The organism is Pseudomonas sp. AC229, from assembly GCF_979254655.1.
The window spans coordinates 1-56,657 of sequence record NZ_CEEDHK010000010.1; the positions used below are offsets into that span (position 1 = coordinate 1).

Consider the following 56,657-nt stretch of genomic DNA (forward strand, 5'->3'; position numbering starts at 1 on the left):
GAAATACAAAACGCCCGATGCGGTGCATCGGGCGTTTTGAGATTGAAACAGGTGTAAACCTATTTCAGGACTAGACAGGGATTGTGGACGCAGCAGCCCTCTCCCCCAGCCCCTCTCCCGTAAACGGGCGAGGGGAGCCTAAGCGGTGATTGCGGCCAAACCTCGTTCAAGTCCCCTCGCCCCTCCGGGGAGAGGGCTAGGGTGAGGGGCGGCTGCACCCACGGTTTTACAAATCAGCCAAGGTCAAATCCAGACACTTACGCGCCTTCTCCACCAGCTCATCAATCTCGGCTTTGCTGATCACCAGCGGCGGCGCAATGATCATGGTGTCGCCCACGGCGCGCATGATCAGGCCGTTATTAAAGCAATGCCCACGGCAGATCATGCCCACGCCCTTGCCTTCGTACCGAGCGCGCGTGGCTTTGTCTTTCACCAGTTCGATCGCGCCCAACATGCCCAACCCACGCACTTCCCCTACCAACGGATGGTCGGCCAGTTCGCGCAGACGCTGTTGCAGGTAAGGCGCCGTTTCAGCTCGTACGGTTTCCAGAATCTTTTCTTCGCGAATGATCCGCAGGTTTTCCAGCGCCACCGCCGCCGCTACCGGGTGCCCGGAATAGGTGAAGCCGTGGTTGAAATCGCCGCCTTCGTTGATCACTTGCGCCACCTTGTCGCTGACGATCAGGCCGCCCATGGGGATGTAACCCGAGGTCAGGCCCTTGGCGATGGTCATCAGGTCGGGCGTGTTGCCGTAGTAGTCGCTGCCGAACCATTCGCCGGTGCGGCCGAAGCCACAGATCACTTCGTCAGCGGCGAACAGAATGTCGTACTTGGCGAGAATCTCGCGCACCTTCGGCCAGTAGGTGTCGGGCGGAATAATCACGCCGCCGGCGCCTTGGATCGGCTCGGCAATAAACGCCGCGACCTTGTCTTCGCCTACTTCGAGAATTTTCTTTTCCAACTGCTCGGCGGCCCAAATGCCGAACTCGGCCGGGCTCATGTCACCGCCTTCGCCGAACCAGTAGGGCTGCGGAATATGCACGATGTCGGGAAGCGTGCCGGCCTGGTCGTGCATGCCTTGCATACCGCCCAACGCGGCGCCGGCCACGGTGGAACCGTGATAGCCGTTGACGCGCCCGATGATGACTTTCTTCTGCGGCTTGCCCTTCACCTGCCAGTAGTGACGGACCATGCGCAGCATGGTGTCGTTACCTTCCGACCCTGAGCCGGTAAAAAACACATGATTCATGTGCGGCGGCGCCAGCTCGGCGATGGTTTTCGCCAGTTCCAGCACTGGCGGATGCGCGGTCATAAAGAAGGTGTTGTAGAACGGCAGCTGCTTCATCTGCTTGGCGGCGGCATCGGCCAATTCATCGCGGCCATAGCCGATGGCCACGCACCAGAGGCCGGCCATGGCGTCGAGAATCTTGTTGCCTTCGCTGTCCCACAGGTACACGCCGTCGGCGTTGGTGATGATGCGCGGACCGACCTGTTTCAACTGTTTGTAATCGCTAAACGGCGCCAGGTGGTGGCTGTCGCTCAATGCTTGCCATTCCAGTGTTTTCGGGTTGTTGGCTGACTTGCTCATACGCACTCCTTACGGCCCGGCACGATGCGCCCGGCGGAAAAAATTAGAGGAACCAGCGGTATTCGCGGGCGCTGATTTCTTGCAGAAAGGCCAGGTGGTCTTGGCGCTTGTTCTCGCAGTACACGTCGACAAACTCGGCGCCAAGACCGGCGCGCAGCTCGGGTTGCTGCTGCATGTCCCGCACGGCTTGGAGAATATCCAGCGGGAAATCCAGGCCGCTGTTGCGGTCTTCGTTGAGCGGCGCAATCGGCTCGCGACCGTTGGCCAGGCCCTGTTCAAGGCCGACCAAAATGGCCGCCAGCACCAGATACGGGTTGGCGTCGGCGCCGGAAATACGGTGCTCGATGCGCAGATTTTTCGCGTCCGATTCAGGAATGCGCACGCAGGCGTCGCGGTCTTCATAACCCCAGCTGGCGCGGGTCGCGGCGTTCACCGTGCCGCCCAGGCGGCGGTAGGCGTTCTGGTTCGGCGCGAAAATCGGCATGCAGTGCGGCAGCAATTCCAGGCAGCCGGCCACGGCATGGCGCAGCGCTTGTTGCTCATTGGCGGCCAGCACATTGTTGCCCTCGGCGTCATACAGACTGACGTGCACATGCATGCCGCTGCCAGGATGCTCGAGGTACGGCTTGGCCATAAAGCTGGCGCGATAGCCGTGCTTGAGTGCAACGCCACGGGTGCTGCGGCAGAACAAAGCGGCCCAGTCGGCGGCCTTGAGCCCATCGTCGAGGTGGCCGAAGTTGATTTCAAACTGACCCGGGCCTAGCTCGGCGGTAATCACGGTGGTGTCGATGCCTTGCAGCCGCGCGGTTTCCACCATCTCATCGAGCACCGGCGCAAAACGCGAGAGGCGTTCGATGTGCATATTCGGCATGTCGTCGCCGTCGTCGCTCAGCTCGTCGCGGGGGAATTGCGGCAGCCCGTCGCGCAGCTTTTTGTCGAACAGGTAGAACTCCAGTTCAAACGCCACCACCGGATGAATGCCTTTGCTGCGCAGGCGTTGCAGCACCTGTGCGAGCACTTCACGGGGCTCGAATTCAATCGGCGCGGCGGTGCCGTCGGAGGTGATGAGCATCTGCCCGACTGGCTGCGCTTCCCAGGTGACCAATTTGAGTGTGCCCGGCACCAGGCGGCGCTCGGCATCGGGGTCGCCGTCGTGGAAGCAGTAGTCGCCTATCTTGAACAAACCACCCTGAACGCCCAGCAGCACGCAGTTTTGCGGCAGCTTGAGGACGCTGCCTGCGGCGACTTTTTCGAGCATGTCGACCGGGTAGCGTTTGCCGTAGAAGTGCCCTGGAATATCCAGGCAGATCAGGTCGACATAACGCACCTCGGGGTGGCGTTGGCGAAACGCGCGCACTTCGGCCAACAGGTCGGCGTGCTCGGCGCTCACGGGAACGGCGGTCATAACGGGGCTTCCTTCAGCGTTGATCATGTGTACACCCACAGCACGCGGGTCGGATGTTCAGAGCGGTTGCCGTAACGGCAATGGGCATGGCGGTCGAGCTGGAAGGCATCGCCAGCGCGCAAGGTGACGGGTTCATCGGCATCGGCGAGCCACAGCGTCAGCTCGCCTTCCAACACGTAACCACCCTGCTCGGAAATGTCGCTCAAGGTTCGTTCACCAGAGCTGGAGCCAGGCTCTAACAAGCTCTCGAGCATGGAGAAACTGGCCGACATGGTGGGCGATACCAGGATGTCGGTTATGCCATTGGCGAAGTACAAGGTGCGGCGTTCGTCCGGCCGGGTAACCCACGGCACTTGCTTGGGCTTGGCCAGGTTGTAGAAATACGTGGTGGTCACGCCCAGCGCCTGACTGATGGCGGTGAGATCGGCCACGGTTGGGCGAGACAAACCGCGCTCAACTTGCGAAATAAACCCCACCGAGCGACCGATTTTGTCGGCCAGCTCTTTAAGGGTGTAGTTCTTATGCTTGCGCAGGTCGTGAATCAAAATCGCCAGCGCGGCAATTTCTTCCTCTTTGGTCATCGGGGTGAGCTCCATCACAGGCTGTCCCGCAGGCGATACCAGGCCTTGCCTACCGCTTCCAACGGCGCCGCCAGGTAGCGGCCGCCAGGGAAACCGGGGTTGTTCAGGCCTTGGTAAAGGCTGAGCAAATCGTCGTCGCCCAGAATCGCCTCGCTGACGGCCCGCGCGCCTGCGAGCGTCGGCAGCACGCCATGCCCGGAATAGCCTTGCAGCCAGTAGCGGTTGCCGTCGCGACCGATGTCTGGCGTGCGCTTGAGGGTGATGTCGATATGGCCGCCCCAAGCGAATTCGATGAGCACGCCGGCCAGTTGCGGGAAAACCCGTTCGAGAAACGGCCGGGTGGCGCCAGCGATATCCTTGGGCATGCCGCCGAGGTAGGTGCAGCCGCCTCCGAACAGCAGGCGGTGGTCAGGCGTGAGGCGGAAATAATCGAGCACGAACTGGTTGTCGGTGACACACGCGTTAGTCGGCAGCAGCGCTTTGGCCTGCGCCTCGTCGAGTGGCGCGGTGGCCACCTGGTAGGTGCCGACCGGCAACACCCGCTTGGCCAGCGGCGGATCAAGTTCGTCGATATACGCATTGCAGGCCAGCACCAGCACGTCGGCGCGCACGCTGCCCTGCTCCGTTTTCACCACGTAACCGGCGCCTTCCTGGCGGTAACTGAGCGCCTTGCTGTGCTCATAAATCTGCCCGCCCGCCGCTTCAATGGCGGCGGCCAGGCCCAGGGCCAGTTTCAGCGGATTGAGATGGCCGCCTTCGGGATCGTACAAGCCCGCTTGGTAACGCTCGCTGGCGACCCAGTTGGGCAATTGTTCGCGGGGAATAAACTGCAGGGCATCGTGGCCCCACTTGTGACTGGCCTCGTGCTGCCATTCGTGAAGGATGGCGGTGCGTCTTGCTAATACAGAGGTCCACAGGTGGCCGGCGCGGTAGTCGCAGTCGAAGCCGTGGCGGCCGGGTAGCTCGCGCAGCTCGTGTGCGGCCCAGCGCATGCTGTCCCACAGGCGCCGCGCACGTTCCAGGCCTAATGCGGCTTCCAATGGCGGCATGTCGCACGACCAACCGAGAATCGCCTGGCCGCCGTTGCGGCCACTGGCTGCCCAGGCCACGCGGCTGGCTTCAATCAAGGTCACGCGCTTGCCGGCCAATGCCAGGCGCAACGCTGTGTGCAGGCCACTGAAACCGGCACCAATCACTGCCACCTCGGTGCTGAGCTCACCCTGTAACGGGGCGCGAGGCTTTAGCAGGTGGGCGCAGCTGTAGGCGTAGTAGCTGTCAACGTGCTGGGCGGAACGCTGAAACATAGGAGATCCAAATTCACGCGCGTGAAATTAATCGCTAATAATTTCACGCACGCTATCGGAAAAACCCGTTTCCGGCAACCCGCGAGTCTTGACCTTGCCACCGTGACAAGCTTGACGCTGCCGTTCGCAGGGCTTTGCGCGCCCTGAGCAGTCACCACGTTGAGATCGGGACATCCACCTATGGAGAGCAGACGTACCTTTGTAAAAAGCCTGGCGGCCGGCACCGTACTGAGCGGTTTGGGCCTATGGCGGCAACCCGCATGGGCACAGGGCGCCGCCATGCAATCGGCCAGGCTCAGCGGCACAGAATTCGATTTGGTGATCGGGCAAACGCCGGTCAATTTCACTGGCGCACCGCGCAGCGCCATCACCATTAACGGCACCCTGCCCGGCCCTCTGCTGCGTTGGCGTGAAGGCGACACCGTGACCCTGCGGGTTAACAACCGCCTAAGCGACGTGACCTCGCTGCATTGGCACGGCATTTTGCTGCCGGCCAACATGGACGGCGTGCCCGGCATGAGTTTCGACGGCATCGAGCCGAATGGTCAGTACACCTACCGTTTCACCGTGCAGCAGCACGGCACCTACTGGTATCACAGCCATTCCGGGGTGCAGGAACAGGCCGGGCTGTATGCGCCGCTGGTGATTGATCCGCGCGAACCGGAGCCGTTTTCCTACGAGCGCGAGCATGTGCTGCTGCTCAGCGACTGGACCGACGAAAACCCCAATCGGCTGCTGCCCACGCTGAAAAAGCAGGCCGACTATTACAACGGGCATAAACGCACCCTCGGCGACTTTATTGAGGATGTGGGCCGCGATGGCTGGCGCGCCACGTTCAGCGAGCGCCTGAGCTGGGCGCAGATGCGCATGACCCCCACCGATATCGCCGACGTCAGCGGCCAAACGTATACCTACCTGGTCAATGGCCATGCGCCCGATAGCAATTGGACCGGCCTGTTCCAACCGGGCGAACGCCTGCGCTTGCGGCTGATCAACGCCAGCGCCATGACCTATTTCGACCTGCACATTCCCGGTTTGCAGTTGACGGTGGTGGCCGCCGATGGCCAGTACGTCGAGCCGGTTGTTGTCGACGAATTGCGTCTGGCGCCAGCGGAAACCTACGACGTCATCGTGCAACCGCAACACGCTGAGGCCTATACCGTGTTCGCTCAGGCCATGGACCGCAGCGGTTACGCCTGCGCCACCTTGGCCACACGCCACGGCTTGCGCGCACCGCTACCGCCGCTGGACCCGCGCCCACAACTGAGCATGGCCGATATGGGCATGGATCACGGCGCCATGGCGACCACTGACCACAGCCAAATGGCCGGCATGGACCACTCGGCAATGGCCGGCATGCAAAGCCATCCGGCTAGCGAAACCGACAACCCGCTGGTGGACATGCAAACGATGCAGCCCAGCGCCAAGCTCGACGACCCCGGCCTGGGCTTGCGTGACAACGGCCGCCGGGTGCTGCGCTACGGCGACCTGCGCAGCCGTTTTGCCGACCCCGACGGTCGCGAGCCCAGCCGCACGTTAGAAATTCACCTGACCGGGCATATGGAGAAATTCGCCTGGTCGTTCGATGGCGTGCCGTTTTCGGCGGCCGAGCCGATTCGCCTCACTTATGGAGAGCGGGTGCGCATTGTGTTGGTGAACGACACGATGATGAGCCACCCCATCCACCTGCACGGTTTATGGAGCGATCTGGAAGACGAGCACGGCAACTTTCAGGTGCGCAAACACACCATCGACATGCCACCCGGCACCAAACGCAGCTACCGCGTCACGGCCGACGCCCTCGGCCGCTGGGCTTATCACTGTCACCTGCTGATGCACATGAGCGCCGGCATGATGCGCGAAGTGCGCGTGGAAGAAGGACAGCCGACATGAAGCCGTTTATTTCACTGACGCTGGCCGCCGCCCTGGCCACCAGCGCCCACGCCGCCGAGACGATGGACCACTCGATGCACGGGAGCATGCAGGGCATGGATATGTCAGGCATGGGCCACGGCGCCATGGCCCACGACATGAGCGCGGGCGGCACGCCGTTACCGACCGTGAACCAGAGCCGAACACCGATTCGCGCGGTCACCGAGGCGGATCGTCTGGCTGCCTTCGCGCCGCTGCACAGCGGTCATGACAGCCACGGCCAAGGGCTGAATCACTATCTGCTGGTCGACCGCCTGGAATGGCAACACCTTGACGCCGGCAGCGCCTTGGCGTGGGATGTGGATGGCTGGATTGGCGGCGACGTGGACCGGTTGTGGCTGCGCAGCGAAGGTGAGCGCGTCGACGGCCACACCGACAAAGCCGAACTGCAAACACTGTGGGGCCATTCGGTCAGCCCATGGTGGGACGTAATGCTCGGAGTCAGGCAAGACTTCAAACCCGGCCCGGCACAAACCTGGGCCGCGCTCGGCGTTCAAGGCACGCCACTGTACGGCCTGGAAACCGAGGCCACCGCCTACCTCGGCGAACGCCGCCAGAGCGCCCTGCGATTGAAAGCCGAATACGACCTGCTGCTGACCAACCGCTGGATCCTCCAGCCGCTGGCCGAGGCGAATATCTACGGCAAAAACGATGAAGCGCGTGAGGTGGGTTCAGGGCTGAGCAACACGGAACTGGGGCTGCGTTTGCGCTATCAAGTGCGGCCCGAATTCGCGCCGTACGTGGGGCTTACCTGGAACAAGAGCCATGGCAATACGCCTGCCGAAGACGATGACGCCGAGGCGCGACTGGTGCTCGGGATTCGCGCCTGGTTCTAACACTGCCCTGCGCTCAAGCCGCTGTCGCCACCCGCCAGCGGCGCGGCCCCCAGCCACGCTGCATGCCGGCGACAGCGAGCAGGATCATGCTGACGCCGAGCCATTGCAGCGCGCTCAAGCGATGGTCGAATGCCACCCAGTCGACCAGGATCGCGGCAATGGGATAGACAAACGACAGCGCGCCGGTCAGCGCCGTCGGCAGTCGCTGAATGGCGCTGTAAAGCAGCACATACATCACGCCGGTGTGAACCACGCCCAAGGTCAGCAAACTGCCCCACGCAGTGGCGCCGGTCGGCAGCGCCTCGGTGTTCAGCCAGGGCGCCAGCATCAATACACCGGTGCACACTTGAATCAGGGCAATCACATGCGGCGGCGTGCCGGTGAGACGTTTAATGATTAGCGCGGCAATGGCGTACAGAAACGCCGCGCCGCACGCCAGAGCGATCCCGAGCAGATAATTGGCCCCGTTTCCCGTACCCGCGCCATGGGCGCTGACGATGGCCAACATGCCGAGAAACGCCACGCTCAACCAGGTGATTTTCACGCGGGTAATTCGCTCGCCAAGAAAAAGCGCCGCCAGGCCCACCAACATAAACGGCTGCACGTTGTACACAGCCGTGGCGATGGCGATGGAGGCGCCTGAGTAGGCGGCGAACAGCAGCAGCCAGTTGCCGACAATGGCAACGCCGCTGAGCACAGCCAGGGCGAAGGTCGCGCGGGTTAACACCCCAGCGCGTAAAAAGCCCATGGCGGCGCAGATCACCAGCAGCGTGACGGCGCCGATCAGGCAGCGCCAGAACACCACTTCCAGTACCGGTCGCCCCGAGATCAGAACAAACCAACCGATGGTTCCGGAAATGAGCATGGCGGCGACCATTTCCAGCATTCCGCGTCGTTGTGAGTGCATAGCGGGCTCCTCGAATCAGTGGGCGCCAGTATCGCTGCCTGCCACGTCGGTTCTCCAGACGAAACGAAAGGCGTATACAGGCATATGCCTTTTTAATCGTGGGTAGATTGCCCGCCTCGCCTTTCTTTCGAGTGAGCCACTATGACCGACAAGATTGATCAGCAACTGATTGAAGCGTTGATGGAAGATTCGCGCCGCTCGTTGAAGGCGCTCGCCCAGATTACCGGGCTGACTTCACCCAGCGTCGCCGAGCGGCTGCGTCGGCTGGAAGAACGCGGCGTGCTGCGCGGCTATACGGTGGATGTCGACGCGAAGGCCTTCGGCTATCAACTTCAGGCCATCGTGCGAATACGCCCGTTGCCTGGGCGTTTGCAGGAAGTGGAGCGGCAAATTCAAGCCATTGGCGAATTCACCGAATGCGACAAGGTGACGGGCGAGGATTGCTTCTATGCACGGATGCACGTGCGCTCGATGGAGCAGTTAGACGCCCTGCTCGATCGGCTCAATCACTACGCCGAAACCAACACCGCCATCGTCAAGAAAACCCCGGTGAAACGGCGGTTGCCGCCCATGGAGTTATCGGCGGACTAGGCCTTAGCCAAAGACGGTGACGGTCTGACGACTCAAGGCGACGAGTTCACCGGCAGGCGTCCACAGCTGCGCGGCAATGTGGCCGTAGCCGTCGCGGGCGTGTTCGATTTGGGCGCGGTACAGGCACCAGTCTTCGGTGGTCAGCTTGGGCACCGGCTGCACGAACTCGATGGTCCAGGTCAGCGAGCTGCCAGGCGCTGGCGTGCGCAGATGCGGCAGTACTGCCGGCGGCCAGGCGTCGACCAGGGCGAGCAGGTGCGATTCGTCAACCGCGCTGACAGTGTCCTCGCCACGCAGGCGCACATAGCCGCCCATTTCGCGCGACGGATTGTTGCTGAACGGCATGCCGCCAATGGCCCAGCGCATGGCCAGGTAGCGGGTGAACTCCGGCGTTACGCCTTTCACGTAGGGCAACTCAGGGCAGTCTTCGACCGGCTTCATGCTCGGTGCTGGTTCGGCCTGAACACTGATAGCCGATTCGCGCGAGGCGCCGAAACTGCCTTGCACGATGGTCACTACCTGACCGTTCTGCACTGCGCGGCCCAGTACCTGGCTGACGGCTTTACCTTCGCGCAGCACTTCGGCTTCCAGGCTGACCGGCGTATCCACCGCCAATGGCCCCACAAACGTGATGGCCAATGAGCGCACCGGGCGGCCTTCCGGCACGGCCGCGCGCATGGCTTCGTACACCAACATTGCCGCCAGCCCACCAAAGCCGGCACGGCCCTGGCCCCATTCAGCGGGCACCACGACGGCTTGAGGATTAGTGCGAACGGCCTGGATCAACTCGGAAAAAGTCATAGAAATCTCGGACAGAAAAATGCGTAACCGATGGTAGGGGATGTAGGCCGCAGGACGGAAGCCGCTGAATGTGCCGGTTTAGCCAATTGGCGTGGGGATTTGACCTTTGTTTTTGCCTGACCCGGTGACGCAGCGCCTAGCGCAGAAATTCGGCCACCTTGGCGGCGGCACTGTGCAAGTGCTGGTCGTGGGTGAAGCCGGACGCTTTTAACGGTTTAAGGTCATGGTCGGCTGCCGCGAGCCAGCACAGCTCAATTCGCGCGGACAGGCTGTACTGCTCAACGGTCGCCCGATTGCCCAGTGCGTCGCGCTCGCCCTGGACGATCAGTGTTGGCGTGCGCAACTCGGCCAAATGCGCGACGCGGGGCTTTTCCGGTTTACCGGCCCCGTAGAACGGATAACCCAGGCAGACCAGTGCATCCACCTGCAGCTCATCGGCCAGCAAGCTAGCCATACGGCCGCCCATGGATTTGCCGCCGATGGCTAACGGTCCTGCGACCTGTTGGCGCACGCCGGCATAAATCGCACGCCACGTTTCGAGCAAACGCGCCTGCGGATTGGGTGGCCGCTTGCCTCCGTCGAGACGTCGCTGGGCCATATAAGGAAACTCGAAACGCACCACCATCACGCCCTGCGCTGCAAGCAGTTCGGCGATGGACGTCATAAACGGGCTGTCCATCGGCGCACCTGCGCCGTGCGCAAGAATCAACGTCGCGAAAGACGCGCCCTCCGGTTTGTTCCACGTCAATGGGGTGGGTATTCCATCGACGGAAACCACTTGATACAGATCAATATCGCCGCTTATCCGTTTCGCCATGCTTGCGCCGCCTTCAACAACTAGAGAAATCCGCGGATGGGCCTGACATGAGCACAACAACCACGACCGCTTACGATTATAAAGTGGTTCGCCAGTTCGCCATCATGACGGTGGTATGGGGCATCGTCGGCATGGGCCTGGGCGTATTCATCGCCTCCCAACTGGTATGGCCACAGCTGAACTTCGACGTGCCCTGGCTGAGCTTTGGGCGCCTGCGCCCCCTGCATACCAACGCCGTTATTTTTGCCTTCGGCGGCTGCGCGTTATTCGCCACGTCCTACTACACCGTTCAACGCACCTGCCAAACCGCTCTATTCGCGCCACGCCTGGCAGCGTTGACGTTCTGGGGCTGGCAATTGGTGATCGTGCTCGCCGCCGTCAGCCTGCCGCTGGGCTACACCAGCTCAAAAGAATACGCGGAACTGGAATGGCCCATCGACCTGCTGATTACTGCCGTGTGGGTTGGCTATGCAGTGGTGTTCTTCGGCACGCTGCTCAAGCGTAAAACCAAGCACATCTATGTCGGCAACTGGTTTTACGGTGCATTTATTCTCACCGTCGCGGTGCTGCACATCGTCAACAACCTTGAAGTGCCGGTCACCCTGACCAAGTCGTACTCCCTGTATTCAGGCGCCACCGATGCGATGATTCAGTGGTGGTACGGACACAACGCCGTGGGCTTTTTCCTCACCGCAGGCTTCTTGGGCATGATGTATTACTTCGTGCCCAAGCAAGCCAACCGTCCCGTCTACTCGTATCGCCTTTCCATCGTGCACTTCTGGGCATTGATCACCCTGTATATCTGGGCCGGTCCTCACCACTTGCACTACACGGCTTTGCCGGATTGGGCCCAGTCGCTGGGCATGGTGATGTCGCTGGTGCTGCTGGCACCGAGCTGGGGCGGCATGATCAACGGCATGATGACCCTATCGGGCGCCTGGCATAAGTTGCGCGACGACCCGATCCTGCGCTTCCTCGTGGTTTCGCTGGCCTTCTACGGCATGTCGACCTTTGAAGGTCCGATGATGGCGATCAAAACCGTCAACGCCCTCTCCCACTACACCGACTGGACCATCGGCCACGTACACGCCGGCGCACTCGGCTGGGTGGCAATGATCAGTTTTGGCGCGCTGTATCACATGATTCCGAAACTCTGGGGCCGCCCGCAAATGCACAGCATGGGCCTGGTCAACGCGCACTTCTGGCTCGCCACCATTGGCACCGTTCTGTACATCGCCTCGATGTGGGTCAGCGGAATCACCCAAGGCCTGATGTGGCGCGCCATCAACACCGACGGCACGCTCACTTACTCCTTTGTGGAAGCGCTGGAAGCGAGTCACCCAGGCTTTGTCGTGCGGATGGTAGGCGGCGCCATTTTCCTGATCGGCGTTCTGCTGATGGCCTACAACACCTGGCGCACCGTGCGCAGCGCGCAGCCGGCGGAAATCGCCAGCGCCGCGCAGATGGCTTGAGGAGAAAACGGCCATGAGCAAACATGAAGTACTCGAAAAGAACGTATTCCTGCTGGTGCTGTGCATGGTGCTGGCGGTCAGCATCGGCGGCCTGACGCAAATCGTGCCGTTGTTCTTCCAGGACGTGACCAATAAACCGGTCGATGGCATGAAGCCGTACACAGCACTGCAGCTTGAAGGGCGCGACATTTATATCCGCGAAGGCTGCGTAGGCTGCCACTCCCAGATGATCCGCCCCTTCCGTGCTGAAACCGAACGCTACGGCCATTACTCCGTAGCCGGTGAAAGCGTCTGGGATCACCCGTTTCTGTGGGGTTCCAAACGCACCGGGCCGGACCTCGCCCGCGTCGGCGGCCGCTACTCGGATGACTGGCACCGCGCGCACTTGTACAACCCGCGCAACGTCGTGCCCGAATCGAAAATGCCGGCATACCCGTGGTTGGTGCAACACCAGCTCGACGGCAAAGACACGGCCGCGAAACTCAAGGTCATGCGCCTGATGGGCGTGCCTTATAGCGACGCAGATATTGAAGGCGCCAGCGCATCGGTACAGGGCAAAACCGAGATGGACGCGCTGGTCGCGTACCTGCAGATGCTTGGTACTGCCATCAAGAACAAGCGCTGAGCGAGGAGAATTCGGACATGACAGTTTTCTGGAGTTGGTACGTTTGTGTGCTCACGCTAGGCAGCCTACTGGCGCTGCTCTGGCTGGTGTTCTCCACCCGCAGCGGCGAAACGCCAAACGGCGGCGACAAAACCATGGGCCACGCATTTGACGGCATTGAGGAATACGACAACCCACTGCCCCGCTGGTGGTTTCTGTTGTTCGTCGGCACCATTCTGTTTGCTTTCCTTTATTTGCTCCTTTATCCGGGCCTCGGAAATTGGAAGGGCGTATTGCCGGGCTACAGCGACGGCTGGACCCAGGTAAATCAGTGGCAACGGGAAATCGACAAGGCCGACGCGCAATACGGTCCGCTATTCGCCCGCCTCGCTGCCACACCGTTGGATGCACTGAGCAAGGATCCCGAAGCGCTGAAAATCGGTGGTCGTCTGTTTGCTACCAACTGCTCGGTATGCCACGGCTCCGACGCGAAAGGCACCGTCGGCTTCCCTAACCTGACCGATAAGTTGTGGCGCTGGGGTGGGGATGCCGAGACCGTCAAAGCCACCATTCTTCATGGCCGCATGGCCGCTATGCCGGCCTGGGGTCCAGTCATTGGGGACGCAGGAGTTAAAAACGTCGCGGCCTATGTGCACACCACGCTGGCAGGTCTTCCTGCGCCGGCCGAAAGCGACGCCGATCTCGCTGCAGGGGCTACCGTTTACGCCAGCACCTGCCAAGCCTGCCACGGTCCAGAAGGCAAAGGCACGCCAGCGATGGGCGCTCCTGATCTCACACACCCAACTGGCTGGATCTACGGCAGCAGCCTGACGCAGCTGCAGCAAACCATTCGCCATGGCCGCAACGGCCAGATGCCGGCGCAAGAGCAATACCTGGGCAACGACAAAGTTCATGTGCTGGCTGCCTATGTGTTGAGCCTGTCCCACCCGCAATAAAACTGGCAAACGAACGAACACGGCGCGACGGACTGCGGGTCGTGTTCTTTTGATAACCCGTCATAAACGCGGTAAATCCCCGGATTCGCAGAGTTGACCGTACGGACAAACTCAGCTGCGTGCATCATGCGACTCAGTGTCGCACCCCGAAGATTGATAACCGTCAAGGTCAGTTTTGTTCAACTATGCTGGCGCATTAGCCGTCAGTGTTTGCTATGAGGCACGCAACACATAATTGGACGGTTAGGGATAAGGGCGAACACCTGAGAACCAACCTCATTTAGAGGGCGAAATACTTGGTTTCATGTGCTTGAAAGCCTTATCGCAGCGGCCTGTGACGTTGCAATGACTACGTCGTTTCTACATACTTGCCGCCGATTTTTACCCCCCTAAAAAACACCCTAAACCGTGGAACCTTAGAATGAGCACAGCAATCAGTCCGACTGCTTATAACTATAAGGTGGTCCGCCAGTTCGCCATCATGACGGTGGTCTGGGGGATCCTTGGCATGGGCATGGGCGTATTCATCGCCTCGCAACTGGTTTGGCCGGATTTGAACTTCGGTCTGCCATGGACGAGCTTTGGTCGCCTGCGCCCTCTGCATACGAACCTGGTGATCTTCGCCTTCGGTGGCTGTGCTCTTTTCGCAACGTCCTACTACGTTGTTCAACGTACCTGCCAGACGCGTCTGATCTCGGACAGCATGGCTTCCTTCCACTTCTGGGGCTGGCAAGCCGTTATCGTCGGCGCGGGTATCACCCTGCCGCTCGGTTACACCACCTCGAAGGAATACGCTGAGCTGGAATGGCCGCTCGCCATTTTGCTGGCTGTGGTCTGGGTGACCTACGCTGCGGTGTTTTTCGGCACCATCATCAAGCGCAAAACCAAGCACATCTATGTCGGTAACTGGTTCTACGGTGCCTTCATTCTGGTAACGGCGATGCTTCACATCGTCAACCACATGTCGCTGCCGGTGTCGCTCTTCAAGTCGTACTCGCTGTACTCCGGTGCGACCGACGCCATGATCCAGTGGTGGTACGGCCACAACGCGGTAGGTTTCTTCCTGACCACCGGCTTCCTGGGGATGATGTACTACTTCGTTCCGAAACAAGCCGAGCGTCCGATCTACTCGTATCGTTTGTCCATCGTGCACTTCTGGGCGCTAATCACCCTTTACATCTGGGCCGGTCCGCACCACCTGCACTACACCGCTCTGCCAGATTGGGCTCAGTCGCTGGGTATGGCCATGTCGATCATTCTGCTGGCGCCAAGCTGGGGCGGCATGATCAACGGCATGATGACCCTCTCGGGCGCCTGGCATAAATTGCGCACCGACCCAATCCTGCGCTTCCTGGTTGTTTCATTGGCGTTCTACGGCATGTCGACCTTTGAAGGTCCGATGATGGCCATCAAAACCGTTAACTCCCTGTCGCACTACACCGACTGGACCATCGGCCACGTACACGCCGGTGCTTTGGGCTGGGTGGCGATGATCTCCATTGGTGCCCTGTACCACATGATCCCGAAACTCTGGGGCCGCCCACAAATGCACAGCGTCGGTTTGATCAACGCGCATTTCTGGCTCGCCACCATCGGTACTGTGCTGTACATCGCTTCGATGTGGGTAAACGGCATTACTCAAGGCCTGATGTGGCGCGCAATCAACGAAGACGGCACCTTGACCTATTCGTTTGTTGAAGCCCTGCAAGCCAGCCATCCGGGTTACATCGTGCGGGCAATGGGCGGTGCGTTCTTCGCCTCCGGCATGTTGCTGATGGCCTACAACACCTTCCGTACCGTGCGCGCCTCCCAGCCAGCTGAAGCCGAAGCCGCCGCTCAGATCGCTGTAGTTGGAGCTCATTAATGAGAAATCATGACGTAGTCGAGAAGAACATCGGCCTACTGGCCTTCTTCATGGTTATTGCCGTCAGCATCGGCGGCCTTACCCAGATCGTTCCGCTGTTTTTCCAGGACGTTACCAACAAGCCGGTGGAAAACATGAAGCCGCGCAGCGCCCTGGAGCTGGAAGGTCGCGACGTTTACATCGCCAACGGCTGTGTTGGCTGCCACTCGCAGATGATCCGCCCGTTCCGTGCCGAAACCGAGCGTTACGGTCACTACTCGGTAGCTGGCGAGAGCGTATGGGATCACCCGTTCCTGTGGGGTTCCAAGCGTACCGGTCCGGACCTGGCCCGCGTCGGCGGTCGTTACTCCGATGACTGGCACCGCGCGCACCTCTACAACCCGCGCAACGTGGTACCGGAGTCGGTCATGCCGGCCTACCCGTTCCTGGTTGAACACAAGCTCGACGGCAAAGACACCGCCAAGAAAATGGAAGTACTGCGTTCCATGGGCGTGCCTTACACCGACGAAGACATTGCTGGCGCTCAAGCAGCGGTCAAAGGCAAAACTGAAATGGATGCTGTGGTCGCCTACCTGCAAGGGCTTGGCACCATCATCAAAAGCAAACGGTGACGGGTATGGACATCGGGATGATTCGCGGTCTTGGCACCGTAGTAGTGATGGTGGCGTTCGTAGGCTTGGCTCTCTGGGTATTCAGCGGCCGACGCAAGAAGGACTTCGACGAAGCCACACTATTGCCGTTCGCGGATGATCCCGAAGCCATTAAGCACGTCGAGCAAGAGCAAGCTTCTAGGAGTAACAAAGAATGACCGTCTTCTGGAGTCTGTACGTCACTGTACTTACCCTGGGCACCATCGCCACGCTGACTTGGATCTTGCTATCCACGCGCAAAGGCCAACGTGCTGAAACCACCGACGAAACCGTCGGCCACTCCTTCGATGGCATCGAGGAATACGACAATCCGCTGCCGAAATGGTGGTTCTGGCTGTTCGTGCTGACCATCATTTTCGCCCTCGGTTACCTGGTCCTCTACCCTGGCCTGGGCAACTGGAAAGGCGCGCTGCCAGGCTATTCCTACCTGAACAACGAGACTAAACAAGAGTTCTCGAACGGTCAGCCAGGCTGGACCGGTGTGCACGAGTGGGAAAAGGACATGGCAAAGGCTGACGCCAAGTTCGGCCCAATCTTCGCCAAGTTCGCAGCAATGCCGATTGAAGAAGTGGCCAAAGACCCGCAAGCCCTGAAAATGGGCGGTCGCCTGTTCGCTTCCAACTGTTCGGTCTGCCACGGTTCTGACGCCAAAGGTAACTACGGTTTCCCTAACCTGACCGACGCTGATTGGCGCTGGGGCGGCGAAGCGGCCACCATCGAAACCACGATCTTGGGCGGTCGTCACGCAGTGATGCCGGCTTGGGGCACCGTGATCGGTGACCAAGGCGTTCGCGACGTCGCCGCGTTCGTATTGACTCAACTGGACGGCCGCAAGCTGCCAGAAGATGCCAAAGCGGATCCGGCCAATGGCCAGAAAATCTTTGCAGCTAACTGTGTGGCTTGCCACGGTCCGGAAGGTAAAGGCACCCCAGCAATGGGCGCACCTAACCTGACTCACCCGGCGGCATTCATCTACGGTTCGAGCTTTGCTCAACTGCAGCAGACCATTCGTTACGGCCGTCAGGGCGTGATGCCTGCTCAAGAGCAACTGCAAGGCAAAGACAAGGTCCACCTGTTGGCGGCCTACGTTTACAGCTTGTCGCATGGCAACAAATCGGACGCTGAAAAAGAGCAAGCCGAGTAATTCGATGCACTGCTTAGGAGTCTGCCTACACGGCAGACTCCTGATGCAACCCCTCGCTGCACCCTCCCCTGCATCATTCCAGACTCACGCGACGCCACGTCGCAGCAATAACCCTGCATTCAGCGCGTATAATTTAGAGCGCATTAGTCGCTTTGACCTCCGTCGGCAAGCATCGACGAGGCTTTCTCCACTGCCGTGGTACGTATCGATGAGTAAGCAGATTCCGGTTCAAGACATCACTCCGTCTTCCAAACCTGCGGATAAATCCGTAGAGCTCTATGCCTCCCGGGAAAAAATTTACACCCGCGCTTTTACCGGCTTTTTCCGCAACCTGCGCATGCTTGGTGGCGCCGGCCTTTTCCTCCTCTACTTCGGCACCGTATGGCTTAACTGGGCTGGCCATCAGGCCGTCTGGTGGAACCTGCCGGAACGTAAGTTCTACATATTCGGCGCAACCTTCTGGCCTCAGGATTTCATCCTGCTCTCCGGCATTCTCATCGTCAGCGCGTTCGGCTTGTTCTTCATCACGGTGTTTGCCGGGCGCGTCTGGTGCGGCTACACATGCCCGCAGAGTGTCTGGACCTGGATTTTCATGTGGTGCGAAAAAGTCACCGAAGGCGACCGCAACCAACGCATGAAACTCGACAAAGCGCCGATGAGCGCCAACAAATTTCTGCGCAAATTCAGCAAACACAGCTTGTGGTTGTTAATCGGCTTCGTGACTGGCCTTACCTTCGTTGGCTACTTCTCTCCAATACGCGATCTGACCATTGAATTTTTTACCGGCGAAGCGGACGGCTGGGCCTATTTCTGGGTCGGGTTCTTCACCCTGGCCACCTACGGAAACGCCGGTTGGCTGCGCGAACAGGTGTGCATTTACATGTGCCCTTACGCACGATTTCAGAGCGTGATGTTCGACAAAGACACGCTGATCGTTTCCTACGACCCACGTCGCGGCGAACGTCGTGGACCGCGTAAAAAGAATGCGGATTACAAAGCCGAAGGCCTTGGCGATTGCATCGATTGCACTATGTGCGTACAGGTCTGCCCAACCGGCATCGACATCCGCGACGGCCTGCAAATCGAGTGCATCGGGTGCGCCGCCTGTATCGACGCCTGCGACACCATCATGGACAAGATGGAGTACCCGCGCGGCCTGATCAGCTACACCACCGAACACAACCTCTCGGGTCAGAAAACCCACTTGGTACGGCCGCGTTTGATCGGCTACGCAATTGCGTTAATGGCCATGATGGGCCTGCTCGCCACGGCCTTCGTACTGCGTCCGCTGGTCGGTTTCGATGTCAGCAAAGACCGTGTCCTGTTCCGCGAAAACGCCGAGGGCCGCATCGAAAACGTCTACAACCTGAAAATAATGAACAAGGACCAGCACGCGCACACCTACGTTCTGAGCGCTAAAGGCCTGGATGACCTGCAGTTGGCTGGCAAGCGCGAGTTCACCGTTGATGCGGGCGAAATCGTGTCCCAGCCAATTGAACTGTCGGTGGCGCCTGAAAAACTGCCATCAAGCACAAATGAAGTCATTTTCGTGCTGGAAAGCGCCGACGACCCGGACACCCACATCGAAACGAAGAGCCGCTTCATTGGCCCGCATATGCGCTGAGCCGATTGCTGCTTACACTAGCGCCCCGCCCGGACACCCCGTCGAGCGGGGCCAATGATTAAAGAGAGTCCTAGATCAATGCCCGCAACAGCAAGCAGTCCCTGGTACAAACACATGTGGCCCTGGATCATCATTGGCATGTTGGCCACCTCGGTGGGCCTGACGATGCACATGGTCTTTATCGCCGCAGAGGGTCAGGACACGCTGGTTACTGACAACTACTACGAGGCTGGCAAAGGCATCAGCCGCTCGCTTGATCGCGAGCGCCTGGCCAAAGACTTGCACCTCGAAGCGCGTGCCCAGTTGGATGAGGTGACCGGCGAAGTCAGCTTGATCCTCACCGGCGACAGCCGTCCCGACACCATTGAAATGAACCTGATTTCTCCGACCCAAGCCGAGAAAGATCGCCACTTGACGCTCAAGCGCAGCAGCAGCGAACCGAATCGCTACATCGGGCAACTGCCGGAAGCCGTCGAAGGACGCCGGTTCGTTGAGTTGCTCGGACAGCAAGGCGAGCAAACCTGGCGCTTGTTCGAGGAAGAAAAAGTCGGCCCTGGCGTTGAGCTGAAACTGGGCGACGAACCGATTCCTGGCGCCGAAGCAGAACAGCGCTAAGCCATAGTCGACCCGCTGAATGAGCGCTCTCCTTCCCTGCTACCACTGCAGCCTGCCGGTTCCCGCCGGCAGTCGTTTTTGTGCGACCGTGCTTAACGAGCGCCGCGAATTTTGCTGCCCCGGTTGCCAGGCGGTAGCGGAGGCAATTGTTGCGGGCGGTCTGGAAAGTTATTACAGCCATCGCAGCGAAGCGTCGGTTAACCCGCAAGCGTTGCCGCAGCAGTTGCAGGACGAGCTAGAGCTATACGACCGCGCCGATGTGCAACAAGCGTTTGTCCACCATCAGGCCGACCTCGCCGAAACCACCTTATTGCTTGAAGGCATCAGCTGCGCAGCGTGCGGCTGGCTTATCGAGCATCGCCTCAGGCAATTGCCCGCCGTCGCCGAAGCCCGTCTCAACCTGTCGAACCACCGGTTGCAAGTACGTTGGGCAGACAGCCAATTACCGCTCAGCGCCTTGCTCAGCGAGTTACGCCACATTGGCTACGCGGCCCACCCGTACCAAGCCGATCGGGCAGCCGAGCAGTTGGCCGCCGAGAATCGCCTGACTTTACGGCAACTGGGCGTAGCCGGCCTGCTGTGGTTCCAGGCCATGATGGCGACCATGGCCACCTGGCCCGAATTCAATATCGACTTGAGCCCTGAACTGCACCAAATTATGCGCTGGGTGGCGATGTTCCTGACCACGCCAATTGTTTTCTACAGCTGCGCGCCGTTTTTCAAAGGCGCTTTCCGCGATTTGCGCACCCGACATCTGACCATGGATGTTTCCGTTTCGCTGGCCATTGGCAGCGCTTATGTGGCGGGTATCTGGACCGCGATCACCGGCGTTGGCGAACTGTACTTCGACGCGGTCGGCATGTTCGCACTGTTCCTGTTGGCTGGCCGCTACCTTGAACGCCGCGCCCGCCAGCGCACGGCGGCGGCGACTGCGCAACTGGTCAACCTGCTGCCGGCCTCGTGTTTGCGCTTGGACGCCGACGGCCAAAGCGAGCGCATTCTGCTGCGTGAACTGCAACTGGGCGACCACGTGTTGATTCAGCCAGGCGCCGTAGTGCCGGCAGACGGCCGCATTACCCAGGGCCAATCGAGCGTCGACGAATCCCTGCTGACCGGCGAATACCTACCGCGGCCCCGTGACGTGGACGACCACGTCACCGCTGGCACGCTGAACGTAGAAGGCCCGCTACAGGTGGAGGTGCTGGCCTTGGGGCCGGACACTCGCCTTTCAGCGATTGTCCGTTTGCTTGACCGCGCCCAGGCCGACAAGCCGCGACTGGCAGAAATGGCCGACCGCGCGGCGCAATGGTTTCTGCTGGCAACGCTATTGGCGGTAATCGTGATCGGCGCGGTGTGGTGGCACCTGGATTCAAGCCGCGCGTTTTGGGTGGTACTGGCCATGCTGGTTGCCACCTGTCCCTGCGCGCTGTCCCTGGCAACCCCTACCGCCTTGACTGCCGCTACCGGCACGCTGCACAAGTTGGGTCTGCTGCTGACACGCGGCCACGTATTGGAAGGCCTCAACCAGATCGACACGGTGATTTTCGATAAGACCGGAACGCTCACGGAGGGCCGCCTGACCCTGCGTGCGATCCGTGCGTTAAACGGTGAAAGCGACGATGCCTGTCTGGCTCTGGCCGCAGCCTTGGAAAACCACTCCGAGCACCCGATTGCCCGTGCCTTCGGCCGCGCCCCGGCGGCGGCAGAAAACGTGGTCAGCATGCCAGGCCTTGGTTTAGAGGGCGCCGTAAATGGTCGACGGCTGCGCATCGGCCGCGCTGACTTTGTCGCACAGTTGAGTGGACAACCCGCGCCGCTCATGCCCGACGAAGCCGGGCAATGGCTACTTCTGGGCGATAGCGCAGGGCCAATCGCCTGGTTTGTGCTCGACGACCGGTTGCGGGCTGATGCCCCTGCTCTGCTGGCCGCCTGCAAGGCGCGGGGCTGGAAAACGTTGCTGCTCTCTGGCGACACCTCACCGATGGTCGGCAGTGTGGCGGCGGAACTGGGCATCGACGAAAGCCATGGCGGCCTTCGCCCGGACGACAAACTGGCAATGCTGCAAACACTGCATGGCCAAGGACGAAAAGTGTTGATGCTTGGCGATGGCGTCAATGACGTGCCGGTGCTTGCCGCGGCGGATATCAGTGTCGCCATGGGCTCGGCCACCGACCTTGCGAAAACAAGCGCCGACGCGGTGCTGTTATCGAATCGCCTGGACGCACTGGTACATGCTTTCACCCTCGCCCGCCGTACACGTCATGTGATCATCGAGAACCTGCTGTGGGCCTGCCTGTACAATGGCCTCATGTTGCCCTTTGCCGCCCTGGGCTGGGTAACGCCGGTCTGGGCCGCAGTGGGCATGTCGATCAGCTCGCTTACGGTGGTGCTTAACGCCCTGCGCCTGACCCGTCATCGCGCCACGCCGCAACCTGCAGCCGTCGCCTGACCGCCCCTTCGCACTCGGAGCTTTTATGCCCGCTTTGTACGTGTTGATTCCAATCGCGCTGATGATCGTCGCGGTGTGTATTTACATCTTTTTCTGGGCAGTCGACAGCGGCCAATACGACGACCTCGACGGCCCGGCACACAGCATTCTGTTTGACGACCAGGACCCCAATCACCTGGCGGGCGTCGACCAGGCCAGCGGCCACAGCGACCCCGACCAAGACGAGCAGGAACCGCCCCGTGCTTGAGCTAGCCCCCTTATTGGTGTCGGCCGTCATTCTCGGTCTGCTTGGCGGCGGGCATTGCCTGGGCATGTGCGGCGGCTTGATGGGCGCGCTCACGCTTGCCATTCCGCCCGAACAACGCAGCCGGCGCTTTCGCTTGCTGCTGGCCTATAACCTCGGCCGCATCCTGAGTTATGCCTGCGCAGGCTTGCTGATCGGCATGGCGGGCTGGGCCGTGGCCAACAGCCCGGCAGTGATGGTGTTACGGATTATCGCGGCGCTGTTGCTGATCGCCATGGGCTTGTATCTGGCCGGATGGTGGAGCGGTCTTACGCGAATTGAAGCGTTGGGACGCGGCTTATGGCGTCATATCCAACCATTCGCTAGCCGCTTGATGCCGGTTTCGAGTGTGCCGCGCGCCTTGCTGCTCGGCGCGCTGTGGGGTTGGTTGCCTTGCGGGTTGGTCTACAGCACCTTGCTGTGGGCGGCGAGCCAGGGCAATGCACTAAACAGTGGCTTGCTGATGCTCGCGTTTGGCTTGGGCACGTGGCCGGTGCTGCTGGCCACCGGCATGGCGGCAGAACGCCTCACCGCTGTGCTGCGCAAGCGCAACGTGCGGGTCGCCGGTGGTGTGTTGGTGATTGTGTTTGGGCTGTGGACCCTGCCAGGCCCGCACCAAGCGTGGCTAATGGGCCACGCGATGCATCATTGATTGGCGAATCACGCCATCATCAAACCGGACATTTCCTGTAGTTGATCCGGCGACAAGGCCGCGTCATGAATGGCCTGAAGCAGCGCGCCGTTGGCAGTGGAAATGGCCCCGTTGAGCGAGGCAATTTCACTCTGCAGGCCTTGGGCTCTCTGCATTCTTTCCTCGTCCGTAAGCTCCTGATCGGCCATCAGCGCTTGAAGCTCAGCCTGTTTCTCGGCCAGTTGCTGGCGCAATTCGCGGATCATTTTTAGCGCCTGCTTCACGTTGTCCGGCAGGCTGCTTTCATCGATGTCTTTGTTCTTTTCACCGGCCTCGCTGATTTGCTTAGCCCGCTCCGACAGGGTCACTTTGATGCTTTCCAAGGCGGTTTGCATGTCTGCCGGCGCATCCGGATCGCGCGCCACCTTGGCGGCAACTTGTTGAGCCAAATGGCCGATGACCGTGCTGCTGTTGATCGGCAACATTTCCCTTCTCCCTTGTAGCGACACAAGGATGTCGGCGAGAGGCCGGCGAACTTTAGGCGCATGGCCCGTCTATGTCCTAAGCTGATACCCTTACGCTTTGTACGTGCTTGGCCAGTTAAGGATCCCTCGCAATGAGTGAAATGATTAAAGCCCGCGGCCTACCGGCCGTGCATTGCAAAGATTGCAGCCTCAGCGGTTTGTGCCTGCCGTTGTCGATGGATATGGAAGACATGGATGCGTTGGACGATATCGTCAAACGCGGTCGGCCCCTGAAGAAAGGCGAATTTCTGTTTCGCCAGGGCGACCCCTTCACGTCGGTGTTCGCCGTCCGCTCCGGCGCCTTGCGCAGTTTCAGCGTCTCCGATGCTGGCGATGAGCAGATCACCGGCTTTCACCTGCCAAGCGAGCTGATGGGCATGTCGGGCATGGACGAGGAGTCTTATCCCAACTCCGCGCAAGCGCTGGAAACCACTACGGTGTGTGAAATTCCCTTCGAAAAACTGGACGACCTGTCGCTGCAATTGCCGCAACTGCGTCGCCAATTGATGCGCATCATGAGCCGGGAAATTCGCGACGATCAGCAAATGATGCTGTTGCTCTCGAAGAAAACCGCTGACGAGCGAATCGCCTCGTTTCTGGTCAACCTGTCCGCCCGCTTCCGCGCGCGCGGCTACTCGGCCAACCAGTTCCGCCTGGCCATGTCGCGCAACGAAATCGGTAATTACCTGGGCCTGGCGGTGGAGACGGTGTCGCGGGTCTTCACTCGGTTTCAGCAGAGCAATCTGATCGCCGCCGACGGCAAGGAAGTGCAGATTCTCGACGCCGCTCAGCTGTGCGCCCTCGCAGGCGGCAATCTCGACGAGTAAACAGCGCGCGCGGCTTGTTAGAATCGCGCCTTTGCCACGCTAGCAGGCCCCCGCGATGATCTCCGACGACTTCAGCATCAAATCCCTGATTCGCCCCGTGCCGGACTTTCCGAAGCCCGGCGTGATTTTTCGCGATATCACCCCGCTTTTCCAGTCACCCAAGGCCATGCGCATGGTCGCTGATAGCTTCGTTCAGCGTTATGTCGAAGCAGACTTCAGCCACATCGGCGCCATGGATGCGCGCGGTTTTCTCATCGGTTCGATCATCGCCTACGCCTTGAACAAGCCGCTCGTGCTATTTCGCAAGCAAGGCAAATTACCGGCTGACGTATTGGCGGAGGGCTACCAGTCCGAATACGGCGAAGCGTTTCTTGAAGTGCACGCCGACAGTCTGTGTGAAGGCGACTCGGTGCTGATTTTCGATGACCTGATCGCCACGGGCGGCACGCTGCTGGCGGCCACGAAACTGGTTCGACGCATGCGCGCCACGGTGTTCGAAGCGGCGGCCATTATCGATTTGCCAGAACTCGGCGGTTCGCAAAAGTTGCAAGACGCCGGCATCTCCACCTTCTGCCTCACCAGCTTCGCTCTCTCCGACCGCTAAACGTCGGGCTCCACCTGTTACCTGCGCGCGCCCCGGTCAACCCTGTTGCCCGGGGCGCTGCACTTAGGTTGGGTGTTCGTGTTGTCAGCTTGGGCCAATCATTGAAAGCAATCGGCTGTGATAGCAACCAGTGATTCCGCCCAAGCCGTACAACAACAAGAGATCGCCGCCGGCGATCCCCGGAGCCTTTATGAACGCGATTCCAACGCCTTCCAAAATGACCAAACCCAACGCCAGCTTTCCCGTGCGGCGCATGGACTTCAGCTTCTCGCAAACTGAAAAATACTGGTGGAGCGGCGACCCGTTCATGACCCACTTCATGAACAACCTGTCGTCACTGTTCCCCTATGGCGAGATGTTTTTCGTCGACAGCGTGCGTGCCGTGCGCGACACCATCACCGAGCCGCAGCTGAAGAAAGACATCAGCGCCTTCATCGGCCAGGAAGCCATGCACTCTAAAGAGCATGCGACCTACAACGAATACGCCGCCAAGCACGATATCAACCTGGAAAAACTCGAGCTGCGCATCAAAGTGCTGCTGGAGTGGGTAACCAAAATCACCACCAAGAAACAGCGCCTCGCCGCCACCTGCGCCCTGGAACACTTCACCGCGACCATGGCCCAGCAGTTGCTGCTACGCGAAGACCTGACCACGCAGATCGACGATCCGAAGATGTACCAGCTGTGGATGTGGCACGCGATTGAAGAGAATGAGCACAAAGCCGTGTGCTACGACGCTTACCAAGCGGTAGGCGGTGGTTACTTCACGCGCGTGGCGATGATGGCGATCTCGACGGTAATTTTCTTCGGCGTCATCGGATGGTTTCAAATGCACCTGCTGCGCAAAGACCGTCAGCTGTTCAACCTGCGTAGCTGGGGCCGTGGTTTGCGCACCCTGTTCAGCCTGCGCAACGGCTTTTTGACCAAGCTGATTCTGCCGTACCTCGACTACTACCGCCCCGGCTTCCACCCGTTCGACCACGACACCAAAGTGCTGGAGCAACGTTGGAAGGATCGGTTGGGGTTTAGTGGTTAACGCTTCCGTCCACCTATCGCCAATCGGCCCCCTCTGCCCGCTTGCGGGAGAGGGTTGGGGAGAGGGTTTTGTTGCGAAGATCTAAACCCTCTCCCTAGCCCTCTCCCGCAAGCGGGCAGAGGGAACGTTTTTCGTCAGGGCTTCAATCACCGCTCAACCGCAACTCCCCCACCGCCTGCAACACCGTCGCGCCAGCAAACATCATCAGAATCTGCGCCTGTGCTTCAGCACAGATTGCGGGCCGGCGGTCGACCTGTTCGATGTAATCCAACGACTGCTGAAACAACTGCCGACTGATCATCGACGACACCTGGCGCACCGCCGAAGGTTCCAGATTCGGCAGCAGTTGCAGCTTCTCCAAGTCTTCGGCCATGTCCAAAGCAAAGGCTTCCATCATCTGTTCGAGCGCATCGCGCAGCGGCTTAGAGCTGCCATGCAACTCACGCACACCGACGATAAAGGCTTGCGGGTTTTGCGCGGCGTAGTCGAAGAACAACTCTACGGTTTCCCGGCAAACCCGCTGCCCACGGCGCAGGTCGACACCGAACACCAGTTTGACCTCTGCGTCCTGGCCTGCCCGCTCGGCCGCTTCGAAGCGCAAGTCGCGCAGCGGCTGGCGGATGTGTGCGCCCATCTCGGCAATCATTTCCAGGCCCAGATCGTCCACGGTTTTGAAGTGCCGGTAGAAGGTGTTCGGATTCAAACCGGCTTCGCGCGCCAGTTCGCGCAGGCCCAATCCGCTCAAGCTTCGACTGACCGCCGCCAGACGTAACGCGGCGTCCAGCAGCAGGCGCTTGCCCTGAGCGGTAACGGTTTTTGTGGCGGTTGGTTCGGCCGGTGTGGTCATCGCAGCGCGTCGCCCTACGGAAGGTTGGGTTGAGTTTTCGGTATACGGGTGTATACATAACACCAAGGTATACGACTGTATACGTCCGAAACACAGTAGCAGTGTTGCTGAAGTAGACAACTGTAGACAGCGACAACAATCATAACAGGAGCTTGTTCATGGGCGCACAACCTGCCGTTTCACCCGCAAATGCCACACCTGCCGACGCCACGCCCGGCGCCGTGCGGCATACCAAAATCGCCATCATCGGTACCGGCTTTTCCGGGCTGGGCATGGCCATTCGTTTGAAGCAGCAAGGCGACAACGATTTCCTCATGTTCGAAAAGGAAGCCGGCGTCGGTGGCACCTGGCGCGTCAACAACTACCCCGGTTGTGGCTGCGACGTGCAATCGCACCTTTACTCGTTTTCCTTCGAGCCCAACCCGCAATGGACGCGCATGTTCGCCCGCCAGCCAGAGATCAAAAGCTATCTGGAAGGCTGCTGGGAAAAGTACAGGTTGCAGCACAACACCTTGCTGCAAACTGAAGTCGCCGGCATGCGCTGGGACGATCAAGCCGAGCTGTGGCGCATTCACGACACCGCTGGCAACCACTACACCGCGCAGTTCGTGGTGTCCGGCATGGGCGCACTTTCCACGCCGTCGATTCCGCACCTGAACGGCCTCGAACGCTTCACTGGCAAGGTTTTCCACTCCCAGCAGTGGGACCACGAGTACGACCTGACCGGCAAGCGCATCGCGGTGATCGGCACCGGTGCCTCAGCCATCCAATTCGTACCGCGTATTCAGAAACAGGTCGGGCAGCTTGATCTCTACCAGCGCACCGCCCCATGGATCATGCCCAAACCAGACCGCGCCATCAGCGACAAAGAGCGCGACCGTTTCAAGCGTTTCCCGCTCGCACAAAAAATCTGGCGCGGCGTGATTTACGCCATGTTGGAAAGCCGCGTGATTGGTTTCGCCCTGTTGCCGCGCATCATGAAAGCGGCGCAATGGGTGGGCAAAGCGTTCATCAACAAGCAGATCAAAGATCCGGTGCTGCGCGCCAAAGTCACGCCTAACTACACCATGGGCTGCAAGCGCGTGCTGATCTCCAACGACTACTTCCCGGCGCTGACCCAGCCCAACGTCGATGTCATCACCGACGGTATTCAAGAGATTCGCGCCAACAGCATCGTGACCGCCGACGGCAAAGAGCGGCCTATTGACGCGATCATCTTCGGCACCGGTTTCACCCCCAGCGACCCCATGCCCCGTGGCGTGATTTTCGGTCGCGAAGGCGTTGACCTGCTCGACACCTGGCCCGAAGGCCCACAGGCCTACAAAGGCACGCTGACGGCCGGTTTCCCTAACCTGTTTTTCCTTATGGGCCCGAACACCGGCCTGGGCCATAACTCGATGGTGTACATGATCGAGTCGCAGATTAACTACGTGCTGGGCGCCCTGAAGGTGCTGGACAAAGGCAACCTGCAAAGCCTGGAAGTGAAGCGCGACGTGCAAGACCGCTTCAACGCGAAAATTCAGGGCCAACTGGGAAAAACCGTGTGGAACGCCGGCGGCTGCATGAGCTGGTACTTACACCCGGTCAGCGGCCGTAACTGCACGGTGTGGCCGGGCTTCACCTGGCGCTTCCGTCTGCTGACGCGCAACTTCGACCCGGCGGCCTATCATTTCAACCGCGCCCAGCCGGCGCATCCCGCCCAAGGCTATTTGCCAACCGTGGCGCAAACCAGCGAGGTGGCAGCATGAAGTCCTTTGAAAACAAAGTGGCCGCCATCACTGGCGCGGGTTCTGGTATCGGCCGCGCGCTGGCCTACGCCCTCGCCCGTCAGGGCTGTCATTTGGCTCTGGCCGACGTGAACAGCGAAGCCCTGGCTGAAACTGCCGCCACGGCGCGCACCCTCGGCGTTACTGTTACCGACAATCAGGTCAATGTCGCCGACCGCGACGCCGTGCATGCCTGGGCCAATCAGGTGGTGCTCGACCATGGCCGCGTCAACCTGGTGTTCAACAACGCCGGCGTCGCCCAGGGCGGCACGGTGGAAGGCAATGACTACGCCGACTACGAATGGATCATGAACATCAACTTCTGGGGCGTGGTGTACGGCAGCAAAGCCTTCCTGCCGCATCTGAAAGCCTCGGGTGACGGGCACATCATTAACGTGTCGAGCGTGTTTGGCTTGTTTTCCCAGCCCGGCATGAGCGCCTACAACGCCACCAAGTTTGCCGTGCGCGGATTTACTGAATCGTTGCGTCAGGAATTGGATATGGCCGGCGGCGCGGTGTCGGCCAGCTGCGTGCACCCGGGCGGGATCAAAACCAATATCGCCAAGACCGCACGCATGAACGACAGCCTCAGCAGCGTCACCGGCCAGGCCGCCGACCAGGCGCGCCAACAGTTCAACGACCAACTGCTGCGCACCACCCCGGACAAAGCGGCGCAGGTGATTCTGCGCGGCGTACTGCGCAATAACCGACGCATCTTAATTGGTGCCGATGCCTGGGCGTTGGACGGGATGCAACGGCTGCTGCCGTCGCTGTACCAGCGCCTGGTAGTGGGCTCGATGCGCCTGGCCGCGAAGTTTGCACCCAAGCCCAAGCGGGCGGTAAGTGAGGCGAAGGCGGCGGAGTAACTGCGCTTAGTGACGAAGTTCGCCACCCCAACCTCCGTCATCCCCGCGCAGGCGGGGATCCAGAGTGTCGGACTGAGCGGCCAAGCCTGCGCCGCGCAACAGCCTACCCTCACCCCAACCCTCTCCCGCTCGCGGGAGAGGGAGCCGAACCGAGTCGTTTGCCAGTTCGCCGACAAATCCCCGGTCACGCCTGGGGCGTTGGCTGGACGGCAAACCCTCAGCCCATATCCGATCTCGGCAACCACACCCGAATCAACGAAAACAATCGCTCCAGATCCAGCGGTTTGGCCAGGTAATCGCTGGCCCCGGCTTTCAAGCACTGCTCCTGGTCGTCCTTCATGGCCTTGGCCGTCACGGCAATAATCGGCAGCTTGGTAAAGCGCGAATCCTGGCGAATGCGGCGCGTCGCCTCGTAGCCGTCCATTACCGGCATCATCACGTCCATAAGCACCAAGTCGATGTGCGGATTCTCGTCGAGCTTGTCCAGCGCCTCCTGCCCATTGCCGGCGCTGATGACGGTCACGCCCTTCTCGTCCAATGCACTGATCAATGCATAAACGTTGCGCATGTCGTCATCCACCACCATCACCTGGCGATTCTGGAAGACCTCATCGCGGTTCACGGCACCCTTGTTGGGCGAGCGGCGTGAATGGCCGTTGGGGCTTTCGACTTTGTGCAGGAACAGCGTCACTTCGTCCAGCAAACGCTCCGGTGAGCGTGCACCTTTGATGATGATCGACCGCGAATGCTTGCGCAGGCTCTCTTCTTCGCCGCGTGTGAGCGGGCGAGACACATACACGATCACCGGCGGGTAGGCGTCAATGTGCTCGTTGGCCATGCGCGTCAGCAGTTCGTTGCCGTGCATGTCCGGCAGTTCCAGGTCGATGACCATGCAATCGAACGGGGTTTGGTGCAGCAGCGCCAGGGCCTGCTCACCATGGGAAACAGCGGTCACTTCGATGTCGAGGTCATCAACCAGTTGGGCGATGCTGTCGCGCTGCCGGGCGTCGCCCTCGACGATCAGCAGCCTCTGCACCTTCTGGGTCAGGCGCGCCTCAAGCAATGAGAACACCTCAACCAGCGACTCGCGGGTGGTCGGCTTTTGCGCATAGCCGACGGCGCCCAGATGCAGCGCCAGTTCGGTGCGATCGTCGGCGGAAATCACGTGCACGGGAATATGCCGCGTGCGCGGATCTTCTTTCAGGCGTTGCAGCAGCGACAAGCCAGGTTCGTCGGGCAAGCGCATGTCCAGCAAAATGGCGTCCGGTTGGTTAACGGCCAGCAGTTCGTAGGCCTCCGTTGAGCTGTGGGCCACCAGGCAGCGGTAATGTAGCTCGTGCGCAAGGTCGAACAGAATTTGCGCGAACTTCACTTCGTCCTCAATCACCAGCACGCAGCGGCCGGGCATGTCGGGCTTGTGGCGGTCGTCCGGGAAGTGCGCTTGCGGGCGGGCCGGTGGCTCGTTTCGAGTGGCTTCGGCAACGTTGCTGTCGCTGGCTGCGGTCCGCCTCGCAGGCTCGCTGTTAATAAACAGACGCCCCACATCGAGCGCGCGCCCCGCCACCGGCTCGGCATAGTTGAGCGGCAGCCAGAGTGTGAACTGGCTGCCTTTGCCCGCCTCGCTTTGCACCGAAATGTGCCCGCCTAAGACCTCGGCGAGATTGCGCGAAATGGACAGCCCCAACCCGGTGCCACCGAAGTGCCGATTGATGCTGCCATCGGCCTGGCGGAAGGCCTCGAAGATGACGCCTTGTTGTTCAGGGCTGATGCCGATGCCCGTGTCGCTGACCACAAAGGCCACGCCGGCCCCAGCCGGTTCGATGCGCAAACTGACGCTGCCAGACTTGGTGAATTTGAAGGCGTTGGAGAGCAGGTTTTTCACCACCTGCTCAACGCGCTGCGCATCGCTGACAAAATGCACGGGCGCATCGCTTGCCACACGCACGTCGAAGTGCAGGCCTTTCTCTGCCGCTTGCGGCTGGAACAACCGCTCCAGGCCATCGGCCAAGCGTTTCAGCGAGGTTTCTTCAGGGCGAATTTCCAGGTGCCCGGCCTCGACTTTCGACAAGTCGAGAATGTCGTTAATCAAAGCCAGCAGGTCTTTGCCGGAGGAATAAATCAGCTCGGCGTGCTTGGTTTGTTGTTCGTCGAGATTGCCCTTGGCGTTGTCTGCCAACAGCCGCGACAGAATCAGCGAACTGTTCAGCGGCGTGCGCAACTCGTGGGACATGTTGGCCAGGAATTCAGATTTGTATGTGCTGGCGCGTTCCAGTTCAGCGGCGCGCTGTTCCAGTTCCGCGCGGGCTTGGGCCAAGGCGTGGTTGCGCTCGTCTAGCTCATCGCGCTGGCGGGTGAGGAACTGGGTTTGCTGGTTGAGCTGGTCGTTGGTTTGCTCCAACTCGGCTTGCTGCTGCTCCAGATTGACCTGCGACTCCTGAATCAGGCGCGACTGGTCTTCCAGCTCTTCGTTGGCGCTTCTCAGCTCCTCCTGCTGAACCTGCAATTCTTCATTGAGCTGTTGGGTTTCGTGCAGCGACTCATGCAGGCGCTGGCGATACCGCGCCACGTCGATGGACGTGCCGAGGCCATCGGTAATCGACTGCACAAAGGTTTGCTCGCGCTCGCTAAGCTCGCGCATAAAGCCCAGTTCGAGCACACCGTTGACGTCACCATTGTTCTGAATCGGCGCGAGCATTACCGCCATCGGCGTGTCCTGCCCCAGCCCGGAGTTGACCTTCAAATATCCAGCGTTGAGCCCCGGTATAACCCGGGCGCGACGCTCAACCGCCACTTGGCCAACCAAGCCGGTGCCGTCGCTGAATGACTGCGGCGCGGCCTGGTGCTCGGCATCAAAACCGTAGTCCGCCACTCGCTCCAATTTGCCGTGGTCTTGGCGCACGTAAAACGCGCCGACAACCATATCCAGGTAATGCCCCAGAAACGTCAGCGCGGTCATGCCGATAGAGGCGGTGTTGGGCTGACCGATGATGCGTTCAGCCAGTTGCGATTGGCCTTCGCGCTGCCAGGCCTGCTGCTGCAACTGCTCGTTTACAACTTCCCGCTGCTTCAACAAGCTGCTGTAAAACCGCGACAGCCGGACCAATTCACGCCGGCCGAAAAACGCCAGAATGCCGCTGAATGACAGGTTGAATATCGCGTACAGGCTGATGGTTAGAATCGCCATGAAGCTGGCCCGCTCGTTGCGGTCATGGCGAAGTTGCTGCTCGGTGGCAATGAAATCGGCGAATTGTTTGCGGATGGCGGTCATCAACGATCCGCCGGCCACTTTCACCGAAGCTGGCGGCGCGTTGGTGGCTTGGCGCTGCTTGATCAGGTCGGCGGCCATTACGGCCCAGCGCTCCTGCAAGTCCTGAATATCGCGCACCCGTTCCAGCTGCGCGGGGTTGTCGGCGACCAATTGCTTGAGGCCATCCATATGACTGCCGATTCGGCTACGCGCCTCTTCATACGGCGCCAATACCTCGGTTTCACCAGCAATGAGGTACCCACGCAGCCCGGCTTGCTGATCGATCGTCAGCCGATACCCTTCATTAGCTTGGGCAATCACTTGATCCGTGTGCTCGACCCAACTGAGGACATACAGCAGGTAGGCGACCAGGGCGATAAACAGCCCCGTACCCAGGACGCCCGAACCTATGGGCAAAGCCAGGTTACGGGTCAGCATTCGGCGAAAGGCGTGCTCATCAACTGCGGCACTGTTCATCTCGAGTCCTCCGATTGAACCAGTCATAAAGCTAGAGCATGGATGCCGGTTCCCTGACATCCGTTCAAACAACCTGAGGAATATTGCGGGGTTGTTTGCAGATTAGCTGCATTGCAGACGGCTTGCGTCATCCCGCGATTCTGTAGGAGCCAGCTTGCTGGCGAACAACGCACACGCACATTACAGACGGTGCCCGCACCTTCGCCAGCAAGCTGGCTCCTACAGGGCGACTGCTGCGACGCCTTAGCCGGCCAATACGCGCGCTAACGTAGCGCGCACCTTGTCCATGCCGTTGTCCAGCGCACGCTCGATCTCAGCCATAGTGATGATCGCGTGGCTTTTGCCGGCGGCCGGATTCACCACCAGGGCCAAACAGGCATAGGGCATTTCCAACTCGCGGGCCAGGGCCGCTTCGGGCATACCGGTCATGCCGATGATGTCGGCACCATCGCGCTCCAAGCGCGCCACTTCCGCCACGGTTTCCAGCCGCGGCCCCTGGGTGCAGGCGTACACGCCGTGACTGCTGTAGGCCACGCCTTCGGCAGCCAAGGCTTCGATCAGTTGGTCACGCAGGATGTCGTTGTAGGGGTAGCTGAAGTCGATGTGGGTGACGTGCTCCAGCTCACCGGCAAAGAAGGTGTGCTCGCGGCCATGGGTGTAATCGATGATCTGATGCGGCACGCAAAAATGACCGGTGCCCATGGCGGCATGAACGCCACCCACCGCGTTCACCGCGACGATCACGTCGGCGCCGGCATGTTTGAGCGCCCAAATGTTTGCGCGGTAGTTCACCTGATGCGGTGGAATGCGGTGCGGGTGACCGTGGCGGGCAAGAAACAGCACTTCGCGATCGGCATAATTGCCCCGCAAGATCGGCGCAGACGGCGCGCCGTAGGGCGTCTCGATGTTCAGCACGGCGCTGATGGTCAGACCTTCCAGTTTGGTCAGGCCGGTACCACCAATAATTGCGAAAACGGTCATGTCGATTTCCTGGGAAAGAAGGCCTGGCCTAGATGAGCTGTGCCGCTTGCAATTCACCCACGGCCTGCAACCAACGCGGGTTCTGTTTGTAATCAGTGCTGGAAACGGCTTGGCCACGCATACGCGCCAAGCCCGTGGGCGGCGTTACGCGCAGGCGCTGTAACGCACTCAACGCCAGCTCAGCGGCGGCGCGGTCGTTGCACACCAGGCCCATGTCGCAACCGGCAGTCAATGCGGCCTCAATTCGGTTGGCGGCATCGCCGACCACGTGTGCACCGGCCATGGACAGGTCGTCGCTGAAAATCACACCGTCGAACTGCAATTCGCCGCGCAGAATCTCTTGCAACCAGCGACGCGAGAAGCCCGCCGGCTGATCGTCTACTTGCGGGTAAATGACATGGGCGGGCATCACGGCAGCCAATTGCTTGCTAAGGCGGGCGAAGGGCTGCAGGTCATTGGCACGGATATCGTCCAGGCTGCGCTCATCCACGGGGATGGCCACGTGGGAGTCAGCTTCGGCCCAGCCATGGCCGGGAAAATGCTTGCCCGTGGCGGCCATGCCGGCGGCGTTCATGCCGCGAATAAAGGCGCCCGCCAGCAGCGCGGCACGGGCTGGATCGCCATCGAACGAACGGCTGCCCACTACAGCACTGCGCTGGTAATCCAGATCCAGAACGGGGGCAAAGCTGAGGTCGAGCCCTACCGCCAGCACCTCAGTAGCCATCAGCCAACCGCACTGCTCAGCCAGACGCTCGGCGTTGGCGTTGTCGGCGACCGCGCGCATGGCCGGCAGGCGCACAAAGCCTTGGCGCAGACGCTGGACGCGCCCGCCCTCTTGGTCGACGGCCAGCAATAGGTCCGGGCGCACGGCACGAATGGCCGCAGACAACTCACGCACTTGGCGCGGGTCTTCGATGTTGCGGGCGAACAAAATCAGGCCGCCCACTTCGGGCTGACGCAGAATCTGGCGGTCTTCAGCAGTCAGCCAGGTGCCGCCGATATCCAGCATCAATGAGCCTTGCAGGCCAACAGTCATAACAAATCCTTAGCTGAGAGCGGCCGTTGCCCACTGCGGGCAGGCGGCTTCGTCAATTTTTACCGGGCAATGAAGAGGCACGCGCGCGAAGAGTTCCAGCACATCAGTGTTGCGCAGGCGAATGCAACCATGGGAAAGCGGCACGCCCATGGGCTCGCTGTCGGGCGTGCCGTGTAAATAGATGTAGCGGCGGAAAGTATCGACCGGGCCGAGGCGATTAACGCCCGGCTCGCAGCCGCTGAGCCAGAGAATGCGGGTGAGGATCCAATCGCGGCCTGGGAATTGCGCGCCAAGTTCGGCGGACCAGATTTCCTGAGTCCAGCGCCGACCCCGCAGCACCGCGCCCAAGGGCAAACCATCACCGATTTTCGCGCGAATCTGGTGCAGGCCACGCGGCGTGCAGTTCGAACCGTTCTGCTCCCCTGCTCCATTCAGTGCGGTGGAAACAGGCAGACGCAACACCAGGCGCCCTGCGGCAAACCCGTAGAGCAGCTGGTCGGCGATGGAAATGTGCAGCGAGTCGAGGATCGTCATGGGCGGCAAGCTTAGCCGATCACGCCCGCTGCTGGCAGCAGGCGATTTGCCGGTTTTATACCTTGCTCGGCTGGGGCGCCGACGCGGAAGTTTTGGTTCGCGGGCGCAGCTGGGCGCTGGCCAGGGCGTCGTCGGTAACACCGGTTTCCGAGCGCATGCCAGCGGCAAGGAAAGGCACCATCAAGCGCATGACCTGCTCGATGGAGGTGCTCACGCCGAAATCGGTCTCGGCAATCGCCCGCAGCGCCTTGATGCCCGACATGCTGAACGCCGCCGCGCCGAGCATGAAATGCACGCGCCAGAACAGCTCAATCGGCGGAATACGCGGCGCCGCTTCGTGAACCAGCTGCATATAGCGACGGAACACCTTGCCGTACATGTCTTCCAGATAACGACGCAAATGGCCTTGGCTCTGACTGAAAGCCAGGCCCAACAGACGCATGAAAATCGACAGGTCATTGCCACTGCGCGGCTTCACCGCCAGGGCTTGCTCCACCAGCATTTCCAGCAGCTCTTCAAGGCTGGCTTTGCTCTCAGGCTTGGCTTGGCGGCGGTCCAGCTCGCGCTCAAGGCTGGCGCAGAACGGACCGAGGAAGCGGGAGAACACCGCTTGAATCAGCGCTTTCTTGGAACCGAAGTGGTAATTCACAGCGGCCAGGTTGACCCCAGCTTTACTGGTGATCAAACGAAGAGATGTCTCGGCAAAGCCTTTTTCCGCAAAGAGCTGCTCTGCGGCATCCAGAATGCGTTCGACTGTTTCTGACTGAGCCATGGGAATCACCTGACAAACACTTGTTTGAAACATACGTTTCAAGCGGTGAAGTTGTCAAGTCGCAGTAACCGTAATTTGGCTGAGCAGTCACGTTGCGCTGTAACTATCACTTTCGCCTACGAATTTCTCTAATGAAAGGAGAAACTTTGCACCCGCAACGCACAGAAGCATTGCCAAGCGCCGATCACTGTATATAATCCCAGTCACTGTATAAAAAGACAGAGACCGGACATGCTCAAACTCACGCCACGCCAAGCCGAGATTCTCGCCTTCATCAAGCAATGCCTTGAAGACAACGGTTACCCGCCCACCCGCGCTGAAATCGCGCAACAGCTTGGGTTCAAATCGCCCAATGCTGCGGAAGAACACCTGAAGGCCCTGGCGCGTAAAGGCGCTATCGAGATGACGCCCGGCGCTTCCCGTGGCATTCGCATTCCCGGTTTCGAACCGAGCAGCGACGAAGAAACGGGCCTGCCCATCATCGGACGCGTCGCAGCCGGTGCGCCCATTCTGGCGCAGCAGCATGTCGAGGAATCTTGCCGTATAAACCCCGAGTTTTTCCACCCTCGCGCCGACTATCTGTTGCGTGTACGCGGCATGAGTATGAAAGACGTCGGCATCCTCGACGGCGATCTGCTAGCCGTGCACACCACCCAACAGGCCCGCAACGGCCAGATTGTGGTGGCACGCATCGACGATGAGGTGACGGTGAAACGCTTCAAGCGTGAAGGCGATAAGGTCTGGTTGATCGCCGAAAACCCCGAGTTTGCCCCCATCGAGATCGACCTGACCGAACAGGATCTGGTGATCGAAGGATTGAGTGTCGGCGTTATTCGCCGCTGAGGAGGCTGTATGCAGTTCCCACAAGCGCTGGACCGTTCCCAACTGCCATTGTTCGACGCCTTCCTGACGCAATCGTCGGCGCCGTTGTTGACCGATATCGTTGAAACCGGTTGGTTCGAAGAGCCAGAACCAGAGACATTCAGCGAACTGTCGCTGCGTGGCGCTGCCGGAAACTGCCTGCACCTGCTGGCACCGATCCTGCGCGAACTGAGCCAAGAGCAAGACGCTCGCTGGCTGACCTTGATCGCCCCGCCTGCCAGCCTTACTCAAGCCTGGCTGCGCGATGCTGGCCTGAACCGCGAACGCATTTTGTTGCTGCAACCGCGCTCGGGGCAAAGCCCGCTGGAGCTGGCCTGCGAAGCGCTGCGACTGGGCCGCAGCCACACGGTGGTGAGCTGGCTGCATCCGCTGCACCGCCCTGCCCGCGACCAGCTCGCCACGGCAGCGCGCACCGGTAAAGCGCAGAGCTTGAACATCAGCTTGGGCTAGTGGACGTCTGCTGGACTGGGTTGGACTGCGCCGCACTGGGTAAGCCAACCGCTGGGTTTTCAACGTGCGATATTTTGTAGCGGCGACTGGGCGGCTTTTCGAATAGCCGCGATGTTTTACCCGCGCAGTCCCTGATCAACCCACCTGCATGCGCTTCGTTCCCAACCTCATAAAAAAAGGCACCTGATCAGGTGCCTTTTTTTATGGGGCTGGGTTCGGCTCAGCAATCAGTGCAGAACGCGCGGGCCTTCGTCTTTTTCAAAGTCGCCTTCTGCCAAGCGGCCGGCCATTTGTACGCCGACGTTGAGCATGGCTTTGGCCACTTCAACGTGGTGGCCTTGAAGGAATGCCTTCGCATCCGCCGAGAAATCCAATACCACCAACGCCTCTTCATCCTCGGCGCGACGCAGGGCAATTCGCCCGTCGGGCAACTCGACAATTTCTAGAAAGGATGTAGGCATAAACTTAAATCTCCACGTGAGGCCGGCAGTGTATCAGCCCGTCGGCCCTCTCCCTAGCCCAGCCATCCATTCACTTGACGCAACGGCCAGAAAAACTCAGCACTCGCTCAAGGTTTCCCGAAAGCGCAAAGCCAGGGTTTTCAGGTGCTGACGCCAGCTTTCCAGTTCGGCTCGAGGCAGCAGCGGCTGCTCTTCATCCAGGCTGTACGCTTCGATCAACGGTAGCGTCGGGTCCACTTTGGCCTTCGCGGGCGCTTTGGGCGGCAGGAACAATGCCTGGTAGGCGCTGACCATTTGCGCGAGCCAGGTTTCCGACTGCTGGGCCAATTCCACCAGCTCCGCCAATTCCGGGCTCGGCGTAGCGTTCAACACTGCCGGCATCAGAATTGCTTCAACGCGAGGCACGTTGACCTCATCGAAGCGGTAATAGCCGGCCACTTCGTGGCACAGACCGAGCAGCGCGCCATATAGATGAAACAGGCACGCCTCGCGCTCAGCCAGAATCAGCGCCGGTGCGTTAACCGCCTGGCCTTCCTCGGCACGACGCCAGGCTTCCAGCGACAAACCGGCGAAGAATAGTTTTTGATTGGTGCGGGTATAGAGTTCATGGGCCATTGCGGCACCCTCCACGGCAGACAGACTCACCATACGCGCGCCAGCCGAAACTGGCGCGCGTGCTAGAGATTAACGCTTGTCTTCGACTTTCCAGGCATTGCCGTCGTAGAACGCACGCCAGCCAGTCGGCTTGCCTTCCACTTCGGTTTGCACGTACTGCTCTTTGGTCTTGCGACTGTAGCGTACGACCGCGGGACGACCATCCGGGTCTTTCTTCGGCGCCGACATCAGGAAGTGGTACTTCGGATCAATCTCGTCTTTATGCGGGATCAACTCCAGCACCAACGGCGCGCGGGTTTCGCGGTTTTTCGGGAACTGGCTGGCGGCAAGGAACAAGCCGCTGGCGCCGTCGCGCAGTACGTAGGTGTCGTTCACCTTCTCGCACTTGAGCTCCGGCATTTTCACCGCGTCCATTTTGGGTGGTGCTGGCTCGCCGCTGCGCAGCAATTTGCGGGTGTTCTTGCACTCGGGGTTGGTGCAGCCGAAGAACTTGCCGAAACGGCCGGTCTTCAGTTGCATCTGGCTGCCGCACTTGTCGCACTCCAGGCTCGGCCCTTCGTAGCCTTTGATGCGGTAGCTGCCCTGCTCGATCTCGTAGCCGGCGCAATCCGGGTTGTTGCCACAGATGTGCAGCTTGCGGGATTCGTCCAGCAGATAAGCATCCATCGCGGTGCTGCAGATCGGGCAACGGTGTTTGCCCAGCAGAACCAGCGATTCCGACTCGCCTTCGTCATCAGCGGCGATTTCGTCGCCGGGAATCAGGTTGATGGTCGATTTGCAGCGCTCTTTCGGCGGCAGGCTGTAGCCCGAACAACCGAGGAACACGCCGGTCGAGGCCGTGCGAATCATCATCGGCCGGCCGCACTCGCGGCAGGCGATATCGGTAGGCGTCGGCTGGTTGGCGCGCATGCCGTTGTCGCTTTCCGAGGCCACTTCGAGTTTTTTCTTGAAGTCGCCGTAGAACTCATCGAGCACGTTTTTCCACTCGCGCTCGCCCTGGGCGACGTCGTCAAGGTTCTCTTCCATGCCGGCGGTGAAGCCATAGTCCATCAGGTTGGAGAAACTTTCGCTCAGGCGTTCAGTAACGATGTCGCCCATCTTTTCCGAGTAGAAACGACGGTTGTGCAACGCCACATAGCCGCGTTCCTGGATGGTGGAGATGATCGCTGCGTAGGTCGAAGGACGACCGATGCCACGTTTTTCCATCTCTTTAACCAGGCTGGCTTCGGAGTAGCGTGCCGGCGGCTTGGTGAAGTGTTGGCTCGGATCAAGCTGGATCAGCTTCAGCGCTTCGCCTTCACTCATGTCGGGCAGCACATCGTCATCGCCGGGCTTGCTGATTTGCGGCATGGCGCGGGTGTAACCGTCGAACTTGAGGATGCGGCCCTTGGCGCGCAGTTCGAATTCGCTGGCTTTGACGCTGACGGTGGTGGACAGGTATTCGGCCGGTGGCATCTGGCAGGCCACGAATTGGCGCCAGATCAGTTCGTACAAACGCTCGGCGTCGCGCTCCATGCCCGACAGCTGGGTCGGCTTGAGGTTGACGTCAGAAGGACGAATCGCTTCGTGCGCTTCCTGGGCGCCTTCCTTGCTGCTGTACACGTTCGGCTTGGCCGGCAGGTATTTCTTGCCGAACTCGCCTTCGATGAAATCGCGAACCATGGTCACGGCATCGGCCGAGAGGTTGGTCGAGTCGGTACGCATATAAGTGATGTAGCCAGCCTCGTACAGACGCTGGGCCATCATCATGGTTTTCTTCACGCCGAAGCCCAGGCGGTTGCTCGCGGCCTGCTGCAAGGTGGACGTGATGAACGGTGCCAACGGCTTGCTGCTGGTCGGTTTGTCTTCGCGTTTGACGATGCTGTAGCTGGAGCTTTTCAGCTTGGCCAGCGCGGCATCGGCTTGCTGCTTGTTCAGCGGCTTAAACGCTTCGCCGTTTTCGCGGGCCACTTCAAAGCGGACGTTCGCGCCTTTAGCGGTGCCCAGGTCAGCGTGAATTTCCCAATATTCTTCAGGGTTGAACGCACGGATTTCGCGCTCACGCTCCACCACCAGTTTCACGGCAACCGACTGCACGCGGCCAGCGGACAGGCCACGGGCGATTTTTGCCCACAGCAGCGGCGAAACCATGTAACCCACAACACGGTCGAGGAAGCGCCGTGCTTGCTGAGCGTTGACGCGGTTGATGTCCAACTCGCCCGGCTTGGAGAACGCTTCCTGAATGGCCTTCTTGGTGATCTCGTTGAACACCACGCGCTTGTAGCGGCTGTCGTCGCCGCCGATGGCTTCGCGCAGGTGCCATGCAATGGCTTCCCCCTCGCGGTCCAAGTCGGTTGCGAGATAGATGGTGTCAGCATCTTTGGCGAGACGGCGCAGCTCTTCGACGACCTTTTCCTTGCCAGGAAGAATTTCGTACTTGGCTTTCCAACCATGCTCCGGATCGACGCCCATACGCGCCACCAGTTGGCGCTTGGCTTTGTCCTTGGCGCTCAGCACCGGCGCTTCGGCTGCAGCAGCCTTGCCCCGTTTGACTGGCTCTTTGGCTGCACTGGCCGAACCGCTGGTAGGCAGGTCACGGATATGGCCGATGCTCGACTTCACCACGTACTGGTTGCCCAAATACTTGTTGATGGTCTTGGCCTTGGCCGGGGATTCCACGATGACCAGCGATTTGCCCATGGATCGGAAATTTCCTGAATGTGAGAACTGAATGGCGGGGGCCGCCTTTCGCGGCACCGCTATATATAGTGGCGACTAAGCCGAGGTCAAGGGCGGATCACGTCTGATGCCAGCTCAAGGCCGCACAAAGCGATCCGGTTCGGCCTCGATCAGAGCAAAGCGCAGCATAGTCGCGCCGTCCACTTCGACGGTGGAGGTAAACATGCTCAGCGGTCGCACCCAAAGGCCGTACTCGCCGTATAACGCCTGGTACACGACCACCTCCTCTTCGGTCTCGGAGTGCCGCGCGACACCGAACACGCGGTACTCGGGACCTTTGTAATGACGATAGAGGCCGGGTTGTACGTGCATCAAAGCTTCCTCATGTCGGTAAAAAATAAAAGCGTGGTCTGACAAAAATAAAAACCGGGGCACAGGGCCCCGGTTGTTCACCGCCTCGCATGTGGAGTCCGCTCGTTGCCGAGCGTTCCCTTAGATGCGTTCGAAGACGGTGGTGATGCCTTGGCCGAGGCCGACGCACATGGTCGACACGCCAAAGGTACCGCCATTTTGCTTCATCACGTTCAGCAAGGTGCCGGAAATGCGCGCACCAGAGCAGCCGAACGGGTGACCCAGGGCGATGGCGCCGCCGTGCAGGTTAACCTTCTCGTCCATCTTGTCGAGCACTTTCAAGTCTTTCAGCACTGGCAGGGCCTGTGCGGCGAAAGCTTCGTTGAGCTCGAAGAAGTCAATGTCGTTGATGGTCAGACCGGCGCGTTTCAGCGCTTTCTGGGTCGACGGTACTGGACCGTAACCCATGATTGCCGGGTCAACGCCCGCAACTGCCATCGAACGGATCACGGCCATCGGCTGAATGCCGAGGTCTTGAGCGCGTTGGGCAGACATCACGATCATGCACGAAGCACCATCGGTGATTTGCGACGAAGTACCGGCAGTTACGGTGCCGCCTTTCGGGTTGAACGCGGGCTTCAATGCGGCCAGGCTTTCGACGGTGGTTTCCGGACGAATGGTTTCGTCGTAGTCGAACACCTTCAGGAAGCCGTTCTCGTCGTAGCCTTGCATCGGGATGATTTCATCCTTGAACTTGCCTTCGACGGTGGCCTTGTGGGCCAAACGGTGGGAACGCTCACCGAATGCGTCCTGCGCTTCACGGCTGATACCGTGCATTTTGCCGAGCATTTCAGCGGTCAAACCCATCATGCCCGAGGCCTTGGCGGCGTACAGGGACAGGTGCGGGTTTGGATCCACGCCGTGCATCATGCCGACGTGGCCCATGTGCTCCACGCCACCGATAACGAACACGTCACCGTTGCCGGTCATGATCGCCTGAGCGGCGGTGTGCAATGCGCTCATCGACGAACCGCACAGGCGGCTGACGGTTTGTGCAGCGCTGGTGTGCGGGATCGGGGTCATCAGCGACGCCATGCGCGCGATGTTCCAACCTTGTTCCAGGGTCTGGTTTACGCAGCCCCAGATCACGTCTTCCACTTCAGCTGGATCCAGCTTCGGGTTGCGTGCCAGCACGCCGGTAATCAGTTGCGCAGACATGGTCTCTGCGCGGGTGTTGCGGTGCATGCCGCCTTTGGAACGACCCATCGGGGTGCGACCGAAGTCGACAATCACCACGTCTCTTGGATTCAGGCTCATAAATTCACTCTCGCTCTATGCGTTACGCGCTTAACCGAAGAAGCTCTGGCCGTTGGCGGCCATCTCACGCAGCTTCGCGGTGGGGTGGTACAGCGCGCCCAGGTCGGCGTATTTGTCAGCCAGGGCGACGAACTCGGCTACACCGATGGAATCGATGTAACGCAGTGCACCACCACGGAAGGGAGGGAAGCCGATGCCGTAGATCAAGCCCATGTCGGCTTCAGCTGCGGTTTCGACAATGCCGTCTTCCAGGCAACGAACGGTTTCCAGGCACAGCGGAATCATCATGAAATTGATGATGTCTTCGTCAGTCACTTCACGCTGTTCGGTGATAACGGGCTTGAGCACTTCGTAGGCAACCGGGTCGGTCACTTTCTTCGGCTTGCCGCGCTTGTCCATCTCGTAGGCGTAGAAACCTTTGCCGTTCTTCTGGCCCAGGCGGTTGGCTTCGTACATCACGTCTACCGCGGTACGACCTTCAACAGCCATACGGTCCGGGAAGCCTTCAGCCATTACGTCACGGCCGTGGTGGCCGGTGTCGATGCCGACTACGTCGGAGAGGTAAGCCGGACCCATGGGCCAGCCGAATTTCTCCATGACTTTGTCGATACGCACGAAGTCGACGCCAGCGCTGATCAGCTTGGAGAAGCCGCCGAAGTACGGGAACAGCACGCGGTTGACCAGGAAGCCTGGGCAGTCATTGACCACGATCGGGCTCTTGCCCATTTTCTTGGCGTAGGCAACGGTGGTGGCCACAGCCACTTCGCTGGACTTCTCGCCACGAATCACTTCAACCAGCGGCATCATGTGCACCGGGTTGAAGAAGTGCATGCCAACGAAGTTCTCAGGACGCTTGAGCGCCTTGGCCAGCAGGCTGATGGAGATCGTCGAGGTGTTGGAAGCCAGAATGGCGTCTTCCTTAACCACGGCTTCCACTTCGGCCAGCACGGCTTGCTTAACCTTCGGGTTTTCGACCACAGCTTCAACCACGATGTCGACGTGACCGAAGTCGCCGTAGGACATGGTTGGGCGGATGGCAGTCAGTGCCTCAGCCATTTTGGCTGCTGTCAGACGACCTTTTGCGACGCGGCTGCCCAGCAGTTTGGACGCCTCGGCCAAACCCATCTGGATACCCTCTTCGCGGATATCTTTCATCAGGATCGGCGTGCCTTTGACGGCCGACTGGTAAGCGATACCGCCACCCATGATGCCGGCGCCGAGTACGGCGGCCAGTTTCACGTCTTTGGCGACAGCGTCGTACGCTTTGGCTTTTTTCTTCAGTTCCTGATCGTTCAGGAACAGGCCAACCAGGCTCTGCGAGGCAGAAGTTTTGGCCAGTTTCACGAAACCGGCGGCTTCTGCTTCCAGGGCTTTGTCACGACCGAAGTTGGCCGCCTTCTGGATGGTTTTGATCGCTTCAACCGGCGCCGGGTAGTTAGGGCCAGCTTGACCGGCCACGAAACCTTTGGCGGTTTCGAAGGCCATCATTTGCTCGATAGCGTTGAGCTTGATTTTTTCCAGCTTCGGCTGACGCTTCGCCTTGTAATCCAGCTCGCCAGAAATGGCGCGCTTGATCAGGTCCAGAGCGGCTGCTTGCAGTTTTTCAGGAGCGACTACGGCATCGACAGCGCCTGCTTTCAGGGCGTCTTCTGCGCGGTTTTCTTTACCGCCAGCAATCCACTCAATGGCGTTATCGGTACCGATAACACGCGGCAGACGAACGGTGCCGCCGAAACCCGGGTAGATGCCCAGTTTGACTTCTGGCAGGCCGACTTTGGCGCTGCTAGCGATGACGCGGTAATCCGCAGCCAAGCACATTTCAAAACCGCCGCCCAATGCGATGCCATTGATGGCTGCAACGGTCGGAACGCCAAGGTCTTCGAAATCACTGAAGATTTTGTTGGCTTCAAGGTTGCCGGCTACCAGTTCTTCGTCGGACATTTTGAAGTTGTCGACGAACTCGGTGATGTCGGCGCCGACGATGAACACGTCTTTGCCGCTGCTGACAATTACGCCTTTAACAGACGCGTCGGCCTTGATGGCGTCCACGGCCTGGCGCAGTTCGGCCAGTGTGAGACGGTTGAATTTGTTGACGGACTCACCCTTGAGGTCGAATTGCAATTCGACGATGCCACTCTCAAGAGCCTTAACCGTGATGGCTTTACCTTCGTAAATCATCAACTGATCTCCACGGTATGGAAGCTGAACGTACACGTCGGACGCCAAGCAGCGGACTGGTCCGCAGCAGGACCGTCGAGAATAGTCTCGAACAGCCTGACACACCCGCCGACGCGATATTCGGGCGGCCTATGAACCGTGCTGCACAAAGCAAACACTTGATTCATACGCCCGTTTGATTCGGGTGCGCACACCTTCGTAGAAAAGATTGCGCTTGTCAATTGGAGCGATATTTCCTCTTACGTTGTGAGGAAATATCGACCGTGCCGTCAGGGAAAACATTCCAACTGCTCTAGAACGCGCTTACGGTGATGTCAGGGAATGCCATCATTGTGATGTCGGTGGGCGCTAGTAAAAGCCAAACGGCGCAGGTACAGTCGCCCCAACACGCTGCCAACGCGTGACAAAAACAAAAACAATGAAGCCCCACGGAGTAACCATGACGAGCCGTCCGCTTGCCATACTGCTGAGCCTCGTACTGACCGCCCTTCTCCCGCTTGGCGTCAATGCCGCCACCCCCGCCGCCGGAACCGACGCGCTGCTCAAGCTGCATCAGTTGCGCCTGGCTGCGCAGAAAAGTTTGGGTGACTTCTACATGTACAACAGCATGGACGGCGATCAGCGCTATGCGCGCTTGATTGAGGAGTCGGTGCAGAACGCCAATGCGCGACTAGCCGAACTGACCGACCTTCCTGGCGACGCCTCCAAAGCCATGCGCGCTCAACTCGCCCAGCAGCTCAGCGCGTATGAAAGCGAACTGAAAAACCTCACCACCGCAATGAAAACCCAGGGTTTCACCGACCTGCAGCCCGTTGCCGACCTGGCCACGCGCAATCAGCAGCTGATGGCGCTGAGCAATGAGCTGTACGGAAAAATCCAACAAGAAAGCGGCCAGATCGTGCCACCGATGACTCAACAGAGCCGCGAACAAAGTTTGCTCATGCAAGCGATCGCGGTGGACTATGCTTCGCGCAGCGCCTCGGTGGGCGGCACTTTTATTGGCAGTGCTGCGGGAGACGAACAGAACATTGACGATCTGGTCACCCAGTTTGCCGGCAAGCTCACCACGCTTGAGCAGTCGCCGCAAAACACCGCGCAAATCCGCGAATCGCTGAACGGCATCAACACCAAATGGCGCTACATCGAAAAATCGCTGAAAAATTACAACGAGAACTCGGTACCTTTCGTGGTCAGTAAGTACTCAGACAGCATTATCGATGGTTTGGAAGGAGTTTCGGCACAGTACCTGGCCGCTAAGCTTTGACCACAGCACCCGAATTTCCGGCCTGCCTGGCCAACCCAGCCCGAATATGTTTTCGGGCTTTTTTTATCGCGTTTCCAAACCGTAGGAGCCAGCTTGCTGGCGAACCGTGTAAACGCCTTTCGAGACGGGTGGCCGCAGGGTTCGCCAGCAAGCTGGCTCCTACAAGGGCGAGTGCGTCAGGCCAGCGCCTTCAACACCGCCGCTACGGGCTCGACGCCTTGCACGTCACCCGCTTCGCCCCAGCACAGGGAAATCATTTGCGTCGTTGCTTCGACTTTATAAACGTCGGCCGGCAGCGTGTGCAGATGCGGCAGCAGCGCGGCGTCGGTGCAGGGCTCACGCCATTGGTTTACCCAATTTCCCGCGCTCATTTGCCAATAACACCAGCTATCGCTCGCCCCTCGGCGGCGGGCGCGGTGGTATTGCGGGCACGGGCTGGGCGGCTCTTCGGGCAGCCAGTGCGGCCACTCCTGACGCGACAACTGCATCCCCAGCCCCTGACTGCGCGCGGCCATGCGAATGGCCATACGCCCTTGCTGACGCCGCGAGGGGCGCAGCCAGGCCAACGGGCTCAGCACAACGGCAATAAGCAGCACCACGATCCACACGGTCATACGTTAAATCTCACCATTAAAAGTGCTGCATTTAGCTAACAATCACAGCCATACTTTGATCATTCGCCTCAGGAGGAGTCACCGTCATGCCCTATCAGCACATTCTGGTTGCCTTGGATCTTTCCGAAGAATGCGACCCGGTGATGAAGCGCGCTTATGCGCTCGCCACCGCCAGCCAGGCCAAGCTGTCGCTGGTGCATATTGTCGAACCGATGGCCATGGCCTTTGGTGGCGACGTACCGATGGACTTGTCCACCCTGCAACAACAGCAATTCGAACAGGCCCGCGAGCGGCTCGACAGTTACTCCGCCAAATATCCCGAGTTGGGCACTGAGAGCCGCCACCTGGTCTACGGCCAACCGCGCCAGGAAATCCACCGCCTGGCCGCCGAGCAAGGCGCTGATCTGATCGTCGTGGGCAGTCACGGCCGTCACGGCCTGGCGTTGCTACTAGGCTCCACCGCCAATGACGTGCTGCACGGCGCGCCGTGTGACGTGCTGGCCGTGCGATTGAAGAAACCGGAATAAATTACTCACCGTCATTCCCGCGAAGGCGGGAATCCAGAATATCGAGGCGTACGCTCATTGCGTGTAACACCGACTATTCTGGGTCCCCGCCTACGCGGGGACGACGGTGCTGGATGTTTAGTTACTCCGGCAAATCCCCCGCGCTCATCACCATCGGCCGAATCTTCTGCAACTGGGTTTCCAGCGAGTGGGTGATGCTGGTCGACATCGAGAAAAACGTCAGGAACGCCTTCAGGTTCGAGTCGCCTTCGCACACGTCGTGAATGCGCTGCCAAAACGCCTGATTGACCAGCTGCAATTGCTGGAACAGCCGCACCAAGCCCTTCAATTCCCAATCCGCATGCCGCCCTTCGCGAAAGTTGAAGTACTGGCGCGACAAGTACAGCGACACCGCGCGCAGAATAAATTCCTGGTTATTGGCAAACGGCAAATGGTTGAACGCCATCGGCTTGAGCTTGCTCAGCACCGGGCAGGCGCTGGTCGGCATGATCAGCCCCAGCAAGGCGCGCAAGCCCTCCTCCAGGCCGACTTGCTTGCTGTATTCGCGCTCCGGTGTGCGTACCCAGAAGTGGGCTTTCTGGAACGCTGGCAAGCCTTGGAAATCCTCGATCACCCGATGCAAATCCACAGCCGCCGGGCAGTGGCTGTACTGCTCGCGCTTGAGCGGGCAGTTGCTGCATTGGTGATACTCGAGCCGCGTCCAGGCCGGCGCCAACAGTGCGCGCTCCTGGTCGTACTCGCGGTCGAGCTCGATGCGATAGCCAAACTCGTGACTATCGTCGAGGGAAATCCGGTACTCGATGGCCATTCAGGTCTCCGACAAACAGATCAGGCGTCCAGCTCTGCCCAGCGCTCCAACAGCGCGTCCAGTTCTTGCTGCAGCGTTTCCAGCTTGGCCAACACCGCCGCGGTTTCGGCGGCTGGGCGTTGGTAAAAGGTCGGCCCGGCAATTTCTTCATTAACCTGCGCGATCTTGGCTTCCTGCGCGTCAATCAGACCCGGCAGGCTTTCCAGCTCGCGTTGCAGCTTGTAGCTCAATTTCTTTTTCGCAGGCTCTTGCGCCGGTGCGGCAGCCGGCGCAGCAGCGCTAGGCGCGGGCGCCGTGGTTTCCGGTTTGCCCGACTTGCTCTCGCCCACGCCGAGCAAACGCGGCGATCCGCCTTGGCGCAACCAGTCCTGATAACCGCCCACGTATTCGCGCACCTTGCCTTCGCCTTCGAACACCAGCGTGCTGGTGACCACGTTGTCGAGGAATGCCCGGTCGTGGCTGACCATCAACACGGTGCCGGCGAAGTTGGACAGCACTTCTTCCAGCAGCTCCAGGGTTTCCACGTCGAGGTCGTTGGTGGGTTCGTCCAGCACCAGCAAGTTGGCTGGCTTGCTGAACAGCTTAGCCAGCAACAGACGCGCACGCTCACCACCGGACAGCGCTTTTACCGGCGTACGGGCGCGCTGCGGGCTGAACAGGAAATCACCGAGGTAACTGAGCACGTGGCGGTTCTGGCCGTCGATTTCGATAAAGTCGCGGCCTTCGGCGACGTTATCGATCACGGTTTTTTCCAGATCCAGCTGATGGCGCAACTGGTCGAAGTACGCCACCTCCAAACGCGTGCCCACTTCCACTTTGCCCTGGGTCGGTTGCAGGTCATCCAGCATCAGCTTGAGCAAGGTGGTCTTGCCGGTGCCGTTGGCGCCGAGCAGGCCGATACGGTCCTGGCGCTGAAGCACCATGGAAAAGTCCTTGATCAACATCGGACCGCCAGCGTGGGCGAAGCTGACGTTGTCCAGCACCATCACCTGCTTGCCGGACTTCTCCGAAGTATCCAACTGAATATTCGCTTTGCCGGTGCGCTCGCGACGTTCGCTGCGCTCAACGCGCAACGCTTTCAAGGCGCGAACGCGGCCTTCGTTACGGGTGCGACGGGCTTTGATGCCCTGACGAATCCACACTTCTTCCTGGGCCAGACGCTTATCGAACAACGCGTTGGCGGTTTCTTCGGCCGCCAGTTGCTGTTCTTTGTGCTCCAGGAAGCTGGCGTAGTCGCCGTTCCAGTCGATCAGGCCGCCACGGTCGAGCTCGAGAATGCGCGTCGCCAGGTTTTGCAGGAAGGAACGGTCGTGGGTGATAAACAGCACGGCGCCCTGGAAGTCTTTGAGGGCGTCTTCCAACCAGGCGATGGCGCCAATGTCCAGGTGGTTGGTCGGTTCATCGAGCAGCAGCAAGTCCGGCTCGGACACCAGCGCCTGCGCCAGCAGCACGCGGCGACGCCAGCCGCCGGACAGTTCGGCCAAGGTTTTGTCAGCCGGCAATTGCAGGCGGCTCAAGGTGCTGTCGACCAATTGCTGCAAGCGCCAGCCATCTTTGGCTTCGAGTTCTTGCTGCACGTGCATGAGCTTGTTGAGGTCTTCGTCGGTGACGATGTTCATGCTCAGGTGATGGTATTCGGCGAGCAGCGCGCCAACGCCATCTAGGCCCTCGGCCACCACGTCGAACACGGTACGGCCATCGGCCACCGGCAGTTCCTGCGGCAGCTCGCCGATTTTCAGACCGGGGGCGCGCCATACGCTGCCGTCGTCCGGCACACGGTCGCCTTTGACGATACGCAACAGGCTGGATTTACCCGTGCCGTTGCGGCCAATGATGCACACCCGCTCGCCTCGGGCGATCTGCCAGGAAATCTTGTCCAGCAGCGGCAGTGCGCCATAGGCCAGGGAAACATCAGTGAACTTGAGCAGCATGGTCGCCTCGAGGGAATAGCTGCGGCCGTGGCGCGATGCACGACAGCCGCTGGAAATCTCTTCGCCACACGCTTTTGGCGTTGGCAAAACTGGGCGCGCATTCTACCGAGTTGCGCCCCTGGCCGGGTGGCATTTTTTTGCGCAAGCGGTCTCTGTGGGAGCGGCTTCAGCCGCGATTGCTGCAAACGCCTTGGCAAAAGCATCGCGACTGAAGTCGCTCCCACAAAACCTCCCGACAGGCACATGGTGCTTTCGCTTTCTCGACCGCCCGGCAAAAGGCTAAGCTACCCAACTTGAGCGCCCAGTCATCGGCGCGCCTTTCAGAATTTTCAGCTCGGAAGTGTCATGCGCGGTCGTCTGCTCTGCCTGTTTTCCTGCCTGCTTCTCTCCTCGGTCACCCTCACCGCCTCTGCGGCCACCAGCCTGGCGCAGCAGCGCTTGTTTTATGACGAGGCCAAACGCGCGCTCGCCAAAGGCGACAGCGGCCCGTATCGGATGTACGCCAACGCCCTGTCCGACTATCCGCTTGAGCCATACCTGGCCTACGACGAATTGACCGCCCGGCTGAAAAGCGCCAGCAATGCCGAGATCGAGAAATTTCTGGCCGAGCATGGCGACCTGCCGCAAGCCAACTGGATGAAATTGCGCTGGTTGCGCTGGCTGGCGGAGCGTGGCGACTGGAAGCCGTTCGTTAAGTACTACGACCCGAAAATGAACTTCACCGAACTGGACTGCCTCAACGGCCAGTACCAGCTCATCCATGGCCTGACCGCCGAAGGCTACGCCAGCGCGGAGAAACTCTGGCTGGTGGGCAAGTCGCAGCCCGACGCCTGCGAGCCGCTGTTCAACATGTGGGCCAACGCCGGCCAGCTCACCGAAACCATGCGTTGGAAACGCCTCAAGCTCGCCGTGCAAGCCCGTAATTACAGCCTGGCCACCCACCTGACCCAGACGCTGACCACGCTTGCACCCCATGGCAAACTGATGATCGACGTGGCGCAAAAGCCGACCATGCTGACCCAGACTGGCCGCTTCGCCCCGCCCAGCCAGACCATGGCCGATGTGGTCAGCATTGGCCTGCGCCGTTTGGCCAAGCAAGAGCCGGAAAAAGCCATCAGCCTGCTTAACGATTACGCCCAGCGCTTGCCGTTTTCGATGGAAGAAAAAGTGGCCATCGCCCGCGAAATCGGCCTGACCCTGGCGAAAAGCTTTGATGATCGCGCCCTGCCGATCATGACCCAATACGACCCGGAGCTGCGCGACAACACCGTCACCGAATGGCGTGCGCGTCTGCTGCTGCGCCTGGGCCGTTGGGGCGAAGCCAACCAGCTGATCCGCCGCATGCCGGCTGATCTGGCCAACACCAACCGCTGGCGCTACTGGCAGGCGCGTAGCCAGCAACTGGCCGAGCCAAATAATCCCGGCGCGCTGGTGCTCTACCAACCGGTGTCGAAAGAGCGCGACTTCTACGGCTTTATGGCCGCCGATCAATTAAAGACGCCATACCAGTTGACCAACAAGCCGCTGCTGCTTGATCCGAAGCTCGTGCAAAAAGTGCGCAACACACCGGGCATTCGCCGTGCGCTGGAATTCCATGATCGCGGCCAGATCGTCGACGGGCGCCGCGAGTGGTACCACGTCAGCCGCTTGTTCAGCCGTGACGAACTGGTGGCGCAAGCGCGCTTGGCCTACGAGAAACAGTGGTACTTCCCGGCCATTCGCACCATCAGCCAAGCGCAGTACTGGGACGACCTGGACGTGCGCTTCCCCATGGCGCACCGCAATACCTTGGTGCGCGAGGCCAAAGTGCGCGGCCTGCATTCGAGTTGGGTGTTTGCGATTACGCGCCAGGAAAGCGCGTTTATGGACGACGCCCGTTCCGGCGTGGGCGCCAGCGGGCTGATGCAACTGATGCCGGCCACGGCCAAAGAAACCGCACGCAAATTCAGCATCCCGTTTGCCCCGCAGCAATTGCTGGATCCGGACAAAAACGTGCAACTGGGCGCGGCGTACCTGAGTCAGGTACATGGCCAATTTAACGGCAACCGCGTACTCGCCTCCGCTGCTTACAACGCCGGCCCCGGGCGCGTGCGCCAATGGCTGAAAGGCTCGAACCACTTGGCGTATGACGTGTGGGTGGAAACCATCCCGTTCGACGAGACCCGCCAGTACGTGCAAAACGTGCTGTCGTACGCCGTGATCTACGGCTTCAAACTCAACGCGCCACAGCCGCTGGTTGATTGGCATGAGCGGTTCTTTGACGATCAATAAATCGGCGCGCCTGTAGGAGCGGCTTCAGCCGCGATGCTCTTCGGACCAACAGCATCGCGGCTAAAGCCGCTCCCACACTCCAACGCCACGCCGTCATCCCCGCGCAGGCGGGGATCCAGAATCTCGAAGGCAACCAACCAGCCCGAGCGAAGCGCCGCGAGCTACTCCAACACCTCTACATCCATCCCCACCGCAATCTCCCCAGCCCCTTCATTAATCAGGTTTTGCCCGAAATACACTTCGCCTTCACGCTCGCGGTAGGTTTTCAGGGTGGTGAGCGGTTCGCGGTCCGGGCTGCGCTGGCCGGTTTGCGGGTCGATGGTGGTCATGATGCAGCGGGTGCAGCCTTTCACCACGCGAAACTCTGTGGTGCCGATGCGGATGCGCTTCCAAGTGTCTTCGGCGTAGGGCTCGCTGCCTTCCACCACCAGATTGGTGCGAAAGCGCAGCATCTCCAGCGGGCGGCCGACACGGGCGGACAAATCGTCCAACGAAGCCTGACCAATCAGCAGCAATGGAAAGCCATCGGGAAAACCCACTTTCTCCGTTGGCCCGAGACTGCCCGGAATATCGCGCGCGCGTTCCACTGGCACATGGACTAGGCGGCAGGCTTTGCCGAGAAAGCGACTGAGCCAATCCGCCGCTTCGTCGCCGGCATCCGGCACCACCATGTTGTCGCTCCAGATAAACGCGCCGCGCACCTCGGCGTCCCGGCCGGGCACCGGCACATCCAGCGCGGGGAAACCTTCGGCGTTCAGCGTCAGGCCGCCCTGGGCGTTCCATAATGCTGAGAGCTGCGACATATGCGCCATCGCCCGCTGCGTGAAAAACCGCCCGTTGCTGGCGTCCACCAACATCCAGCGACGGTCCCCGACCATGCCGATGCTATCGATCTGCGCGCGCGGCAGGCTTTCGCCAATGGCGGATTTCAACGGAAAGCGGTAGAGCGCGGAGAGACGCATAACGAGGTCCTGAAAGGAGGCACAGGCGACCGTTATACGGAATGGGTGGGGTGGCGCTCAAGAGGCAGAAAGCATCGCGGCTAATCGCAATGGCCGAGCCCGGGAAAGCCGTTCGCTACGTTCTAACGATTTAGCGAGCTAGAGCCATCCAAGGCAAAAAGCCCTGCTGAAAGCGGAGTTGGCTGTAGCCAATGAGCATTTCAGCAGGGCTTTTTAACGCCGGAGGGCCGACGCGCAGCAAATCGTTACTCGTCGAGCATTAACCGCTCGCGAATGACGTCCACCAACTTGTCCGGCTGGAACTTGGACAGGAAATTATCGCAGCCCACTTTCTTCACCATCGCTTCGTTGAAGCTGCCCGACAGCGAGGTATGCAGCACCACGTAAAGGTCTTTCAAACGCGGGTCGTTGCGAATTTCGGTGGTCAGGCGGTAGCCGTCCATTTCTGGCATTTCGGCGTCGGTGAAGATCATCAGCAGCTTGTCAGTCATCACGTGGCCTTCATCGGCCCACTTTTTCAGCTGATTGAGGCCTTTCAAGCCGTCGGTGGCCACATGCAGCTTGAGGCCGAGCTGGGACAAGGTATCGCGCAGCTGCGCCAGGGCGACGCTGGAGTCATCCACCAGCAGCACTTCACGGCCACGGGCTTTTTCCAGCACCGGGTCGGTCAGGCGGTCGCCGGTAATGGTGGCGTTATACGGCACGATTTCGGCCAGCACTTTTTCCACGTCGATGATTTCCACCAACTGCTCTTCCACCTTGGTGATGGCCGTCAGGTAGTGCTGGCGACCCGCGCCACCCGGCGGCGGCAGGATGGAATCCCAATTGAGGTTGAGAATGCGGTCAACGCCGCCGACCAGGAACGCCTGAACGGAGCGGTTGTATTCGGTAACGATGATGGTGCTGCGCTCATCCGGCACGATGGGACGCATGCCGATGGCTTGGGACAGGTCGATGACGGGAAGCGTCTGGCCGCGCAGGCTGACGACGCCGCACACGAACGGATGACGGTGCGGCATCAGGGTCAGTTTTGGCATTTGCAAAACTTCCTGCACCTTGAACACGTTGATGGCGAAAAGCTGCCGACCTGCCAGGCGGAACATCAGAATTTCCAGGCGGTTCTCACCCACTAGCTGGGTGCGTTGGTCCACTGAGTCGAGAATGCCGGCCATGCTGTGCTCCTGTCGTGTCTGTCGAGTCTAGCTGTTGCTTGCAACCTTATCGGCTGCATGTGACACAACTGAAATGTGTCCGAGCCAAGGGAGTGCCATCATGCCGTGCCATCACTGCAAGCACCAGCACAGCGCCGAGTCTGCGCCGCCTTGATGGGCGCGTCCACGACCTCTAATCAGGGTAGCAGTGCCTGGCCCAACAGCGGTGAACCCGGCGGCAGGTGCACGCGCAATGCCGCCGGCCGGGCACTGAAGCGCAGCGCCCGGCTTTCCAGCGGCTCGCCGTCGAGGTTGAGGTCGAGCCCTTCGGGCGTTTCGACTTCGATCCAGGGCAGGCGCGCATTGATCGACACGCTCTCCAGCCCAAGGATGCCGCCCGACAGCAACGTGCCCAGGGTGCCGACGACGTCTTGCGGCGCCGGCACGATGCAGATGTCCAGCAGGCCATCGTTCACGCATGCCTGCGGGCAGAGCATATGGCCGCCGCCGGCCTGGCGACCGTTGCCGATGCCCAGGGCCAGAAAGTCGCCTTCCCAGGAAAAGTCCGGACCTTTGAAGCGACCGAACGCAGCATGCACGTCGGAGAACCGCGTCAGCCCGGTGAGCAAATACGCCGCCCCGCCCAATACGCGTTTGAGTTCTTCCGGCGTATTCGCGGTGATTTTTGAGCCGAAGCCGCCCGTGGCCATATTCAGGAATAGCTGCCCGTCGACCTCACCCATATCGATAGGCAGCGCCTCCTCGTCCAGCAACGCCAACGCTTCGAGCGGCACCAGCGGCACGCCGGCGGCACGGGCGAAGTCGTTGGCGGTGCCCAGCGGCAACAGCGCCAGGCTGGCGTCGCTGTCGGCCAGGGCCATGGCTTCGGCCACGTCGCGCAGGGTGCCGTCGCCGCCGCCGGCGATGATCGTCGGGTAACCGGCCGCCAACGCTTCGCCCACCAGACGCTGGGCGTCACCGCCCTCCCACGTCACCCGCACGGCCAATTCCCAGCCGGCGTCGCGCTGGGCTTGTACGGCGGCGCGCACGTCTTCGTTGAGGGCTTGTTTGCCGTGCAGAATCAGTAAGGCTTTGCGCTCGTTCATCAATCAATCCTTTAGTGGCCCGCCAACCCTACACCGGCCACCGAGGCGTGACGACGTCGCTGTGACACGCCTAGGACGGGTAGCCGGTGATGCTTCGAATGCTTTGGTACAACGGTTTGAGTTGCTTATACATCCGTTGGTACACCTCGCGGTACAAGCGTTCATAGATTCGTTGCGCCGACGGGTTGGGCTCGAACACACGGCCCACGCGGGTCATGGCGGCGATGGCGGTGGGAAAGTCCCGGTGCAGGCCCAGCCCCACGGCACAATCGATAGCCGCGCCCAGCCCCGAGGTTTCGTAAACGTGCGGGCGCTCGGCGGGCAGGCCGAAAATATCCGCCGTCAGCTGCATGGCCGCATCACTTTGCGAACCGCCGCCCGATACGCGCAGACGGGTGATTTTGCTGCCCGAGCGCTTCTCGATCTGCTCCTTACCCTGGCGCAACGCATACGCCAGCCCTTCGAGAATGGCGCGGTAAATGTGCGCGCGGGTGTGCACGTCGCCAAAGCCGATGATCGAGCCCTTGGCCTCCAGCCCCG

At 60.3% G+C, this 56,657-nt stretch carries 52 protein-coding genes (1 of these 52 running past the window's edge); 25 read left to right on the plus strand and 27 right to left on the minus strand.

Annotated features, from left to right (window positions below; translation table 11 throughout):
* Positions 1–226 precede the first annotated feature (226 nt).
* From AC0IW7_RS14745 to AC0IW7_RS14760, 4 genes are read right to left on the minus strand one after another with little or no spacing between them, the layout of a single operon-like run.
* Positions 227–1,588, minus strand: a complete 1,362-nt coding sequence (locus tag AC0IW7_RS14745) for an aspartate aminotransferase family protein (protein ID WP_471818992.1) — start codon at positions 1,586–1,588, stop codon at positions 227–229.
* Between the two features lie 43 nt (positions 1,589–1,631).
* Entirely contained in the window at positions 1,632–2,993 is a 1,362-nt protein-coding gene (locus AC0IW7_RS14750) for a glutamine synthetase family protein (RefSeq protein WP_471818994.1), read from the minus strand.
* A 23-nt stretch (positions 2,994–3,016) separates the two neighbouring features.
* Positions 3,017–3,574, minus strand: coding sequence for a helix-turn-helix domain-containing protein (locus tag AC0IW7_RS14755; protein WP_471818996.1), 558 nt, complete (start codon positions 3,572–3,574; stop codon positions 3,017–3,019).
* A 14-nt stretch (positions 3,575–3,588) separates the two neighbouring features.
* On the minus strand, positions 3,589–4,878 hold the full coding sequence (locus AC0IW7_RS14760; protein WP_471818998.1) for an NAD(P)/FAD-dependent oxidoreductase: 1,290 nt from the start codon (positions 4,876–4,878) through the stop codon (positions 3,589–3,591).
* A 180-nt stretch (positions 4,879–5,058) separates the two neighbouring features.
* Between AC0IW7_RS14760 and AC0IW7_RS14765 the strand changes: the two genes are divergently transcribed.
* Together AC0IW7_RS14765 and AC0IW7_RS14770 are read left to right on the plus strand one after the other, a co-directional pair.
* Positions 5,059–6,771 (plus strand): copper resistance system multicopper oxidase, encoded by a 1,713-nt coding sequence (locus tag AC0IW7_RS14765; protein WP_471819000.1) that lies wholly within the window; start codon positions 5,059–5,061, stop codon positions 6,769–6,771.
* The gene (locus AC0IW7_RS14770) at positions 6,768–7,646 is read left to right on the plus strand and encodes a copper resistance protein B (RefSeq protein WP_471819002.1); all 879 of its coding nucleotides are present in this window, start codon (positions 6,768–6,770) and stop codon (positions 7,644–7,646) included. The genes AC0IW7_RS14765 and AC0IW7_RS14770 overlap by 4 nt, the downstream gene beginning before the upstream one ends.
* Before the next feature lie 13 nt (positions 7,647–7,659).
* Here AC0IW7_RS14770 and AC0IW7_RS14775 read toward each other — a convergent pair whose 3' ends face one another.
* The gene (locus tag AC0IW7_RS14775; RefSeq protein WP_471819004.1) at positions 7,660–8,553 is read right to left on the minus strand and encodes a DMT family transporter; all 894 of its coding nucleotides are present in this window, start codon (positions 8,551–8,553) and stop codon (positions 7,660–7,662) included.
* A gap of 141 nt (positions 8,554–8,694) precedes the next feature.
* Here AC0IW7_RS14775 and AC0IW7_RS14780 point away from each other — a divergent pair, with 141 nt between their 5' ends.
* Positions 8,695–9,144 (plus strand): Lrp/AsnC family transcriptional regulator, encoded by a 450-nt coding sequence (locus AC0IW7_RS14780; RefSeq protein WP_471819006.1) that lies wholly within the window; start codon positions 8,695–8,697, stop codon positions 9,142–9,144.
* 3 nt (positions 9,145–9,147) lie between these two features.
* Here AC0IW7_RS14780 and AC0IW7_RS14785 read toward each other — a convergent pair whose 3' ends face one another.
* A complete protein-coding gene (locus tag AC0IW7_RS14785; RefSeq protein ID WP_471819008.1) occupies positions 9,148–9,945 on the minus strand; it encodes an acyl-CoA thioesterase in 798 nt (265 codons plus the stop codon).
* 136 nt (positions 9,946–10,081) lie between these two features.
* Entirely contained in the window at positions 10,082–10,762 is a 681-nt protein-coding gene (locus AC0IW7_RS14790) for an alpha/beta family hydrolase (RefSeq protein ID WP_471819010.1), read from the minus strand.
* Between the two features lie 47 nt (positions 10,763–10,809).
* Here AC0IW7_RS14790 and ccoN (AC0IW7_RS14795) point away from each other — a divergent pair, with 47 nt between their 5' ends.
* From ccoN (AC0IW7_RS14795) to AC0IW7_RS14850, 12 genes are all read left to right on the plus strand, one after another.
* Positions 10,810–12,234 (plus strand): cytochrome-c oxidase, cbb3-type subunit I, encoded by a 1,425-nt coding sequence (gene ccoN / locus AC0IW7_RS14795; protein WP_471819012.1) that lies wholly within the window; start codon positions 10,810–10,812, stop codon positions 12,232–12,234.
* Positions 12,235–12,247: 13 nt separating this feature from the next.
* Entirely contained in the window at positions 12,248–12,859 is a 612-nt protein-coding gene (gene ccoO, locus AC0IW7_RS14800; RefSeq protein ID WP_122495461.1) for a cytochrome-c oxidase, cbb3-type subunit II, read from the plus strand.
* Between the two features lie 17 nt (positions 12,860–12,876).
* The gene (gene ccoP / locus AC0IW7_RS14805; protein WP_471819014.1) at positions 12,877–13,794 is read left to right on the plus strand and encodes a cytochrome-c oxidase, cbb3-type subunit III; all 918 of its coding nucleotides are present in this window, start codon (positions 12,877–12,879) and stop codon (positions 13,792–13,794) included.
* A 421-nt stretch (positions 13,795–14,215) separates the two neighbouring features.
* Positions 14,216–15,658 (plus strand): cytochrome-c oxidase, cbb3-type subunit I, encoded by a 1,443-nt coding sequence (ccoN, locus tag AC0IW7_RS14810; RefSeq protein WP_122495457.1) that lies wholly within the window; start codon positions 14,216–14,218, stop codon positions 15,656–15,658.
* Positions 15,658–16,269 (plus strand): cytochrome-c oxidase, cbb3-type subunit II, encoded by a 612-nt coding sequence (gene ccoO / locus AC0IW7_RS14815; RefSeq protein WP_471819016.1) that lies wholly within the window; start codon positions 15,658–15,660, stop codon positions 16,267–16,269. The genes ccoN (AC0IW7_RS14810) and ccoO (AC0IW7_RS14815) overlap by 1 nt, the downstream gene beginning before the upstream one ends.
* Positions 16,270–16,274: 5 nt before the next feature.
* On the plus strand, positions 16,275–16,466 hold the full coding sequence (locus tag AC0IW7_RS14820) for a cbb3-type cytochrome c oxidase subunit 3 (protein WP_110614741.1): 192 nt from the start codon (positions 16,275–16,277) through the stop codon (positions 16,464–16,466).
* A complete protein-coding gene (gene ccoP, locus AC0IW7_RS14825) occupies positions 16,463–17,452 on the plus strand; it encodes a cytochrome-c oxidase, cbb3-type subunit III (RefSeq protein WP_471819018.1) in 990 nt (329 codons plus the stop codon). The genes AC0IW7_RS14820 and ccoP (AC0IW7_RS14825) overlap by 4 nt, the downstream gene beginning before the upstream one ends.
* A gap of 208 nt (positions 17,453–17,660) precedes the next feature.
* A complete protein-coding gene (gene ccoG, locus AC0IW7_RS14830; protein ID WP_471819020.1) occupies positions 17,661–19,076 on the plus strand; it encodes a cytochrome c oxidase accessory protein CcoG in 1,416 nt (471 codons plus the stop codon).
* A gap of 78 nt (positions 19,077–19,154) precedes the next feature.
* Complete coding sequence (locus AC0IW7_RS14835; protein WP_122495449.1) at positions 19,155–19,691, plus strand: FixH family protein; 537 nt, start codon at positions 19,155–19,157, stop codon at positions 19,689–19,691.
* Positions 19,692–19,710: 19 nt separating this feature from the next.
* Positions 19,711–22,140 (plus strand): heavy metal translocating P-type ATPase, encoded by a 2,430-nt coding sequence (locus tag AC0IW7_RS14840; protein ID WP_471819022.1) that lies wholly within the window; start codon positions 19,711–19,713, stop codon positions 22,138–22,140.
* A gap of 25 nt (positions 22,141–22,165) precedes the next feature.
* Positions 22,166–22,387, plus strand: coding sequence for a cbb3-type cytochrome oxidase assembly protein CcoS (gene ccoS / locus AC0IW7_RS14845; protein ID WP_471819024.1), 222 nt, complete (start codon positions 22,166–22,168; stop codon positions 22,385–22,387).
* Complete coding sequence (locus AC0IW7_RS14850; RefSeq protein WP_471819026.1) at positions 22,380–23,075, plus strand: sulfite exporter TauE/SafE family protein; 696 nt, start codon at positions 22,380–22,382, stop codon at positions 23,073–23,075. The genes ccoS and AC0IW7_RS14850 overlap by 8 nt, the downstream gene beginning before the upstream one ends.
* 8 nt (positions 23,076–23,083) lie before the next feature.
* Here AC0IW7_RS14850 and AC0IW7_RS14855 read toward each other — a convergent pair whose 3' ends face one another.
* On the minus strand, positions 23,084–23,539 hold the full coding sequence (locus tag AC0IW7_RS14855) for a hypothetical protein (RefSeq protein ID WP_471819028.1): 456 nt from the start codon (positions 23,537–23,539) through the stop codon (positions 23,084–23,086).
* Between the two features lie 131 nt (positions 23,540–23,670).
* On the opposite strand from AC0IW7_RS14855, the gene fnr reads away from it, so the two are divergent.
* The 3 genes from fnr (at position 23,671) to AC0IW7_RS14870 (ending at position 26,045) form a co-directional block, all read left to right on the plus strand.
* Entirely contained in the window at positions 23,671–24,405 is a 735-nt protein-coding gene (fnr, locus tag AC0IW7_RS14860) for a fumarate/nitrate reduction transcriptional regulator Fnr (protein WP_122450594.1), read from the plus strand.
* A gap of 55 nt (positions 24,406–24,460) precedes the next feature.
* Complete coding sequence (locus AC0IW7_RS14865; protein WP_471819029.1) at positions 24,461–25,009, plus strand: adenine phosphoribosyltransferase; 549 nt, start codon at positions 24,461–24,463, stop codon at positions 25,007–25,009.
* 217 nt (positions 25,010–25,226) lie between these two features.
* Positions 25,227–26,045 (plus strand): metal-dependent hydrolase, encoded by an 819-nt coding sequence (locus tag AC0IW7_RS14870; protein ID WP_471819253.1) that lies wholly within the window; start codon positions 25,227–25,229, stop codon positions 26,043–26,045.
* Positions 26,046–26,187: 142 nt separating this feature from the next.
* Here AC0IW7_RS14870 and AC0IW7_RS14875 read toward each other — a convergent pair whose 3' ends face one another.
* Positions 26,188–26,892, minus strand: coding sequence for a TetR family transcriptional regulator (locus tag AC0IW7_RS14875; RefSeq protein ID WP_471819031.1), 705 nt, complete (start codon positions 26,890–26,892; stop codon positions 26,188–26,190).
* A 158-nt stretch (positions 26,893–27,050) separates the two neighbouring features.
* Here AC0IW7_RS14875 and AC0IW7_RS14880 point away from each other — a divergent pair, with 158 nt between their 5' ends.
* Positions 27,051–28,640 carry a flavin-containing monooxygenase gene (locus AC0IW7_RS14880; protein WP_471819033.1) on the plus strand — a complete coding sequence of 530 codons (1,590 nt, stop codon included), beginning with the start codon at positions 27,051–27,053 and terminating at the stop codon, positions 28,638–28,640.
* Positions 28,637–29,524, plus strand: coding sequence for an SDR family NAD(P)-dependent oxidoreductase (locus AC0IW7_RS14885; RefSeq protein WP_471819035.1), 888 nt, complete (start codon positions 28,637–28,639; stop codon positions 29,522–29,524). Before AC0IW7_RS14880 ends, AC0IW7_RS14885 begins: the two co-directional genes overlap by 4 nt.
* A 217-nt stretch (positions 29,525–29,741) precedes the next feature.
* Here AC0IW7_RS14885 and AC0IW7_RS14890 read toward each other — a convergent pair whose 3' ends face one another.
* From AC0IW7_RS14890 to AC0IW7_RS14910, 5 genes are all read right to left on the minus strand, one after another.
* Positions 29,742–33,248 carry a response regulator gene (locus tag AC0IW7_RS14890; protein ID WP_471819037.1) on the minus strand — a complete coding sequence of 1,169 codons (3,507 nt, stop codon included), beginning with the start codon at positions 33,246–33,248 and terminating at the stop codon, positions 29,742–29,744.
* 243 nt (positions 33,249–33,491) lie between these two features.
* Entirely contained in the window at positions 33,492–34,229 is a 738-nt protein-coding gene (locus tag AC0IW7_RS14895) for an S-methyl-5'-thioinosine phosphorylase (protein WP_471819039.1), read from the minus strand.
* Between the two features lie 28 nt (positions 34,230–34,257).
* Entirely contained in the window at positions 34,258–35,253 is a 996-nt protein-coding gene (gene nagZ, locus AC0IW7_RS14900; RefSeq protein WP_471819255.1) for a beta-N-acetylhexosaminidase, read from the minus strand.
* 21 nt (positions 35,254–35,274) lie between these two features.
* Positions 35,275–35,799 carry a L,D-transpeptidase family protein gene (locus tag AC0IW7_RS14905; protein WP_471819041.1) on the minus strand — a complete coding sequence of 175 codons (525 nt, stop codon included), beginning with the start codon at positions 35,797–35,799 and terminating at the stop codon, positions 35,275–35,277.
* Positions 35,800–35,854: 55 nt separating this feature from the next.
* On the minus strand, positions 35,855–36,571 hold the full coding sequence (locus AC0IW7_RS14910) for a TetR/AcrR family transcriptional regulator (protein WP_471819043.1): 717 nt from the start codon (positions 36,569–36,571) through the stop codon (positions 35,855–35,857).
* 231 nt (positions 36,572–36,802) lie between these two features.
* On the opposite strand from AC0IW7_RS14910, the gene lexA reads away from it, so the two are divergent.
* Together lexA and sulA are read left to right on the plus strand one after the other, a co-directional pair.
* Complete coding sequence (lexA, locus tag AC0IW7_RS14915; RefSeq protein ID WP_463382968.1) at positions 36,803–37,414, plus strand: transcriptional repressor LexA; 612 nt, start codon at positions 36,803–36,805, stop codon at positions 37,412–37,414.
* Positions 37,415–37,423: 9 nt separating this feature from the next.
* Positions 37,424–37,903, plus strand: a complete 480-nt coding sequence (gene sulA / locus AC0IW7_RS14920) for an SOS-induced cell division inhibitor SulA (RefSeq protein WP_122495415.1) — start codon at positions 37,424–37,426, stop codon at positions 37,901–37,903.
* Positions 37,904–38,130: 227 nt separating this feature from the next.
* Here sulA and AC0IW7_RS14925 read toward each other — a convergent pair whose 3' ends face one another.
* The 6 genes from AC0IW7_RS14925 to fadB all read right to left on the minus strand — a co-directional run bounded on the left by AC0IW7_RS14925 (position 38,131) and on the right by fadB (position 45,483).
* Positions 38,131–38,364, minus strand: a complete 234-nt coding sequence (locus AC0IW7_RS14925) for a hypothetical protein (RefSeq protein ID WP_110614760.1) — start codon at positions 38,362–38,364, stop codon at positions 38,131–38,133.
* A 96-nt stretch (positions 38,365–38,460) separates the two neighbouring features.
* On the minus strand, positions 38,461–38,979 hold the full coding sequence (locus AC0IW7_RS14930; RefSeq protein WP_471819046.1) for a DUF6586 family protein: 519 nt from the start codon (positions 38,977–38,979) through the stop codon (positions 38,461–38,463).
* Between the two features lie 69 nt (positions 38,980–39,048).
* Positions 39,049–41,658: a type I DNA topoisomerase gene (gene topA / locus AC0IW7_RS14935; protein ID WP_471819048.1), complete on the minus strand. Its 2,610-nt coding sequence runs from the start codon at positions 41,656–41,658 to the stop codon at positions 39,049–39,051.
* A gap of 114 nt (positions 41,659–41,772) precedes the next feature.
* Positions 41,773–42,009, minus strand: coding sequence for a DUF1653 domain-containing protein (locus AC0IW7_RS14940; protein WP_122495409.1), 237 nt, complete (start codon positions 42,007–42,009; stop codon positions 41,773–41,775).
* A gap of 120 nt (positions 42,010–42,129) precedes the next feature.
* The gene (gene fadA, locus AC0IW7_RS14945; RefSeq protein ID WP_122495407.1) at positions 42,130–43,305 is read right to left on the minus strand and encodes an acetyl-CoA C-acyltransferase FadA; all 1,176 of its coding nucleotides are present in this window, start codon (positions 43,303–43,305) and stop codon (positions 42,130–42,132) included.
* A 30-nt stretch (positions 43,306–43,335) separates the two neighbouring features.
* Positions 43,336–45,483, minus strand: coding sequence for a fatty acid oxidation complex subunit alpha FadB (gene fadB / locus AC0IW7_RS14950; RefSeq protein WP_463549423.1), 2,148 nt, complete (start codon positions 45,481–45,483; stop codon positions 43,336–43,338).
* 439 nt (positions 45,484–45,922) lie between these two features.
* Here fadB and AC0IW7_RS14955 point away from each other — a divergent pair, with 439 nt between their 5' ends.
* A complete protein-coding gene (locus AC0IW7_RS14955) occupies positions 45,923–46,747 on the plus strand; it encodes a hypothetical protein (RefSeq protein WP_471819051.1) in 825 nt (274 codons plus the stop codon).
* A gap of 176 nt (positions 46,748–46,923) precedes the next feature.
* On the opposite strand, the gene AC0IW7_RS14960 is transcribed toward AC0IW7_RS14955, so the two are convergent.
* Complete coding sequence (locus tag AC0IW7_RS14960; protein WP_463549422.1) at positions 46,924–47,361, minus strand: hypothetical protein; 438 nt, start codon at positions 47,359–47,361, stop codon at positions 46,924–46,926.
* A gap of 86 nt (positions 47,362–47,447) precedes the next feature.
* Between AC0IW7_RS14960 and AC0IW7_RS14965 the strand changes: the two genes are divergently transcribed.
* Positions 47,448–47,888, plus strand: a complete 441-nt coding sequence (locus AC0IW7_RS14965) for a universal stress protein (protein WP_463549421.1) — start codon at positions 47,448–47,450, stop codon at positions 47,886–47,888.
* Between the two features lie 121 nt (positions 47,889–48,009).
* Here AC0IW7_RS14965 and AC0IW7_RS14970 read toward each other — a convergent pair whose 3' ends face one another.
* A complete protein-coding gene (locus AC0IW7_RS14970; protein WP_463382972.1) occupies positions 48,010–48,696 on the minus strand; it encodes a DUF6901 family protein in 687 nt (228 codons plus the stop codon).
* 20 nt (positions 48,697–48,716) lie between these two features.
* A complete protein-coding gene (locus tag AC0IW7_RS14975; protein ID WP_471819054.1) occupies positions 48,717–50,627 on the minus strand; it encodes an ATP-binding cassette domain-containing protein in 1,911 nt (636 codons plus the stop codon).
* Between the two features lie 345 nt (positions 50,628–50,972).
* Here AC0IW7_RS14975 and AC0IW7_RS14980 point away from each other — a divergent pair, with 345 nt between their 5' ends.
* Positions 50,973–52,898, plus strand: a complete 1,926-nt coding sequence (locus AC0IW7_RS14980) for a transglycosylase SLT domain-containing protein (RefSeq protein WP_471819056.1) — start codon at positions 50,973–50,975, stop codon at positions 52,896–52,898.
* A gap of 161 nt (positions 52,899–53,059) precedes the next feature.
* On the opposite strand, the gene AC0IW7_RS14985 is transcribed toward AC0IW7_RS14980, so the two are convergent.
* From AC0IW7_RS14985 to AC0IW7_RS15000, 4 genes are all read right to left on the minus strand, one after another.
* The gene (locus AC0IW7_RS14985) at positions 53,060–53,860 is read right to left on the minus strand and encodes an MOSC domain-containing protein (RefSeq protein WP_471819058.1); all 801 of its coding nucleotides are present in this window, start codon (positions 53,858–53,860) and stop codon (positions 53,060–53,062) included.
* A gap of 245 nt (positions 53,861–54,105) precedes the next feature.
* A complete protein-coding gene (locus AC0IW7_RS14990) occupies positions 54,106–55,032 on the minus strand; it encodes a chemotaxis protein CheV (RefSeq protein WP_122450570.1) in 927 nt (308 codons plus the stop codon).
* Between the two features lie 176 nt (positions 55,033–55,208).
* Positions 55,209–56,117, minus strand: a complete 909-nt coding sequence (yegS, locus tag AC0IW7_RS14995; protein ID WP_471819060.1) for a lipid kinase YegS — start codon at positions 56,115–56,117, stop codon at positions 55,209–55,211.
* Positions 56,118–56,187: 70 nt separating this feature from the next.
* On the minus strand, positions 56,188–56,657 hold the final stretch of the coding sequence (locus AC0IW7_RS15000; RefSeq protein WP_471819062.1) for an FGGY-family carbohydrate kinase. 1,090 nt of this gene lie beyond the right edge of the window; the window shows 470 of its 1,560 coding nt (coding positions 1,091–1,560); the start codon falls outside the window, past its right edge; it ends in the stop codon at positions 56,188–56,190.

Excerpts from the sequence above, each read along its gene's own strand:
- ccoO (WP_471819016.1), top strand. The coding sequence starts at position 15,658 with ATGAGAAATCATGACGTAGTCGAGAAGAACATCGGCCTACTGGCCTTC.
- AC0IW7_RS14905 (WP_471819041.1), bottom strand. The coding sequence starts at position 35,799 with ATGACGATCCTCGACTCGCTGCACATTTCCATCGCCGACCAGCTGCTC.
- AC0IW7_RS14765 (WP_471819000.1), top strand. The coding sequence starts at position 5,059 with ATGGAGAGCAGACGTACCTTTGTAAAAAGCCTGGCGGCCGGCACCGTA.
- AC0IW7_RS14775 (WP_471819004.1), bottom strand. The coding sequence starts at position 8,553 with ATGCACTCACAACGACGCGGAATGCTGGAAATGGTCGCCGCCATGCTC.
- ccoS (WP_471819024.1), top strand. The coding sequence starts at position 22,166 with ATGCCCGCTTTGTACGTGTTGATTCCAATCGCGCTGATGATCGTCGCG.
- AC0IW7_RS14885 (WP_471819035.1), top strand. The coding sequence starts at position 28,637 with ATGAAGTCCTTTGAAAACAAAGTGGCCGCCATCACTGGCGCGGGTTCT.
- fadB (WP_463549423.1), bottom strand. The coding sequence starts at position 45,483 with ATGATTTACGAAGGTAAAGCCATCACGGTTAAGGCTCTTGAGAGTGGC.
- AC0IW7_RS14890 (WP_471819037.1), bottom strand. The coding sequence starts at position 33,248 with ATGAACAGTGCCGCAGTTGATGAGCACGCCTTTCGCCGAATGCTGACC.
- AC0IW7_RS14840 (WP_471819022.1), top strand. The coding sequence starts at position 19,711 with ATGAGCGCTCTCCTTCCCTGCTACCACTGCAGCCTGCCGGTTCCCGCC.
- AC0IW7_RS14760 (WP_471818998.1), bottom strand. The coding sequence starts at position 4,878 with ATGTTTCAGCGTTCCGCCCAGCACGTTGACAGCTACTACGCCTACAGC.
- ccoP (WP_471819014.1), top strand. The coding sequence starts at position 12,877 with ATGACAGTTTTCTGGAGTTGGTACGTTTGTGTGCTCACGCTAGGCAGC.
- AC0IW7_RS14990 (WP_122450570.1), bottom strand. The coding sequence starts at position 55,032 with ATGGCCGGCATTCTCGACTCAGTGGACCAACGCACCCAGCTAGTGGGT.
- AC0IW7_RS14745 (WP_471818992.1), bottom strand. The coding sequence starts at position 1,588 with ATGAGCAAGTCAGCCAACAACCCGAAAACACTGGAATGGCAAGCATTG.
- AC0IW7_RS14975 (WP_471819054.1), bottom strand. The coding sequence starts at position 50,627 with ATGCTGCTCAAGTTCACTGATGTTTCCCTGGCCTATGGCGCACTGCCG.
- AC0IW7_RS14965 (WP_463549421.1), top strand. The coding sequence starts at position 47,448 with ATGCCCTATCAGCACATTCTGGTTGCCTTGGATCTTTCCGAAGAATGC.
- AC0IW7_RS14930 (WP_471819046.1), bottom strand. The coding sequence starts at position 38,979 with ATGGCCCATGAACTCTATACCCGCACCAATCAAAAACTATTCTTCGCC.
- AC0IW7_RS14960 (WP_463549422.1), bottom strand. The coding sequence starts at position 47,361 with ATGACCGTGTGGATCGTGGTGCTGCTTATTGCCGTTGTGCTGAGCCCG.
- sulA (WP_122495415.1), top strand. The coding sequence starts at position 37,424 with ATGCAGTTCCCACAAGCGCTGGACCGTTCCCAACTGCCATTGTTCGAC.
- ccoG (WP_471819020.1), top strand. The coding sequence starts at position 17,661 with ATGAGTAAGCAGATTCCGGTTCAAGACATCACTCCGTCTTCCAAACCT.
- AC0IW7_RS14750 (WP_471818994.1), bottom strand. The coding sequence starts at position 2,993 with ATGACCGCCGTTCCCGTGAGCGCCGAGCACGCCGACCTGTTGGCCGAA.
- yegS (WP_471819060.1), bottom strand. The coding sequence starts at position 56,117 with ATGAACGAGCGCAAAGCCTTACTGATTCTGCACGGCAAACAAGCCCTC.
- AC0IW7_RS14785 (WP_471819008.1), bottom strand. The coding sequence starts at position 9,945 with ATGACTTTTTCCGAGTTGATCCAGGCCGTTCGCACTAATCCTCAAGCC.
- ccoN (WP_122495457.1), top strand. The coding sequence starts at position 14,216 with ATGAGCACAGCAATCAGTCCGACTGCTTATAACTATAAGGTGGTCCGC.
- AC0IW7_RS14940 (WP_122495409.1), bottom strand. The coding sequence starts at position 42,009 with ATGCACGTACAACCCGGCCTCTATCGTCATTACAAAGGTCCCGAGTAC.
- AC0IW7_RS14855 (WP_471819028.1), bottom strand. The coding sequence starts at position 23,539 with ATGTTGCCGATCAACAGCAGCACGGTCATCGGCCATTTGGCTCAACAA.
- AC0IW7_RS14865 (WP_471819029.1), top strand. The coding sequence starts at position 24,461 with ATGATCTCCGACGACTTCAGCATCAAATCCCTGATTCGCCCCGTGCCG.
- AC0IW7_RS14925 (WP_110614760.1), bottom strand. The coding sequence starts at position 38,364 with ATGCCTACATCCTTTCTAGAAATTGTCGAGTTGCCCGACGGGCGAATT.
- AC0IW7_RS14875 (WP_471819031.1), bottom strand. The coding sequence starts at position 26,892 with ATGACCACACCGGCCGAACCAACCGCCACAAAAACCGTTACCGCTCAG.
- fnr (WP_122450594.1), top strand. The coding sequence starts at position 23,671 with ATGAGTGAAATGATTAAAGCCCGCGGCCTACCGGCCGTGCATTGCAAA.
- ccoP (WP_471819018.1), top strand. The coding sequence starts at position 16,463 with ATGACCGTCTTCTGGAGTCTGTACGTCACTGTACTTACCCTGGGCACC.
- AC0IW7_RS14870 (WP_471819253.1), top strand. The coding sequence starts at position 25,227 with ATGACCAAACCCAACGCCAGCTTTCCCGTGCGGCGCATGGACTTCAGC.
- AC0IW7_RS14980 (WP_471819056.1), top strand. The coding sequence starts at position 50,973 with ATGCGCGGTCGTCTGCTCTGCCTGTTTTCCTGCCTGCTTCTCTCCTCG.
- AC0IW7_RS14970 (WP_463382972.1), bottom strand. The coding sequence starts at position 48,696 with ATGGCCATCGAGTACCGGATTTCCCTCGACGATAGTCACGAGTTTGGC.
- AC0IW7_RS14755 (WP_471818996.1), bottom strand. The coding sequence starts at position 3,574 with ATGACCAAAGAGGAAGAAATTGCCGCGCTGGCGATTTTGATTCACGAC.
- AC0IW7_RS14780 (WP_471819006.1), top strand. The coding sequence starts at position 8,695 with ATGACCGACAAGATTGATCAGCAACTGATTGAAGCGTTGATGGAAGAT.
- AC0IW7_RS14895 (WP_471819039.1), bottom strand. The coding sequence starts at position 34,229 with ATGACCGTTTTCGCAATTATTGGTGGTACCGGCCTGACCAAACTGGAA.
- ccoO (WP_122495461.1), top strand. The coding sequence starts at position 12,248 with ATGAGCAAACATGAAGTACTCGAAAAGAACGTATTCCTGCTGGTGCTG.
- ccoN (WP_471819012.1), top strand. The coding sequence starts at position 10,810 with ATGAGCACAACAACCACGACCGCTTACGATTATAAAGTGGTTCGCCAG.
- AC0IW7_RS14910 (WP_471819043.1), bottom strand. The coding sequence starts at position 36,571 with ATGGCTCAGTCAGAAACAGTCGAACGCATTCTGGATGCCGCAGAGCAG.
- AC0IW7_RS14955 (WP_471819051.1), top strand. The coding sequence starts at position 45,923 with ATGACGAGCCGTCCGCTTGCCATACTGCTGAGCCTCGTACTGACCGCC.
- lexA (WP_463382968.1), top strand. The coding sequence starts at position 36,803 with ATGCTCAAACTCACGCCACGCCAAGCCGAGATTCTCGCCTTCATCAAG.
- topA (WP_471819048.1), bottom strand. The coding sequence starts at position 41,658 with ATGGGCAAATCGCTGGTCATCGTGGAATCCCCGGCCAAGGCCAAGACC.
- AC0IW7_RS14790 (WP_471819010.1), bottom strand. The coding sequence starts at position 10,762 with ATGGCGAAACGGATAAGCGGCGATATTGATCTGTATCAAGTGGTTTCC.
- AC0IW7_RS14820 (WP_110614741.1), top strand. The coding sequence starts at position 16,275 with ATGGACATCGGGATGATTCGCGGTCTTGGCACCGTAGTAGTGATGGTG.
- fadA (WP_122495407.1), bottom strand. The coding sequence starts at position 43,305 with ATGAGCCTGAATCCAAGAGACGTGGTGATTGTCGACTTCGGTCGCACC.
- AC0IW7_RS14770 (WP_471819002.1), top strand. The coding sequence starts at position 6,768 with ATGAAGCCGTTTATTTCACTGACGCTGGCCGCCGCCCTGGCCACCAGC.
- AC0IW7_RS14880 (WP_471819033.1), top strand. The coding sequence starts at position 27,051 with ATGGGCGCACAACCTGCCGTTTCACCCGCAAATGCCACACCTGCCGAC.
- AC0IW7_RS14835 (WP_122495449.1), top strand. The coding sequence starts at position 19,155 with ATGCCCGCAACAGCAAGCAGTCCCTGGTACAAACACATGTGGCCCTGG.
- AC0IW7_RS14985 (WP_471819058.1), bottom strand. The coding sequence starts at position 53,860 with ATGCGTCTCTCCGCGCTCTACCGCTTTCCGTTGAAATCCGCCATTGGC.